This is a genomic window from Sphingomonas sp. AOB5 (genome assembly GCF_029433115.1).
Classification (GTDB): domain Bacteria; phylum Pseudomonadota; class Alphaproteobacteria; order Sphingomonadales; family Sphingomonadaceae; genus Sphingomonas.
Map to the genome: position 1 here is coordinate 1 of NZ_JARNTV010000023.1, position 54,696 is coordinate 54,696.

Here is a 54,696-nt window from a genome sequence, read left to right on the forward strand (position 1 = left end):
CGCTGGCGACTTCGGGACGGCGATCGCGGCGCGAACGGCGGTCACGCGCAGTAGCAGGTGCGGGCGTGGTCACGACGGGCTGCGGCGCAGGCGTCGCCGCGGCGACCTGAACCGGCTTCGGTTCGGGAACATAGGGCTGGAATTGCGGCGCGAGTTGCGCATCGGCGAGACGGCCCGGCGTGCGCGCCATCTGGCCGAAATGCACCGCGAAGGCGCGGTCGCCGGGCGTCATGTTGGGCAGGCGGCGGAAGAAGGGTGTGAGCGCCGCGCCCATATTGTTGGGCATCATGCTCGATGCGATCCGCTCGGCACCCGGCACATCGCCGTTCATCGCGAGGATGAAGGCCCGCGCGCGCCATGCCGCGCGGTCGCTGCGGCGGAGCAATGGATCGAGTACGCGCATCGCCTCGTCCGACTTGCCGACAATGCCCAGCGACAGCGCGAGCCGCCGAACCAGTTCGTCGTCATTGCTGCGCTGCATCGCCTGACGATAGTCGCGCTGGGCCAGATGCGGCGCGCCGAGCAGATCATAGGCGAGGCCGCGATCGGCTGCATATTCACCCATCGGCAGGCCGCGCTTCTCAGCATCCTGGAACAACAGCAACGCTTCGCCCGGCCGCTCCATCTTGACCAGCACCGAAGCGCGGCCGGCGAAGATGCGCGGATTGTCCGGCTCCAGCTTCTCGGCACGCGCATAGAAAGCGAGCGCCGCCGCGGTGTCGTCCAGCCGGTTGCTGATCGTCGCAGCCGACAGCAGCGCACGCATATCGCGCGGATCGAGCGCAAGCGCGCGCATCTCCTCCGCCAGCCGATCCGCATCGGGATTCGGAGCGGCGACCACTTCGCTCGTCTGGGCGAAGGCGGGCATGGCGGCACCGCTCGCAGCAAGCGCGAGGGCAAGGGCCGATAGATGCGAAAAGCGAATCCGGTTCATGGGCTCCCCCACCCTACACCGAGCGCACGCTGAACCGAAAATGACAGCGCGCCCATGGCTCGATGGACCGAGCCATGGGCGCGCCGAAATCGCCGGTTACTGGTTGTTCTGGCTGCGCAGGAAACGCGGGATATCCAGCGGATCCTTGTCGTCGTCGTCGTCGGACTTGGCGCCGCCGCGCGCGGCCGAAGCCATGCGTTCGAACAGCGTGCCACCCGATTTGCGCTCCGGCTTCGGCGCCGGCTCGGCGGCCGGGGCGTCCTCGCCATCATCCGACGTCAGCCAGCGGCGGCGGCTGCCCAGTTCGGGCGCCGGCGGTTCGCTGGCAGCGGCATCTTCCGCGGTTTCCAGACCATCGTCCATCGCGACTTCGGAGCCGAGCAGAAGCTCGTCCGATTCCTCTTCGGCCGGAGCCGGTTCGGCCGCCGCTTCCGGCTCATAGGCTTCGGGGATCGACGGCGCGGCTGCGACTTCCGCTTCCGGTTCCGCGTCCTCGAAGGTCAGCGGGGCCGGTTCGGAGAAGCCCGGTTCGGCAACGGCTTCGGGTTCCTCGGGCAGCGGCGCGGTGACCGCGGCAGGTGCTTCCGCCGGACGGCGCGGGCTGGCGAAGCTGAACACGCGCGGCTGTTCGGCAGCGACCGGCTTGGCGGCAGCCTGTGCGTCCGCATCGATGCCGGTCGCGACGACCGAAACGCGAATCTTGCCGTCCAGTTCGGTGTTGAACGCAGAACCCCAGATGATGTTCGCATCGGGATCGACCAGCTCGCGGATATGGTTCGCAGCTTCGTCGATTTCGAGCAGGCGCATATCCTCGCCACCGGTGATCGAAACGATCACGCCCTTGGCACCGTTCATCGACACGCCATCGAGCAGCGGGTTGGCGATCGCCTTCTGCGCCGCCACGATCGCGCGGTCGTCGCCATCGGCTTCGCCGGTGCCCATCATAGCCTTGCCCATTTCCTGCATGACGGCGCGGATATCGGCGAAATCGAGGTTGATGAGGCCAGGCATGACCATCAGATCGGTGATACCGCGAACGCCCTGCTGAAGGACCTCGTCGGCCATCTCGAACGCTTCCTTGAAGGTCGTGTTCGCGTTGGCGATCAGGAACAGGTTCTGGTTCGGAATGACGATCAGCGTATCGACATACTTCTGAAGCTCGTCGATGCCCGCTTCGGCCGACTGGGCGCGGCGCTTGCCTTCGAACGCGAACGGCTTGGTCACCACGCCGACGGTCAGGATGCCCATGTCACGCGCCATCTTGGCGATGACGGGTGCCGCACCGGTGCCGGTGCCGCCGCCCATGCCGGCCGCGATGAACACCATGTGTGCGCCCTCGAGCGCCTTCTGCACCTGATCGATCGTTTCCTCGGCCGCCGCACGGCCGATCTCGGGCCGCGAGCCTGCACCGAGGCCCTGCGTGATTTTCGCGCCGAGCTGGATGCGGTGACCCGCGCTCGACTGCTTCAGCGCCTGCGCATCGGTGTTGGCGACCAGGAACTCGACGCCCTGGACGTCCGCCCGGATCATGTTCGCGATCGCGTTTCCACCCGCGCCGCCGACGCCGATCACGGTGATCTTGGGCGTCAGATCGTCGACTTCAGGCGGCAGAAAATCGATACTCATTGCCTTGTCTCCCCTCGCGTCTCCGGACTCGACCGGCCTGCGCGCATATACGGTTCGTTTGATGCACCAACGCCCGCACTGACTCTAGTGCAAACAAGCAGGCGCTGTCTTATTTCTTCAATAATTCGCCCGAAACGCGGCCAATAGTCGGGAAAATACGGCACGAGGACTGGCGCGCGTCACCATCTGGTGAGTCGGCTCCAGCGCGCGCAGGTCGATCGGGTCCGATGCCGCGAAACAAGCGAGTCCGGCCAGTGTCGCGAATCCCGGGCCGCTATGCGCCTCGGGCAGCGCCACCAGCCCCTTGGGACGGCCAACGCGCACCGTGCTGCCCAGCACCTGCTGCATGTAATCGGCAATGCCCTTCAGCTCCGCGCCGCCGCCGGTCAGCACGATCTGGCGGCCGACCGGGTCCTGCATGCCGAGCTTGACCAGTTCCTTCTGGATTTCCGGCACCAGCCGTTCGAGGCGCTGGCGTATCACCGCGATCAGCTGTGCCTTGGTGATGCGGGTACCCTCGGCGCCCTCCTCCGGGCTGGCATGGACGACGTCGATCATGTCGTGATTGTCGCGCGGGCTGATGTTGGCAGAGCCGTAGAAGCACTTCGTTCGCTCGGCCCATGCACGTGCGGTGCCGAAGGCCGAGGCGATATCGTCGGTGATGTCGGCCGAACCGATCGGGATGGACGCGAGGCCCGAGAGGACACCGCCCTGGAACACCGAGACGTTGGTGATGCCCGCGCCGATCTCGACCAAGGCCACGCCCAAGTCGCGTTCCTCCTCGGTCAGGCAGGCAAGGCCGGTGGCGAGCGGCGCGGCGATGATCGAGCGCACTTCGAGATGCGCCGAGCGGACGCACAGATCGAGATTGCGCACCGGCGATCCTTCGGTGGCGACGACATGGATATCGACGCCGAGCCGGTCGGCATGGAGGCCGATAGGACGCTTCACCCCGGCAAGGCCATCGACCGCATAGCGCATCGGCTGGGCGTGGAGCACCATCTTGCCCTGCGGATTGATCGCGTCGCGTCCGGCCTTGAGCAACTCGTCGATATCCGACTGTTCGACGCGGTGGCCACCCAGATCGGCCTCGAGCTTGACGATATCCGAGATCAGACCGCCCGCGGAGAAGCTGACCCAAACATTCTCGATATTGGTGCCGGCGATGCGCTCGGCCTGCTCGACCGCTTCGCGGATCGCCAGCTCGGTCGCGTGCATATCGGCGACATAGCCGCGCTTGACGCCGCGGCTCTCGCGCTGACCGGTGCCGAGCACGACCAGCTGGCCGTCATCGGTGCGCTGGGCGATCAGCGCCGAGACCTTCGACGATCCGACGTCGAGCGCAGTGATGAGACCTTCGGGTGCTGCCTTGGCCATGATTACTCGTCCCCCTGAATATCTTGCGCCGGTTGCGCGTCTGCGTCGACTGCGGGCTTTGCCGGAGTTTGTTTCGGCTGGGCCGGGCGGCGCTGGATGTACAATGTCTGCCCCACGCGCATATCGAACCGCACGAAGCCGCGGCCGAGCAGGCGCTGGGTGCCATCGGTCTCGGCGAAGCGCTTGAGCGCGTCGGCGGCTTCCTTCTCGCCCTCGGGCAGCAACAGCCGTTCGCCGGTGTCGAAGGTCAGGTCCCAGCGGCGATTGCCGACCCAGGTCGATGCTTTGACCAAAGGCTTGAGCGCGGGTGCCGCGTCCATCAGGCGGCGGCGGGCCACCTCCTGCTTGTTCGCCCCCTCACCCACCAGCAGCGGCAGATCGGGCATCGCATCGCGCGACACCGATTCCAGCGACACGCCATTGGGATCGATCAGCATCAGCACGCCGCGATTCTGCCAGATCGCCGCGGCCTCGCGCTCGACGACATTGACCACCAGCGTGTTGGGCAGGCGGCGCGACACGCGCGCATCCTCGATCCACGGATATTGCAGCAGCCGTTCGCGGACCAGCTCGAGATCGACCAGCGGCATCGCGCGCGACTTCTGGTCGAGCGCGGCCTGATAGACGGTCATCTTGTCCATATGCTTCAGGCCATAGGGATCGACCTGCTCGACGCGGAAGCCCATCTCGCCGACCACTTCGGACGCGGCCACGCCGACCATGCCGGGCACGCCGAAGAAGCTCGCCACCCCCAGCGCCACCGCGCCGGTGATGCCGACAATGCCCCAGGTCGCGATCTTCTGCAGCGTCTCATGGCTGACCGGCAGCGCGGTCATCGCCTGATCGAGCAGGCCCGGCCCCTTCTTCTTGCGCACCTGCTGCCGCTTCTTGGCGGGCGCGCGGGCCGGGGAACGGCGGACCGTTCGCTTGGTCACCCCGAAGCCTTTCCGGCCAACGCTTCCTCGACGATCCACTGCACCAGTTCGGGGTACGACATGCCGCAATATTTCGCCTGTTCGGGGACGAGGCTGAGCGGGGTCATGCCCGGCTGGGTGTTGGTTTCGAGCAGGAACAGGCCGTCCACGCCCTGATTGTCGTCCCAGCGGAAATCGGAGCGCGACGCGCCCTTGCAGCCGAGCAGCCGGTGCGCCTCGACCGCGAGGCGCATACAGGCGTCGGTGATCTCGTCGGGGATCTGCGCGGGGAAGACATGCTCGGTCAGCCCGTCGGTGTACTTGGAATCATAGTCGTAGAAGCCGCTCTTGGGCTTCAGTTCGGTGACGCCGAGCGCGCGGTCGCCGAGCACAGCGGTGGTCAGCTCGCGGCCGCGGATAAAGGGTTCGGCGAGCAGTTCGTCGAACTCCTGCCACGGCCCCTTGGCCTGCGGGCTGATCGGGTTCGAATAATTGCTCTCGTTGGTGACGATGGCGACGCCGACCGACGAGCCTTCGTTGACGGGCTTGAGCACATAGGGGCGCGGCAGCGGATCGTGCTGGTACAGCTCTTCGATGCGGACCATGCGGCCGCCCGGCATCGGAATGCCGTGCGGGACCAGCGCCTGCTTGGTGAGCTGCTTGTCGATCGCGATGACCGAAGTGACGAGGCCCGAATGGGTGTATTTCAGGCCCATCAGGTCGAGCATGCCCTGCACGGTACCGTCCTCGCCGGGCGAACCATGGAGCGCGTTGAACACGATATCGGGCTTGAGGTTGGCGAGCGTGACCGCGACGTTGCGGTCCATATCGACGCGGCTGACCTTGTGGCCGAGCGATTCCAGCGCGTCGGCGACGCCGTTGCCGGACATCAGCGAGACTTCGCGCTCGTTGGACCAGCCGCCCATCAGGACTGCGACGTGGAGCTTGTTCACTTCACGATCCCCACGCGCTGAATTTCCCATTCGAGTTCGACCCCTGATTTCGCTTTGACCTTGGCCCGCACTTCCTCGCCCAGCGCCTCGATATCGGTGCTGGTCGCCTCGCCGACGTTGAGCAGGAAGTTGGTGTGCTTCTCGCTGACCTGCGCATCGCCCTTGCGCAGCCCGCGGCAGCCGGCTTCATCGACAAGCTGCCACGCCTTGTGCCCCTGCGGGTTCTTGAAGGTGGAACCGCCGGTCTTGCTGCGCAGCGGCTGCGATTCCTCGCGCGCGGCGGCGATGCGGTCCATCTCGGCCTGGATCGCCACCGGATCGCCGGGATGGCCGCGGAAGATGGCGCTGACCACGATCGCGCCCTCGGGCAGTTCGCTGTGGCGATAAGTGTAGGCGAGATCGGCGAGCGGGAGCGTCTTTCGCTCGCCTGAGCGCAGGATCACGTCGCATTCGACCAGAATGTCGCAGGTCTCGCGGCCATAGGCCCCGCCGTTCATGCGCACGAAGCCGCCGACCGTGCCGGGGATCGAGCGGAGGAACTCGACGCCGCCAATGCCCGCATCGCGGGCCCTGGACGAGACGAGGATGCCCGAGGCACCGCCGCCGCATTTCAGGGTAGTTGCATCGATCTGCTCGACGGTGGCGAAGGTCTTGCCGAGACGGATCACGACGCCGGGGACGCCGCCGTCGCGGACGATCATGTTCGAGCCGAGGCCAAGGCCCATGACCGGGACGGCGGGATCGAGCGCAAACAGGAAGCTGGCCAGATCCTCGGCATCGGCAGGTTCGAACAGCCACTCGGCCGCGCCACCGCTCTTGAACCAGACGAGCGGCGCGAGCGGTGCGCCATGGGTCAGTTTACCACGGACAGGAGGCAGCGCGTAGCAAACGCTCACTTCCACCCCCACAGCTTCGCCCATTGCTTCCACGCGGCCATATTGGCTTCGACGGCCTTCTGGCTCACCTCCTGAAGATCGGTCAGCTGTTTCGCGCCGTCGAGCATCTTCTCGGCGGCGTCGAGCTGGGCCTTTTGCGCGCGCAGGATCTCGCGCTGCATCTCCATGGCGGTGGTGAAGAAGTCGCTCATGCGGAAACCTTCACTTCGTCGATCGCGGTGGCCAGTCCGGCGGCCCATTTGGTGATGTCGCCAGCGCCGAGGCACACGACCATGTCACCCGGCTGGATCACCTCGGCGAGCGTCGTGGCGAGGCCCGCCGCATCTGCGACGGTAGCGGCAGCACGGTGACCGCGACGCTTGATGCCTTCGACCAAAGCCTCGGAATCGACGCCCTCGACCGGCTGCTCGCCCGCGGCATAGACCGGGGTGATATAGACCATGTCGGCGTCGTTGAACGCCTGGGCGAAGTCATCCATCAGATTGCCGAGGCGCGAGAAGCGGTGCGGCTGCATCACTGCGATCACGCGGCCGCGAGCAGATTCCCGCGCGGCAGACAGAACCGCGCGGATCTCGACCGGATGGTGGCCGTAATCGTCGATGATCGTGGTGCCATGGGTCTCACCGACCTTGGTGAAGCGGCGCTTGACCCCGCCGAAGCGGGCAAAGCCCTTCTGGATGGTCGCGTCGGCAATGCCGAGTTCCAGCGCCACGCCGATCGCGGCCAGCGCGTTCTGGACATTGTGGCGGCCGGGCATGGGCAGATCGATGCCCTCGATCGAACGGACCGTGCCGTCGCGGTGGCGGATGATCGCTTCGAACTTGTTGCCGCCGGCATAGGGCGTGACGTTGACGCCGCGCACATCGGCCGAGGCCGCGAAACCATAGGTGACGATGCGGCGATCCCGCACGCGCGGGATGATCGCCTGAACCTCGGGGTGATCGAGGCACAGCAGGGCCGCGCCGTAAAAAGGCACATTCTCGACGAACTCGACGAAACAGTCCTTCACCCGATCGAACGAGCCGTAATGGTCGAGATGCTCGGGATCGATATTGGTCACCACCGCAATGGTGCCGTCGAGGCGGAGGAAGCTGCCGTCGCTCTCGTCAGCCTCGACCACCATCCAGTCGCTGTCGCCAAGACGCGCGTTCGAGCCGTACTGGTTGATGATGCCGCCGTTGATGACCGTCGGATCGACGCCGCCGGCATCGAGCAGGGCCGCGATCATCGAGGTCGTCGTGGTCTTGCCGTGCGTGCCGGCCACCGCGACGGTGGACTTCAGCCGCATCAGCTCGGCCAGCATCTCGGCGCGGCGGACCACAGGGATGCGGCGCTCATAGGCGGCTTCGACTTCAGGATTGCCGCGCTTGATCGCGGTGGAAGTGACCACCACCGCCGCATCGCCCAGATTTTCCGCCGCATGGCCGATCGCGACGGTGATGCCGCGCTTGCGCAGCCCCTCGATCACATAGCCTTCGGCGACGTCCGAACCCTGAACATGATAGCCGAGATTGTGCATCACCTCGGCAATGCCCGACATGCCGATGCCGCCGATGCCGACGAAGTGGATTGTTCCGATATCGGTTGCGACGCCCTTCATTAGTAAGCGCTCTTTCCCTGCATGGCTGCGCGGCGGATAGCGATGGGAGCCTCCGGCGCATGGATGGATTCGACCAGATCGGCGAGGTCGCGGGCGGCGTTGGGCTTGCCGCACGACTTGGCGCGCTCGGCCGCATTCTGCAACGCGACCGTGTCGAGGCCGAGCTTCTGGATCTGCTTGGCGAGTTCGGTGGCGGTGAAGGCGCGCTGGTTGATCGTGCGTGCACCGCCGGCCGCGGTGATTTCCTTCGCATTGACCGTCTGGTGATCGTCGGTCGCGCTGGGCAGCGGAACGAGGATCGCGGGACGGCCCGCCGCGGTCAGTTCGGAAATGGTCGAGGCCCCTGCTCGCGCGATCACGATATGCGCCCAGGCGAGCCGCTCGGGCATGTCGGGCAGATAGGTCGCGATCTCGGCCGGGATCTCGTGCGCGAGATACTTGGCGCGGACCTGCTCGATATCCTCGACGCGGGCCTGGTGCGTCACCTGCATGCGGCGGCGGAAATGGGTGGGCAGCAACGCGAGGCCATCGGGTACGACCTGCGAAAGGATCGACGCACCCTGGCTACCGCCGGTGACGAGAACGCGGAAGATGCCGTCCTCCTCCAGCATCGGATAGGGCCGGTTGCGCAGCTCGAGGATCGCCTCGCGCACCGGGTTGCCGATATGATGGGTCTTGGCCTTCCAGCCATCCTTCAGCCGCTCGGTTTCGCCATAGCTGGTGGCGATGGCATCGACCTTGCCCGCGACATAGCGGTTGACCCGGCCGAGCACGGCGTTCTGTTCGTGGATCACGGTCGGCACGCCGCGCGCGAATGCGGCCAGCAGTGCCGGGAGCGCAGGATAGCCGCCAAAGCCGATCACGCAGCTCGGCTGCATTTCCTTCATCAGCTTGATCGCCATCGAGCGACCCGCGAGCATCTTGCCTGCCGCCTTGACGAAGCCGAGCGGCCCGCCGCCCAGCCGCCCTGCGGGAAGGACGTGCGTCTCGATATCCTCGAACAGGCCGGGAAAGCGCACGCCGCGATCGTCGCTGATCAGCGCGACATGATGACCGCGCCCGATCAGCTCCGCCGCCAGCGCCGCCGCGGGCACCATGTGCCCCCCGGTGCCGCCTGCCGCCAGAACATAGGTACGCGAATTCGTCATGTGCCGCTCCACCGCACGGTATAGGGAGAGCGCTTCAGATACGGGTTTCGCCGCGTGAAGGCGAGCAAAAGCCCCATCCCGATCGAAAGCGCGATCATCGATGAACCGCCATAGCTGATGAAGGGCAAGGTCATGCCCTTGGACGGCGCCAGGCCGGTGTTCACCGCCATGTTGATGAAGGCCTGAACGCCGAACTGCGCGACGAGGCCGGTGGCCGCGAGCAGCTTGAATGCGTCCTCTTCGTCGATCAGCTTGAGCAGCACGCGCAGAATGATCGCGACGTACAGCACCGCGATGGCCGCGCAGGCGATCAGCCCGAACTCCTCGCCGATCACCGAGAAGATATAGTCGGTATGCGCCTCGGGCAGCTTGAACTTGACCTGTCCGCTGCCGGGGCCGGTGCCGAACAGGCCGCCGGAGGTCAGCGTCTGCTCGGCCATGTTGGTCTGGTAATGCTCGGCCAGCGCCTTTTCCTTGGTCGGCCACAGGAAGCTGTCGATGCGGATGCGGGCGGTGTCGTAGAACAGATAGGCCGAGACGATCCCGGCGACCCCGATCCCGGTGAGGCCGCCGATCACTGCGGGCGAGATACCCGCCACGGTCATCAGGATGATCCAGACGATGCAAAAGACCATGGTCTGGCCGAAGTCCGGCTGCATCATCAGTAACAGCGCGACCAGCGCGGTGAGACCGCCGGTCACGCCCAGCATCAGCGTCATCGGCAATTGCGCATCGGTGGCGCGCAGCGACAGAATCCAGGCGATCGAGACGATGAACAGGGGTTTGAGAAACTCGGACGGCTGGAGATCGGAAATGCCCAGATCGATCCAGCGCTTCGCGCCGTTCACTTCGCTGCCGATAAAAGGCAGCAGGATCAGCAGCCCGATGCAGATGCCCGCCCCGATCAGCGCGCCGCGCCGGGCGAGGGTCAGCGGCACCATCGATACGAACACCATGATCGGCACCGACAGCGCGACCCAGATCAGCTGGCGCCAGAAATAGAACATCGGCGGGACGATATGCGCGCCGTCCGAATAGCGCCGCGCGGTAGCGGGCGATGCGGCAGCGACGGCGACGAGGCCGATCGCGATCAGCAGCAGCACCATCAGCAGCAGGACGCGGTCGACTTCCCAGAACCACATGCCCGCGCGCGTCTGGTTGGCGCGGCCGATCTGGCTGCTCACGCGGCGGCGGACGCGGGGCGCCTCGGGGGCGTCGATCGCTTCTTCGGTCACGCCAGCGCCTCTACGGCATCACGGAAAGCCTGACCCCGCGCCTCATAATCGCGGAACTGATCGAAGGAAGCGCAGGCCGGTGACAGCAGCACCGTGTCGCCCGGCTGCGCATTGGCCGCGGCCGCCTTCACGGCCGCTTCCAGCGTGCCGCTCTTCTCGACGGGCATGTCGGCGCTCAGGAGTTCCGCGAACATGTCGCCCGCCTCGCCGATGGTGTAGGCGCGGACAACATGGGGAAAACCCGGACGGCAGGCGTCGAGGTCACTGGTCTTGGCTTTGCCGCCGACGATCCAGTGGATGCGCGGATATGCGGAGAGCGCGGGCGCAGCGGAGTCCGAATTGGTCGCCTTGCTGTCGTTGACGAACAGCACGCCGTTGCGTTCGGCGACCCGCTCCATCCGGTGCGGCAGGCCGGGGAAGGTCTGGAGGCCCTTGTCGATCGACGCATTGTCGATGCCGAGCGCTTCACAGGCGGCGATGGCGGCGAGTGCGTTCTGGGCGTTGTGCGGCCCCTGAAGTGCTGGCCAGCGCGACTGATCCATGCAGACGCCGGGCGCGATCTTGGTCAGGTCCTCGCTGCGGCCCGAGACGGCAACCTGACGGGCGATGGCAGCGGAAGGGTTGTCGCCGATGCCGATAATCGCGGCATGCCCCTTTGACTGCATCGCGAACAGGCGCGCCTTGGAGGCGGCATAGCCTTCGAAGCCGTCGTAACGGTCGAGATGGTCGGGGGTGATGTTGAGCAACACCGCCACGTCGCAATCGAGGCTGTGGGTCAGGTCGATCTGGTAGCTGGACAGTTCCAGCACATAGACGCCGCCTTCGGCCAGCGGTTCCTCCGCGAGGATCGGGATGCCGATATTGCCCCCGGCCAGCGACGGGATGCCGGCGGTGCGGACGATATGGTCGATCAGCGCGGTGGTAGTCGACTTGCCGTTGGTGCCTGTGATGCCGACGACGCGATGCGGCGGCAGCTCGGCGCGGGCCTGTGCGAAGAGTTCGATGTCGCCGATCAGGGGCACGCCCGCATCACGCGCCTTGGCGGTGATCGGATGCTTGTTGATCGGTACGCCCGGCGAGACGACCACGCCGGCGAACCCGGTCAGGTCGATCTCCAGCGGATCGGCCAGTTCGGCATTGGTCACCTTCGCGCGGACATCGGCGTTCGTGTCCCACGCCACCACTTCCGCGCCGCTTGCGACAAGCGCGTCCACGGTCGCGATGCCGGATCGCGCAAGCCCCAGCACCGCATAGCGTTTGCCGCGCCAGGCGGTGCTCGTGATCATCGCAGCTTGAGCGTCGCCAGTCCTGCCAGCGCCAGCACGAACGAGATGATCCAGAAGCGGATCACGACCGTAGGTTCGGACCAGCCAAGCTGTTCGAAATGGTGGTGGATCGGCGCCATCCTGAAGATGCGCTTGCCGGTGCGCTTGAAGAAGAACACCTGGATGATGACGCTGAGCGCCTCCATCACGAACAGGCCGCCGATGATGCCCAGCACCAGCTCGTGATGCGTGACGACGGCGATGGTGCCGAGCGCGCCGCCGAGCGCCAGCGAGCCGGTATCGCCCATGAACACCGCTGCAGGCGGCGCGTTGAACCACAGGAACGCGAGGCCCGCGCCGACGATGGCGCCGCAGAAGATGGCAAGGTCACCCGCGCCGGGGACATGGGGAATGCCGAGATAGGTGGCGAACACCTTGTTACCCGCCAGATAGGCGATCAGCATGAAGGCCATGCTGGCGATCACCACCGGCATGGTCGCAAGGCCGTCCAGACCGTCGGTCAGGTTCACCGCATTGCCGAACGCCACGATCGTGAAGGCCGCGAAGGCAATGTAGAGATAACCGAGATCCGGGTGGAGCCAGCTGAAGAAGGGCACGTACAGATGCGTGCCGTTCAGAGAGATGATGATCCAGCTCGCCACGCCCGCAATCGCGAACTCGCCGAGCAGGCGAACCCTGCCGGAGACCCCCGCGGTCTTCTGTTTCCGGACCTTGTCGTAATCGTCGAGGAACCCGATCATGCCGAACCCGAAGGTCACGAACATGCACGCCCAGACATAGGGATTGCTCAGGTCCATCCACAGCAGGATCGACAGCATCAGGCTGGTGAGAATCATCAGGCCGCCCATGGTGGGCGTGCCGCGCTTGGCCAGATGGCTCTGCGGGCCATCGTCGCGGATCGGCTGACCCTTGCCCTGACGGATGCGCAACCAGCCGATGAAGCGCGGGCCGATGATCAGCCCGAGCAGCAGCGCCGTCGCGACAGCGCCGCCGGTGCGGAAGGACAAGTAACGGAAAAGGTTGAAGATGCCCGGAAAGTCCAGCCAATCAGCAATCAAATAGAGCATGGTTGCCTTTCCGCCAGCGCTGCGACCACGCTCGATAGCCGCACGCCGTTCGACCCCTTGACGAGAACCGCATCACCCGGAGCAAGCATGTCGAGAAGGTGATCGCGGGCCGCCGTCGCGTCGGGCACATGGACGAAATCGACATGCCCCTCAAGCGCATTTGCGAGGGGTTTCATGCTCTCGCCGACAAGGATCGCGAAATCGACACCGGCTGCCGCGATCGGGCTCCAAAGTTCGGCGTGGAACGCGTCGGAATGCTCGCCCAGTTCGCGCATTTCGCCGAGCACCGCCAGCTTGCGCCCGGCCTCGTGCGACAGCACGTCGAGCGTGGCGCGCATCGATGCGGGATTGGCGTTGTAGCTCTCGTCGATCACCAATGCCTCGCCGCCATCGACCGGCGCAAGGAAGCGCTGGCCGCGACCGGCAAGCCCGCCCATTTCGGCAAGCGCGAGGCCAGCGAGTTCGAGATCGCCGCCCACGGCATCGACTGCCGCGAGGATCGCCATCGAATTGGACACCCAGTGCGCGCCGGGCTGGGAAATGGTGAAGCTCAGTTCCCGCCCCCCCTTTTCATTGGCACCCAACCGCGCGGTGACGAAGGTGCCACCGGTGCGGGTGCGCATCGTCTCGATGGCGCGGACGTCCGCCCCCTCGCCCATGCCGAAGGTCACGATTTTCGCGGCATAGGGTTTGGCGGCAGCGATCAGCCGGTCACGATGCGGGCTGTCGAACGGGACGATCGCGGTGCCCCCCGGCTCGAGACCCTGGAAGATCTCGCCCTTGGCATCGGCGATGGCGGCTTCGTCCTTGAAGAAGCCCATATGCGCCGGGGCGATGGTAGTGACCATCGCGACATGCGGGCGAACGAACTGCGTCAGCGCGGCGAGTTCGCCGGCATGGTTCATGCCCATCTCGAACACGCCGAAACGGGTGCTGGCGGGCATACGGGCGAGGCTGAGCGGTACGCCGGTATGATTGTTGTACGACTTGACCGAGCGGTGGGCATAGCCCGGGTCCTGCCGGTCGAGCGCAGCGAACAGCGCCTCCTTGGTGCCGGTCTTGCCTACCGAACCGGTGACGCCGATCACCTTGCCCTGCATTCGCGCACGCGCAGCGACGCCCATCGCCTCCAGCGCGCGCATCGTATCGGCAACGATGATGTGCGGGTGCGGCGTCTGGGAGTGAACGACCGCACCCGCAGCCCCTTGGCCAAATGCCTGGTCGAGGAAGCGATGACCATCGGTCGTCTCTCCGCTCAGGGCCAGGAACAGGTCGCCAGGGCCAACCTCGCGGGAGTCGAACGTGACTCCCGAAACTTCGAATTCCGCACTTGCCGTGCCGCCGGTGGCGGTGGCGATCTCATCCGCGGTCCACAGCCTCACGCCGCGCACTCCCGCGCAACATTGACGTCGTCGAACGGCAGGACACGATCGCCGACGATCTGGCCCTGCTCGTGACCCTTGCCGGCCAGCAGCACGATGTCTTCCGGCCCGGCCAGATGGATCGCGGCCGCAATGGCGCCACGACGGTCGCCGATTTCGATGGCGTCGGGCGCACCCTTCAGCACCTCGCGGCGGATCGCGGCGGGATCTTCGGAGCGCGGATTGTCGTCGGTGACGATCACCACGTCCGCGCCCAGTGCAGCCTCGCGGCCCATCAGTTCGCGCTTGCCAGGATCGCGGTCGCCGCCCGCACCGAAGACGAGGATCAAGCGCCCCTTGGTATGCGGCTTGAGCGCGGATACCGCCGCTTCGAGCGCATCGGGGGTATGGGCATAGTCGACATAGACCGGCGCCCCGCTCTTCGCGATCACCGCACGCTCAAGGCGGCCGCGGACCGGCTGAAGGCGCGCGAGATTGGCGAGCGTTGTGGCGACGTCACCGCCGGTCGCGATCACCAGCCCCGCGGCGGTCAGCGCATTGGCAGCCTGATAGGCGCCGATCAGCGGCAGATTGACCTTGTAGCTCTTGCCGTCGGCTTCGATGGTCAGCCCCTGCCCCAGCAAGGTCGGTTCGCGCGACACGAGGCGCAGCGTATCGCCATGTTCGCCCACGGTGATCAGCCGGTTGCCGCGCACCCGGGCGAGATCGATCACCCGCTCCGAATTGGCGTCGTCGACCCATACCACCGCGGTGCCGTCATCCTGAAGCACTTCGGCGAACAGGCGCAGCTTGGCGTGGAAATAGGCGGCCATGTCGCCATGATAATCGAGATGATCGCGGCTGAGATTGGTGAAGGCGGCGGCCTTCACCGGCAGGCCTTCGGTCCGGTACTGCGACAGGCCGTGCGACGAGGCTTCGAACGCGACATGGGTGACGCCTTCGCGGGCCAGCCCTGCCACGTTCGACAGGAATGTGACGATATCGGGCGTGGTCAGCCCGGTGGTGACGGTATCGTCCGCAGTGGTGACGCCGAGCGTGCCGATCGACGCGGCGTGATTGCCGGTCATCCGCCAGAGCTGGCGGGTCATCTCGACCGTGGAGGTCTTGCCGTTGGTACCGGTGACTGCGACCGCGGTCTGCGGAAACGGCGCAAAGAACGCCGCGGCCAGATGGGCGAAGCGTTCGCGCGGGTTCACGTCAGCAATGTGCAGCGCGCCTTCGACCACAGCTTCGGGCCGGGCGACGATGGCGATGGCACCGGCCTGGATCGCGGCAGGAATGAAATCCTCGCCATTGACGGCCGCGCCCTGGAACGCGCCGAAGATGGTGCCAGGCGCCACCTTGCGGTGATCGATCGCAAAGCCGGTGACGGCGCTGTCGCCGCCGCCTTCGATCAGCTGGCCCAGCCTCATTGGCCGTGCTCGTTCGGATTCTTCCAGATCAGCGGCGTCAGTTCGGACAGGTTCACGTCCTTGTTCGCATCGGGGATCACGCCCAGCAGCGGGCCGGTACGCATCACCACCCGCTTCACGACGGGCGCGGCGGTCCAGCCAGCGGTGCGCTGGCCGGCCGATTCGGCATTTCCTATGGGAGAATCGAGCATGGCGATCACCACATAGCGCGGCTTGTCCATTGGGAAAGCCGCCGCGAAGGTGGAGACGTTCTCACTGGCCGAGTAACCTTTCGCACCGGGCTTTTCCGCGGTGCCGGTCTTGCCACCGACGCGGAAGCCCGGGGCGTCGGCCTTGCTGCCGGTGCCATGGGTGACGATCAGGCGCAGAAGCTGGCGCATCCGCATGCTGGTCGATTCGGAAATGATGCGGCGGCCGGGGGGAATCTTGGCCGGATCGACCTTCATCAGCGTGGGCGCATGCCACACACCGCCATTGACCAAAGCGGCATAGGCGCAGGCGAGATGCATCGGGGTGACCGCGATGCCATGGCCGAATGCGGTGGTCATGGTGGTCGAACGGCCCCAGTCGCGCGGCCACAGCGTGCCCCAGCGCTCGATCTCGATCGGCAAGGGCTTGTCGAACATCATGTCGCGGAAGATCTTCTCCAGCGGCTCGCGGCCCATCAGGTCGGCGATCCGCGCAGTGGCGATGTTCGACGAATAGATCAGCGTTTCCGGGATGTTGAGGAAACGCTTTTGCGGGTGATCGTCCTTGATGCTGAAGCGGCCGATCTTGAGCGGCTCGACCGCATCGAAGCGGCGCGACATCGACGTGACGGTGCCGCTTTCGATCGCCGCGGCCATCGCGATCGGCTTGAACGCCGAACCCAGTTCGTAGCGGCTCTGGGTCATGTTGTTCGCGGGCGGGGCGACTTCGATCATGTTGGGATTGAAGCTGGGCAACGAGACCATCGCGACGATCTCGCCGGTATCGACGTCGAGGATCACGCCGGCAGCCCCCTTGGCCTGGAAACCGGCCATCGCGGTACCCAGCTCATTCTCGAACGCTGCCTGCACCCGCAGATCGATCGCCAGCGCGGTGGGATTGGCGCGGCCCGCATCGCTGAGCAGGCGCGCGTCGAGCGTCTTTTCCATGCCGGTGCCGCCATGGCCGGTCGAATTGACGAAGCCGAGCACGTGTGCGGCCATCGACGACTGCGGATAGAGCCGGTCCGGTTCGCGCATCATCTCGATGCCCGGCTCACCCAGCGCATTGACCTGCTTGACCAGTTCGGGGAGCGCACGGCGCTTCAGCCAGGCGAACGAGCCGCCTGAATTGAGCAGCGCATAATATTGCGCCTCACTGCGATCCGGGATCAGCGCGGCAAGGCGCTTCGCCAGATCGGCCTTGTTGCTGATCAGCTGATTGGGATGCACCGCGATCGACCAGCCATCGATGGTGCGCGCCAGCGGTTGGCCGTTACGATCGACGATGTCGCCGCGCGGCGGCAGCAGCCGGTCGGCCGGATTGGCGGCGATGGCCGGCGACGCGGCAAGCGCGAGCCAAGCCAGCCGGCCGACCACCAGCACGACGAGCACGCCGAAGATCAATGCCAGGATCGTCAGGCGAACCTGTGCGACGGCGACGAGCGACTGCCGGGCCCCGCCCGAACCGCGCGCTCGCGCGGACGGTGCGAGGATGACGGTCAACGCAGCGCCAGCTTTTCGGAGGCCGCCCCGCGATCGAGATCGCTGATGGTGGAGGCGCTGAGCATCGCGACGCGCGTGTTGCTGGCAACGCGGGTCACGCCGCTGCCATTGGAAGCGACAGCCTTGCCCGGAGCACGGGCCGACTTGTCGACCTTGGCGACGGCAGTCGCGACTGCCGGTGCGGCCTGAACCTTCGGCGTGGCAGCCGGGACGACCAGCGCGGCGACCTGCGGCATGGCCTCGTCCTGATCGGCGTCGAGGCTGGCCAGCGCATGCTCGTCGGGCAGGAACTGATCGGCGACCGGCGCGGCATAAGCGACGACTTCGCCATTCCACTGCTGGAGCTGCGCCAGGTTCGCGCGGGCACTGAATTCGGTTTCCAGCCCGCGGATATCCTTCTTCGCGTCGATGATCTGGCCCTCCACGGTGTGCAGGCGCGCACGCTCGGCCGCGCCATAGGTCGTGGTCATGTAACCGCCAACCGCCACCGAAACGCTGGCGGCAAGCCACGCAATCGCTCCAAAGCCCTGGACCATCACCTTACTCCTTCACAAGTCCCACGGGGCCGCATCGGTGCGCCGCGCCACACGCAGCGTTGCCGAACGGGCCCGCGGATTACGGGCGATCTCCGCCTCGCCCGGCCGGACGGCCTTGGCGGGGGGATCGAAACTGGGAGCAGCCTTTGCCGCCGCTGCCGGACGATGGCGCGAGCCGGCCGGCTCGCTGCCCGAACGTTCGCGCAGGAAACGCTTCACGAGGCGATCCTCGAGGCTGTGGAAGGTCACCACGGCCAGCCGGCCGCCGGGCTTCAGCACGCGCTCTGCCGCAGCCAGCCCTTCGGCCAGTTCGTCGAGTTCGCGGTTCACATGGATGCGCACCGCCTGGAAGGTACGGGTCGCCGGATCCTTCTTGTCGTGCGGCTTGTAGCCCAGCGCCTTGCGGACGACGTTGGCGAGCTGACCAGTAGTGGTCAGCGGACGCGCACGGACGATCGCGCTCGCGACACGGCGCGAACGCGGTTCCTCGCCATATTGATAGAGGACGTCGGCGATCTCCCCTTCCTCGGCTTCGTTGAGGAAGTCCGCCGCGCTCATGCCCGAACCGGACATGCGCATATCGAGCGGGCCATCGGCCTGGAACGAGAAGCCGCGTTCGGCCTGATCGATCTGCATCGACGAGACGCCGATATCCATGGTCACGCCGTCGACGGGCACGAGGCCGCGGCGTTCCAGTTCGCCCTCCATTGCGGAGAAAGGCGCTTCGATCAGGATCAGCCGGTCGTTGCCGGCAAAGCGGTGAAGGCCGCCTCCGATCGCGAGTGGATCGCGATCGAAGGCGGCCACCTCGGCACCCCGCTCGAGGATGGCGTTGGTGTAGCCGCCCGCACCGAAAGTCGCGTCGACATGGCGCTCGCCGGGCACGATGGCGAGGCCGTCGACGACTTCGTCGAGCAGCACAGGAACATGGGAATCAGAGGTGTAGCTCACAGCTTCACCCCCTTCTGCTGGCACAGATATTCGCAGATTTCGCGGACATCCTCGTCCACCAGATCGGTCTTCATCAGGACTTCGGGCGCCCAGATATCGAAGGTCTCGCCGCTGCCGTTGAAGAAAGCCCAGCTGCCGATCTGCGCCTTCTGCTTGAAGAAGGGCGGGATCACGAAGCGGCCGGAATCGTCGAACGCGACCTTCTCAACGATGCCGAAGGCGCGGCGCTTGGCGCGCGGATCGATATCGCGGCCGGCATCGACAGCGAGGCGCTCGACCCGGTCGATCCGGTCATACTTTTCCTTGGACCAGGCGACGTCGTGCGCGGAGAGGCAGGGATCGAAGGGGTGACGGCCAAGAACGACCTGACGGATGTCCGGAGCGTTGCGTTCGATGGCTGCGCGCAGGTCGGCGGGAATCGCGACCCGGCCTTTCAGGTCAACTGCCTGAAGCGCAAAACCTTCGAAGAGCTCCCGTGCCGCCAAAACCAAACCCCAAGCTCGGACACGACTTCCCCGTCTCCGGACGCACGGCTTCCGCCGCCAATCCGGTCTCACAAGCTTCAACGGTGAAGTTGGTCGTGCCCCGACCCTTAACCACTCTTGGTTACCAAGAAGTAGCCGGGGACGCAACGGGTGAGACGGGGATAAAGCGGGATTTTAGCCCACTCAGCCCCATTTTGCTTGGATGTTTGAAGTTATTTCACGGTACGTTCTTGGTGCGTTTCCATCCTTGTCTGGTCGGGCACAGTAGTTTTCCGGGTCTCGTCCTGCCGGTGGGGCAAAATTCCCACCCTGCCCCGGATTCCACGTCCAAAGCGACGGATTCCAGAGGCTTAGCGGGGATATATCTAATGCATCACGATTCCTGCAGCCATAGCCCGAAACTCGGAAAACCGCAGAAATGCTGCGAGTCGCCGCGTAAATGGACTTGGTTAACGCGATTCGGGCCTTCCCGTCGCGTCCCGTGCCATCCCCGCCGGATCCCCGGCTTCGCCCGGATTTTCCCCGAAACGGGGCCGGGACGCTATTTGGACTGGGTCTGGATCCTGGCGCGCTCAGCCTCGAGGCGGCGGGCGATCTCGGCGGCGTTGACCGCTTCGGTGGAAGCGGTGCTGGGCGCCACGCCCAGTTCGGCGAGCGGTTCGTCCTTGCCGGTTCCGACGGTCACATTGCCTTCGGCCATATTGGCGACGACGGTGGCATTGGAGGCGCCAACTGCGGTGACCGCGCCGTCACGGCTGGCGGACGTGAAAATCGCGCTGGCAAGCCCGATCAACACGAGCACCATGGCAAGACCCGTCAGCCCAACGCGAACGCGTTGCATCGCCTGGGCGGAGTCCTGATGCGATCCCGACTTCATAGCTGTGATATAAATGTAACGCCTTAACGACCTCTTGTCGAGAGAATCGCTCAGTTCGTCGCGAGCCATTCCGGGACGGGCAATCCCTTGGCGGTTAGCCACTCGCGATTATACAGCGTTGAAAGGTAACGGAATCCGCTATCGCACAAGATCGTGGCGATACGTTTTCCCGGGCCAAGCTCGCGCGCAAGTCGTATCGCTCCCGCAACGTTGATGCCCGAAGACAGGCCGAGGCACAGCCCTTCCTCGGCCAGCAGACGGCGGACCCATTCCATCCCTTCCTCGTCGGAAATGCGGAACTGGGTATCGATCGGCGCGCCTTCCAGATTGGCGGTGATTCGCCCCTGCCCGATCCCCTCGGCAACCGAAGTGCCTTCGGCCTTCAGCTCGCCATGTGCATAGTAATTGTAGAGCGCGGCGCCGTGCGGATCGCTGAGCGCGATGCAGATTTTCTCGTCGAACGCCTTCAGGCCCAGCCCGACGCCCGCGATGGTGCCACCCGTGCCCGCCGCGCAGGTGAAGCCGTCGACCTTGCCGCCCATCTGCTCCCAGATCTCGCCCGCGGTGCCGATGATATGCGCCTTGCGGTTGGCGATATTGTCGAACTGGTTGGCCCAGATCGCGTTCGGCGTTTCCTCGGCGATGCGGCGGCTGGTGTGCACGAAATGGCCGGGGTTCGAATAAGGCGCGGCGGGAACGAGGACCAGCTCGGCACCCAGCGCGCGCAGCGTGTCCATCTTCTCGCGGCTCTGCGTCTCGGGCATGACGATGATCGTCTTGTAGCCCTTGGCATTGGCGACCAGCGCCAGGCCGATGCCGGTATTACCGGCCGTCCCCTCGACGATAGTGCCGCCGGGCTGGATCAGCCCGCGCTCCTCGGCATCCTGCACGATGTAGAGCGCCGCGCGATCCTTCACCGAGGCGCCGGGATTGGCGAACTCGCACTTGCCGAAAATCTCGCATCCGGTCGCGTCGCTCGGTCCGGCCAGGCGGACGAGGGGCGTGTTTCCGATGAGCGAGAGCGTATCCTGAATGACGTGCATGGCGGCTAGATAGGAGCGGACCCGCCGCAAGAGCAAGCAAGCGCTGATAGCGCGCCGCCAAGTCTTTATGCGGCGCTTATACAGATGGACGGATTTCCCTCTCGAACCTTAACGGCGGCCGCACCTATCTCACCGGGACCCGGTGCTCCGGCGCCATCATACGAGACCCCGACGATGATCCATCGATCCGCCAGCATCACCCACTTCTGGAAGTCCGCGCGCCGCGCGGGCACCGCCGAGGCGCCCCGCCATGGCCCGAGCGATGCCCGTATCGCTTCCGCGCTGCGCCAGTTGCGCGACGAAGGCCATCGCGCGGTGCGCATCCTCGATCTCGATTGCGGCAATGGCGAGCGGCTGATGCGCGCGGCAGCGCTGGCGCGGGAACTTGGCTTCGTCGCGATCGAGGGCCGCGGCGCGAGCCTGTCGGTGCGCTGCATCCGCCACGCCCGGCGTGAAGCCGCCAGCCAGGCGCACCCCAGCACAGGGCTGCAATTCGAAATCGCCGATCCGATGGCGCTGCTCGCGTCCGAGCATGACGGCGCCGCCGATCTGGTATTGCTTTCCGATGCTATGCCCTATCCCGCCAGTCCGCTGGGCGTGGCGCTGGCGCGGGTCTGTATCGGCCCGCTGCTGGGTGCCGAATGATGCGACGGAAATTGCGGCGAACCGAGCAACCGGATCGCGTGCCGATCATTTCAGCGGCGCCAGCAACGGCACAACGTCCAGCACGAGCACGAACCATGTACCGCGAAAGCGATCCGGACCCCTGCCCGTTCACCCGCGCGATCCCGTTGCCCGGCGGCAGGCCCGAGCCGGGATCGATGGAGCATTTCTGGGCGCTGGTAGACGAAGTGCCGGCCGACGACGTGCTGAACGCAATCAGCGCGCGACGCCGGCGCGATCGAGATGCGGGCAGCACTTAAAACTACCGTTTCCCGAACGACGGAACGCCGCGCGTTTAGCCGGATTGTTTCGTGGACAAATGCCGAGATCTAAATTCGGCCACATCACCTACCAAATCTGTTTTGTGAATCATTCTGTGGCAGTTAGCGCACAGCACGGTAAAATCCCGCTCAGGGCTAAGTGACAACTCTTGCCCCCTCAAATTGGACAGCGGCACTAGATGATGTGCTTCAATGAATTGATGCCCAAGAGCACCATATACTTTCTCGAAATCAAATCCACACGCCTTGCACGCGTAGCCGTGATGCCGCTTTGCCCGATGCGCCAGACCTCTATTGCGCTCAATTCGCTTATGCTCTCGTAACCTACGAGCATCTTCGACGCCAAGTTTGACCTCGTCTTCCTCCGGGTCAGCATGGGTGTATAATCGCTCGTCTCGCGCAACAAGCTCACCATAGACGCCCATCATATGACGAAGGTCAGCACTCAGCTGGTCATCCGAGGGAATATTCGTGGCGGGATAAAATATCGAACAGATCGCACCCGCATCATAATATGATCCAAGTGTAAACTTGTCATACGATGCAAGATTAATTTCACCCAGAATCAGACCGGCGGTGGAGGGCTCTATCCGACTTTGAAAATCTCTCGCTCTGGTAGCGAGCGCACGATGGGCTCCAGAACCATATTGCTGCCGGACAGAAGTCACGCCCTGATTAAGAGAAAGATAAATTCCCGAAAGATCAGATTTAAATAAATAAACAAGATAATATCCTGATTGCGCGGTACTGGTGATTAAGGAATCGAATATTGCGGCCCACGCCACCTCAGCCCAGCGCCCATTCCCAGGGCTTCCTTTGATTTGAAATCGCTCATCATCTGGAACGACGCCCCTAATTTTCTCGGGAATATCATCTCGAATGAGAGAAGCCAGAGGATGACCGCCAAACTCTTGAAGTCGAGCCTGATCGTATCCGCGAAGAACCGCACGAAAAAGCGACGCCAGCCCGTTACCACGCTCTTCTAGCGCCATTGCGTTATCGCACTCCCGCCCGATCGAGATGCGGGCCGAGACGGCCGCTGAGCCACAGGAAGAACATGCGGTAATCGCTGGCGAGCGACCAGAGCGGATAGGTGAAGGTCGCCGGGCGGTTCTTCTCCACCCCGAAATGCGCCGCCCAGGCGAAGCCATATCCGGCGATCGGCAGCATCGCCCACCACCAGCCGCCCCAGGCGATCGCCACCGCGGCGAAGACGAAGGTCAGTGCGGTGCCGGCATAATGGATGGTGCGCGTCGCAGGCTTGCCATGCTCGCGCAGGTAATGCGGCCAGAAGTCGGCATATCGCGTGATGGTGCGCGCCATGACGTCAGGCTATCGCAATGCGATGAGTGCGCGCAAGCATGCCTTTCCGCCGGTGGTGGACGAACACACCCGCGTGCTGGTGCTGGGCAGCCTGCCCGGCGAGCGGTCGCTGGCCGAACAGCGTTACTATGCCCATCCGCAGAACCAGTTCTGGCGGCTGATCTCCGCCGCAGCCGGGCGGGATATCGCCGCGCTGGATTATGACGCGCGCCTCGCCGCGCTGATCGAGGCGCGGATCGGGTTGTGGGATGTGGTGGCCAGCGCCGAGCGCAAGGGCAGCACCGACGCTGCGATCCGCGAGCCGGAGGTGCGCGATATCGCGGCGCTGGCCGCCTCGCTTCCCGAGCTTCGCGCCATCGCCTTCAATGGCGGCACCGCACTGAAACATGGCCTGCGCCAATTGGGGCAGAATGCGAGTCGGTTTGCCACAATTGCCCTGTCCTCGAGCAGCGCACTGCATACTGTTCCGATGGCGGAAAAGCTGCCTCAATGGCAGAGGATATCGGATTATCTTACTTGAATTAAACGATAATATAATACCCCATCGCGCCAGTAGAATATCCCTTGCACCCTCCGCCGCAATCGTGCCACAAATAAGGCATAATTAAGGCAGGAGGGATGAATGCGTGTTCGTTTCCTTGGTACCGCGGCGGTTGCCGCGCTCGTGCTTTCCGCGTGCAATGGGGGTTCGGGCAGCTATCCGGCAGGCTCCGGCTACCCCGCCGACCAGTCGGCCAGCACCGGCTTCACCCAAACCGAAATCGCCGCGATGCCGCCGCAGATGCGCGAGCGGTACAAGGCCAACGAGATCTCGCCCGTCCGCCGCACCGCCGATGCGCCGGTCTCGACCTTCGCGGTCGATGTCGACACCGCATCCTATTCCAATGTCCGCCGCTTCATCACGCAGGGCCAGACCCCGCCGCGCGACGCGGTGCGCAGCGAGGAACTGATCAACTATTTCCGCTACGATTATCCGCTGCCGACCGATCGCACCGCGCCGTTCAGCGTCACCACCGATGTCGCGCGGACGCCGTGGAACCCGGACACGCGCCTGCTGCGCATCGGCCTGCGCGGATATGATCTGAACTATGCCCAGCGCCCGGCGGCGAACCTCGTTTTCCTGGTCGATGTATCGGGATCGATGAACGAGGCGGACAAGCTGCCGCTGGTGAAGCAGGCGCTGACCACGCTGGCCGACAATCTGCGGCCACAAGATTGCGTGTCGATCGTGGTCTATGCAGGGGCAGCGGGCGTGGTGCTGGACGCGAGCAGTGACTCCGACGAGATCCGCGACGCGCTGGACAAGCTTGAGGCGGGCGGATCGACCGCGGGCGGGGAAGGCATCGAGCTGGCCTATGCCACCGCGCGCGCCAATATGCGGGCGGGCGGGATCAACCGCGTGATCCTGGCCACCGATGGCGACTTCAATGTCGGCATCACCGACCGGAAGCAGCTCGAGGAACTGATCGAGAAGAACCGCGACAGCGGCATCACCCTCACCACGCTCGGTTTTGGCCAAGGCAATCTCAACGACGCGATGATGGAGGGGATCGCCGACAAGGGGAACGGCAACTACGCCTATATCGACAGCGCGGCGGAGGCGCGGAAGGTACTGGACGAAGAACTGTCCTCCACCCTGTTCACCATCGCCAAGGACGTGAAGGTGCAGGTGGAGTTCAATCCCGCATTGGTCAGCGAATACCGGCTGATCGGGTACGAGAACCGCGCGCTGAAGGAAGAGGATTTCGCCAACGACCGGGTGGACGCGGGCGATATCGGCGCCGGGCATCAGGTGACCGCGATCTATGAGATCGTACCCGCGGGCAGCAAGGGCTGGCTGGGCGAGCGGCGCTATGCGGCGAACCAGCGGACCGCGGCGCCGGTGGGCAGCGGGAACGAGTTCGCTTTCGTGAAGCTGCGCTACAAGCTGCCCGAGGGCGACACGTCGCGACTGATCCAGCGGCCCGTTTCCGCCGCACTGCTCGCGCAGGCAGGCTATCCGAGCGGCGACATGGCCTTTGCGGTGTCGGTCGCGGGCTTTGCCCAGATGCTGCGCGGCGATCCGCTGCTCGGCCGCTGGAACTGGCAGGACCTGCGCGATCTCGCGGGCCGTCCACAGGGCCAATACCGGCAGGAGTTCCTGACGCTGATCGACCGGGCCGAAGCCAATGCGCTGCGCACTGCGCCGGAGGGAGCCGGGCGCGAGTGACGCGCGTACCGCCGGCGGCGATCTAGGGCGCCGCCGGTACGCCGCGGTCCGGCCTGCCCCCTTTGGGCCGGGCCGCGGCGATCCTGTTATCAGCGTGCGCATCTGCCACCCTTCCGTCTTCCCCAGCGAAGGCTGGGGCCCAGGCTGGCCAACGCAGATGGAGAGGATGGCGCCTACCAACCGGTGCCTTGCAACTGGGCCCCAGCCTTCGCTGGGGAAGGTTCAAAATCAAACGGGAAGGCAGCGATCGATGCGAATTCAAGCGATGATCTGGGGCGTGGCCTTTGCCGTCGCCGGCGCTGTGGTGGCGCTGTTCCTCTACGTGCCCGAAATGATGATGTCTCTGCTTCTGGGAGGGTCGGCAATCACCGCCGCGGTGCTCCGGCTGCTGCTCGCACGCTTCGCCCCGCACTGGGAAAGCGCAAGCATGGTGGGGACCGCCGCGATCGCGTTCCCCACCGCGCTGTGGCTGCTCGCCTTCGCCGCCGACGTTACCGCCATCATCCAGAACCAGCTTTACCCGTCGCCGGGCTTCATGATCGGCTTCTCGATCATGCTGTTCATACCCTGCGCGATGAGCTTCTTCGCCGGATTCTTCGTGGCGTGGCTGACGGGATGGCTGGCGCGCCTGCCCGGCTGACTATTTCGGCCGGCCGGAGAAGCCCGCCTGCTCGCGAAGCTCGTCGGCATTCATCAGCGCACCGTCGGACATGACCCAGTCGGTCCGCCGCATCGCGCCGATCTCCTTCGATGGATCGCCATCGACCAACACCAGATCGGCTTCCTTGCCGACGACGATCGAGCCGGTAGTCTTGTCCGCACCGACCAGCCGTGCGGGGACGATGGTCGCGGTGCGCAGTGCCTCGGCCGGGGTCATGCCAGCCTGGACGTACAGCTCCAGCTCGCGGATCAGCTCGAGGCCCCCGCCATCGGTGCCCGCGACGATCGGCACGCCGGCATCGTTGAGCAACTTCACCAACTGGACCATGCGCGCGAAGCTCGCCTGATAATCGGCACGCGTCACGCCCTCGGGCGGGGCATCGCCGCCGACGAGGAAGCCGCGCTCGGTCGAGGGCGGCATGGTGCCGAGGAACGGCGCGTAGCTGGACGAGAGCTTCCCATTCTCCGCGACATAGGTCTGTTCGAACACCGCCAGCGTGGGATCGACCACGATGCCCTTCTTCGCCATCAGCGGGATCAGCGAGCGCATCGGCTCCGCGCTCAGGTCGACATTCTTGCCGTAACGGCCGGGCCCCTGGAAACGGGCAAGGCCGTTCGAGACGTTGACCACCTCGTCCGGCATGGCCTGCATCATCACGAAATTGATGTGGGTGATCTCGTCATAGCCCAGCGCGATCACGTCGGTCGGCCGCATCGTCGCGGGAATATGGCCGTGGACGTGCAGCCCCAGCTTGTGCGCCTCCGCGACACCCGCTTTCAGCCATTCGGGCTGCATCGAGGTGTAGAACTTCACGCCGGTGAAGCCCTTCTCATGCGCCATGCGCACCGCGGCAACGGCTTCCTCGGCCGAGGACACAGTCACCCCGCCCTGCGCCTGCAGCGGCCCCTTCCCGTCGATCAGGACCGAGGAATAGACGGTTGGGAACAGCAGCTCACCGCGCTTGATCCGCTCGCGCCGCTCGATGGTCGGCGCGACGTCGGCACCGGGATCGCGGGCGCTGGTCTCGCCCATCGACAGCAGCATCACGCCCTGCGCGTCCGATCCGATATGCATGTGCGCATCCCACAGGCCGGGGGTGAGCGTCTTGCCGCGGCCATCGATCACGCGGGCATTGGCGGGCACCTTCACGCTGGAGGCCGGGCCGACCGCGACGATCTTGCCCTTGTCGGCGATCACCGTCTGATCCTCGACGAAGCGGCCATTATCGGCATCGAACAGGCGGACATTGGTGAAGGCGACCGGCACCGGCGAGACCTGGCCGAAGCGCTTCGCCACCGCCGGGCCACGCGCCGCCAGCGCATCATTCTGCGCCTTTTGCAGCTTCAGGAAATCGCCCTGATAGGCTTCGGGCAGGATCGCCATGACGAAGACGATTCCGAAGAAGCTGCCATCGGCGTTCATCAGCACCGGGAAAGGCTCCAGCCCCACACCCTCGATCGCCCAGGCGGTGACGGTCTTCGCGGTCGCGCCGCTGCCGACCGGGATATCGACCAGCTTCGTCATCCGCGCCTGACCGCCGGGGAGCAGGGTCATGCGCTTGTCCGGCGACTTCCACAGCAGTTCGGCGAAGGTCGCGCTGGAGGTCCAGGTGCCGCCCGCGGTCGAATACTGGCTCTTGCCGTCATAGCGGACGCTGCCGCTGTCGATCTGCGACTTCCACACCGCATTGCCGTTCGCGATCTCGAACGTCTCGGCGCCATCGCCCTGCGGGGTCGATCCGCGGATCACGATCCGGTCGGGCTGGCCGTTGGCGGCGATATGGATCGCCTGATCCTGCTCCCACACCATGCCGCGCAGCAGGATGCTCTCGCGGAAATACTCGGTGCCGTCCTTGCGCCAGCGAAAGGCTGTGCCATGCTGCCCGGCGGCGGAGATCACCACCAGTTTGTCCGCATCGGCGGGCGGCACCATCAGCTGTTCCTTGGGCACCTGCGCCAGCGCGGGCAGCCCGGCGACGATCGATGCGGTGGCAAGCGCGGCGGCAAGGATGCGATGCTTCATGATGGTGATGCCCCTGTCAGTGTGTGATGAAACTATCACACTCCGGATGGGATCAGGCAAGGCCTGTTCTCGGTGACAATGTTCCTGTATTGTTCCAATCCATGCAGGCCGCGAGTCGCCTTGTCCATTCACCCGAACCGGTACTGGCTTTCCCGCCACGGCCGTTGCGCTGGCTGTTCCTCGATCTCAATTCCTATTTCGCCAGCGTCGAGCAGCAGTTGAACCCGGCGCTGCGCGGGCGCCCGGTGATCGTCGCGCCGGTCGATACCGACACCACCGTCGCCATCGCCGCATCGGTGGAGGCCAAGCGCTTCGGCATCTCGACCCTCACCCCGGTGTGGCAGGCGAAGCGGATGTGCCGCGACCTGATCGTCGCGCCTGCGCAACACGAGAAATATGTCGAGTTTCACGACCGGATCATCGACGAGATCTGCGGATGATCGGCGTCACTTTGTGCGAAATCGAGACGGTCGAAGGCGATCAGGGATCGCTGTTCGCCGCGCTGGACCCGAACGATCCGCTGGCACGCGAAACCGGGACGCTGGCGCTCAGCCGCGCCATGGACCGGATCAACGAGCGATTCGGCCGCAACGCGGTCTCCGTGGGACCGCTGAACGGCGGGCGGCTGGACGCGGTCGGCACCAAGATCGCCTTCGGGCGTATCCCCGAAGCGAGCGAATTCCACGAATAACCGCAATCTTGCATGCTAAATTGATAATTTGCATGCATAGTAACTTTATATCAGGATAAGGGCTTGACGCAGCGCACAACGGTTTGCAAAGCCCTTTCTCGCTATGAAAACCCTCCCCCTTCTCGCAATCGCCGCGGTCGTGACCCTGTCCGCGTGCAAGCCCGAACCCGAAGTCGTCGACAGCCGCGCTCCGGATCCCCAGGCCTCGGCCTTGGCCAATGCCGCTCCGGTCGAGCTGCCGCCAGCGATCGCCGCTTCGGTCTCGTTCCGCTGCCAGCCGGGCAACACCCTGCTCTATGTCGACTTCTTCAAGGGCGACAAGATGGCGATCCTGAAGACCGAGAAGGACGGCGCGCCGATCATGCTGAAGGCCGCCAATGCCGGCGATCCCTATGTCGGCGAGGAAGGTTCGATCGTCACCGGCAACCACAAGTCGGCGAGCATCGTCGTCAAGGGCACCGCGGCGAAGAGCTGCAAGGCCTGATCCTTCGTCTCAATTCCAGTAGTAACAGGGCCGGCGGGCATTCCCGCCGGCCCTTTTTCATGCGAGCCTCCCGCCGGGGATTCGAAAGGTGACCGATGGCCACGATCGCGATCTACAGCCTGAAGGGTGGCGTCGGTAAGACGACGCTGGCGGTCAATCTTGCCTGGGCATCGGCGACGCTTTCGGCCCGGCGCACCCTGTTGTGGGATCTCGATCCGCAAGCCGCCTCGACCTTCCTGATCGGCACGCCGGGCAAGGCCAAGGATCGCGCCCAGGCGATCTTCACCCAGGATGTCGAACCGAAGAAATTGGTGCAGCACAGCGCGACCGACCGGCTCGACCTGATCCCCGCCGACACGTCGCTGCGCGAGCTGGATCATATCTTCCACGAACTCGACAAGAAGAAGCGGCTGGCCAAGCTGCTGGGTCAGCTCGACAAGGCCTATGACCGGATGCTGCTCGATTGCCCGCCGGGACTGACCGACACCAGCGAGCAGGTGATGCGCGCCGCCGATCTGATCGTGGTGCCCGTCATCCCCTCCCCGCTTTCGGCCCGCGCGTTCGACGAAGTGGTGGCCCATCTCGACCGCAAGGGCGGGAAGGTGCCGCTGATGCCGGTCCATTCGATGGTCGACCGCCGCCGCAAGCTGCATGCCGAGGCCATCGCGGCGCATCCCGACTGGCCGGTGATCCCGATGGCGAGCATCGTCGAGAGCATGGCCGCGCGGCGCATGGCACTGGGCGGGTTCGCCGCAAGGTCTCCCGCCGCGCAGGCGTTCGGCGAGTTGTGGACCGCGATCGAGCGGAGGCTCGCGAGCAAGCGCAGATGAGCCACCATCAGCCGCCCCCGCACGAGCTGGAACCGGAACTGGTGCTCCGGGCCTATGCGATGGGCGTGTTCCCGATGGCGGATCACCGCACCGCCGATACGGTCTATTGGGTCGAGCCCAAGCTGCGCGGTGTCATGCCGCTCGACGAGTTCCATTTGTCGCGGTCACTGAAGAAGACGATCCTGTCGGACCGGTTCCGCGTCACCGCCGACCAAGCCTTTGGCGAGATCGTCCAGCTCTGCGCCGAAAGCGCCGCGGACCGGCCCGACACCTGGATCAACGGACCGATCGAGCGGGTGTTCGCCGAACTGCACCGCCGCGGCTTCGCGCACTCGATCGAGGTTTGGGACGGCGACCGCCTTGCCGGGGGGCTATATGGCCTCGCGCTTGGCCGGGCGTTCTTCGGGGAATCGATGGTCACGCGGGTGCGCGATGCATCGAAGGTCGCATTCGCCTGGCTGGTCGCGCGGCTGAAGGCCGGCGGCTTCACCCTGCTCGATTGCCAGTTTCAGACGGGGCATCTCGCATCGCTTGGCGCCGTCGAGATCCCGCGCGACGATTACATCGCGTTGCTGGGTGCTGCCTTGGGCGAGTCCGCAGGCGGGCTGGCCTTCGGCTCACCCGTGGTCGATGGAGACTTCTTCGCGCTGGAAGGCGCGTCGCCCGAACCGCCGCTGCCTTTCGGCCCGGCACCGACCGAAACCGTATCCGGCCCGCTGTCGCGGAAGGTCATTTCGCAGCTCTTGGTCCACACATCGTAGATCGGGTGCTGGACGACGTTGAGCGCGGGCCGCGCCTGATAAAGCCAGCCGGAGAAGACCCGGCCCCATGTCTTGTCCGGGCGCTGCACATCGACCTGGACGAAGGCGCCGGTGTCCTGGAAATTCTCCCACGGCGCGGTTTTCTCGCAGGCGCGCAGGCGGATGATCACGTCGCCGACACGAGTCGCCTGACCCGGCTTCAGCTTGATCTCACGCGCGACGCCGTTGCGCTTGTTGAGCAGGCCGAGGGTCGCGACGCGATCCTTCATCGGCGTGGCTGCCGCGGCCGCAACGGCGTCATCGGCCGCAACCGTCTGCACCTGCGGCGCGGCGCTGTCGGCCGCTTCGGTGGTGACGATATCGTCGATGCTCTGATTATTGCCCGCGCCGCCCCCGCTGCCGCACGCGCCCAGGCTCAGCAGCAAAGCTGCCGCAACCGCAGGACGTGCGAAGCCGGTCATGCGCCGGGCGTCCACGCCTCGTAATCGCCGCTCGCCGCCGCACGGCGTCCGCCAGCCTCGAGCGAGCCCGAGGGGCGATAGGCAAGCTGGGTACCGGTCAGGTTCGGCTCGGCTTCCTTCTCCCACTTGCGCGGGGCAGGCAGCGACTGATCGGGCGCACCGTCGATCTGGTGATGGAGCCAGCTGAACCATTCGGGCGGAACCCGGCTGGCATCGTTCAGACCGTTATAGATGCACCAGCGGCGCGGCAGGCCGTTCGCATCGGCGCCGCCTTCCCAATAGACGTTGCCCAGCGAATCCTCGCCGACGCGAGTCTTGCCGCGCAGGCCCATCCAGGTGCCGAAGGTGGCACCTTCCCACCAGGTGAAAGCGTTTTTGAGGATACCCATGGCTGGCCCCTTAGCGTGGCGGCGTGTGGCGAGGCAATCGGAATGAGGGGCGGGCGCCCCTCCCCGGCCTTACTTCTTCTGGCCGGGCCAGCTCACCTTGTCGCCGGCCGCGATGCCGAGTTCCGCCGCGCGGCCGCCATTGATCTCGAACACCGCGCTCACCGGCTCGCCGGACATGATCCGGTCTTCGCTCAGCGGAATGGTGTTCTCCGCGATTCGGGCGATCGTGCCGTCAGGACGGATGAAGATGATGTCCAGCGGGCTAGGCGTGTTCTGCATCCAGAAGCTCGCCTCGCGCGGCGGGCCGCCATCGGCCGGATAGGGCGCGAACAGCATCCCGAAATCGGGCGCCATGTTGGTCCGGTACATCAGGCCGCGTTCCTGCTCCTGCTCGGTCTTCGCGACTTCGGAATTGAACTGGTGCGCGGCGCCAGCGGTGGTGGTGACGGTCACCACGATCTTCGCAGGCGTGGCCGCAGCCGCCTCGTTCGCTTCGGCGCCCGGATTGCAGGCGGACGACATGAGCAGGGCCGATGCGGCAAAGGCCGCACGAAGATAACGCTTCAGGGTCATGATGTTCAGCCGGTCCTTTCAACCGCGACCGCGAGCGGACCCTTGTCCCCGTCGACGATACGCGCACTCAGCGGCTGGCCGGGTTCGACTTCATCGATCTCGGCACGCCGCAACGTCTCCATATGGACAAATATATCCGCGGAGTCGCCGTCGCGCACCAGAAATCCATAGCCCTTGAGACGATTGAACCATTTCACCGTCACGGCTTCCCACGGACCCGCCGAAGCGATCAGTTGAAGCCGGTCCGCCCGGTCCGGTCCGCGGCTGCGCGGCGCCTCTATCGCTTCGCTCAGGTCGATCGCGGTGATCGTCTTCGCCTGAAAGCCGCGCTGCCGCTTCACGGCGACGCATTCGATGCGCGCGCCCTCGGGCAGGCTCCGCCGGCCGTGATCCTGCAAGACAGTGAAGTGAATCAGGATATCGCCAAGCTGGCTGTCGTCGGCGACCACGAAACCGAAGCCCCGCGTAACGTCGAACCATTTGACCACGCCAGAACAGGCAAGGCCCTCAGCGTCCTCGCCTGCAACATCCCCCTCGTTTACACGCTGACCGACTGCGAAGTCGGTCTGCAAAAGCTGCGGGTCCGCACGCATTATCATTTTCCCCCAACTCAGAACCTTATCATCTTTTTTCCAAGGGGAAACTGCTTTGTATCAAGCCTGCGCAAGTAGTGATTCGGCATCTTCGCCGGGGTCCATCCGCGCGATCTTCCAGGCAAGCGACGGAGAATGGCCGGCACGGACCATCGCCGCGACCTGCTTCTCCAGCCCCTTCCGGTCCGGCACTTCTCGCGCCCACGGCCCGATCCGCTTGCGGCGGGCAAAGGCCAAGGCGCTCGCGATCGTGTCGCTTTCGACCAGCGGCGAGACCGCCTCGGTATCGTCCGCATCGACCCCGGCATGGCGCAGATCGTCATAGACCCGCCGCGCGCCCAGCCCGCGCCGGCCCATGGCGCCTGCCCGCGCCTCGGCAAAAGCACGGTCGTCGACATAACCGAGTTCGGCCATCTTCGCGGCCAGCGCCTGCGTATCCGGCGCATCGCCTTCCCACCCACGCTCACGAATCTTGCGGTTCAGATAGGCGATCAGCTTCGCCCTTGTGGTGGCGTACCGCTCGACGTAACGGAGCGCCAATCGATCCAAAGCGGAACGATTCAAGGGGGGTATCGGGCGGTCTCGACGGCTCATGCGCCATGATTGTGCCACACTGGCAACCGATTTTGAACGATAGTGGGTAGCAGAGCCAAACGCAGATTCATTTGCGTGTGGGGGCACTAGGTTCGCTGCCACACAGGGGCTGAGAAAAGAATGGTTTTGGACGTTACGGGATCGCCCGACAGCAATGTGGCCGTGCCGGTTACGCCGGCTCCGACGCCGACCGACGACACCCTGCCGCGCCGCTATGCCGACTTCGCCACCATGGGCGAGGCGCTGGACTATGCTGCGCAGGGCGTTCGCGGGCTGAATTTCCACGATCCGCGCGGCACGCTGTCGCGCCCCTATCCGTTTTCGGAGCTGCGCGAGGATTCGCTGGCCCAGGCTCGCCGCCTGATCGCTTCGGGCGTAAAGCCTGAAGACCGCATCGCGCTGATCGCCGAGACCGGTGCCGAGTTCGCCTCGCTGTTCTTCGGCGTCATCTATGCCGGCGCATGGCCGGTGCCGCTGCCGCTGCCGACCAGCTTCGGCGGCGCGCAGTCGTACATCGACCAGCTCTCGGTCCAGCTGAAGAGCTGCGATCCGTCGATGCTGATCTATCCGCCCGAAATCGCCACGATGTGCGCGGAGGCCGCGCGCCTGTGCGAAGTCGAGGGTATCGACTGGCACAGCTTCGGCGAGCGCGAGGCGCCCGCGACGGAACTGCCCAGCGCCAGCACCGACGACATCGCCTATCTGCAATATTCGAGCGGATCGACCCGCTTCCCGCACGGCGTGGCAATCACGCACAAGGCGCTGCTGTCGAACCTCGCCGCCCATTCGATCGGCATGCATGTCGGCGATGGCGACCGCTGCGTCTCGTGGTTGCCCTGGTACCACGACATGGGCCTGGTCGGCTGCCTGCTCTCGATCGTCGCGAACCAGGTTTCGACCGATTATCTCAAGACCGAGGATTTCGCGCGCCGTCCGCTGGCGTGGCTCGATCTGATCAGCCGCAATCAGGGCACCACCCTCTCCTATTCGCCGACCTTCGGCTACGACATCTGCTCGCGCCGCATGTCGAGCCAGACCAAGGCTTCGGACCGGTTCGACCTGAGCCGCTGGCGCGTTGCAGGCAATGGCGCGGACATGATCCGTCCCGACGTGATGCAGCATTTCGTCGACGCCTTTGCCGATGCCGGATTCAAGGCCAGTGCCTTCCTGCCCAGCTATGGTCTGGCCGAAGCGACGCTGGCCGTGTCGATCATGCCCCCGGGCGAAGGCATCCGCGTCGAGCTGGTCGAGGAAACCCAGCTTTCGGGCGGCGACAAGCGTGCCGACCGGCCGCAGCGTTTCCGCGCCATCGTCAATTGCGGCAAAGCCGCGCTGGGCATGGAAATCCAGATTCGCGAGGAGGACGGCACACCGCTTCCCGATCGCGCGATCGGCAAGGTCTGGTGCCGCGGCCCCAGCGTGATGGTCGGCTATTTCCGCGATCAGGCCTCGACCGATGCCTGCCTCGTCGATGGCTGGCTCGACACCGGCGACATGGGTTATCTCAGCGACGGCTATATCTACGTCGTCGGCCGCGCCAAGGACATGATCATCATCAACGGCAAGAACCACTGGCCCCAGGATATCGAATGGGCCGTGGAGCAGCTGCCGGGATTCAAGCAGGGCGACATCGCCGCCTTCGCGATCACCACCCCGGGCGGCGAAGAGACCCCCGCAGTGCTGGTCCAGTGCCGCACCTCGGACGAGAAGGAGCGTCTGCGCCTGCGCGACGAGATCCGCGAGCGCGTCCGTTCGGTCACCGGCATGAACTGCGTCATCGAACTGGTCCCGCCGCGCACCCTGCCGCGCACCAGCTCGGGCAAGCTCAGCCGCGCCAAGGCGCGCAACCTGTATCTGAACGGCGAGATCAAGCCTTACGCGCTGGCCGCATAAACCGGCCCGCCATTCCGGCTTTCGAAGCGCCCCGGCCTCACCGCCGGGGCGTTTTTCGTTCAAAATGGGTATTTATCCACATCAAATCGCCGCATCACGCCGCGGCCTCAACCACTCGCTAACCTGACCTCCGGTAAAACCCGGAGCGTGACCAGCCAGACGACATCCCAATTCGCCCGGGCGCGCATCGATGCGCGCGCACTCCTTGGGCTCTACGATCCCGCGGATACGACCGATTGGGGTCCGATCCGTGCGGCGCAGATGAATGCCGGCAGCCAGCTGGCACTGTTCATGCTCGCCGCCAATCTGGTCGGCGCGGCGATGATCGTCACCATCCTGGGTCCGCTGGTCCCGCTGTGGCAGCTTGCGAGCTGGGGGGCGCTGGTTGGCGCCGTAGGCCTCGCCGTTGCCTTCCGCCGCCTTTCGGCGCGCAACCGGACCACCGTCAGCGCTACCCTGGGCGACGTGCGCGACAGCCTGCTCGACGGAATCGCGCTCGGCTCGGTCTGGTCGATCCCGCCGCTCGCCTTCGGTCATCTCGCCGATGCCAATGCCGCGCTCGGCCTGTGGATCGTCCTCTCGATCCTGATGACCGCCAGCGCGGTAGCGATGGCCGCGCTGCCGCTGGCCACCATCGCCTTCGTCACGCTGCTGGGCGGATCGATCGCGGTGACCCTGTTCCTGATCGCCTCCCCTGCCCTTGCCGCGGCTTCGGTGCTGTTCACCGTGCTGCTGGCAATGACCACCTTCTCGCGCGGCAAGTCGCTGGTCGTGATCCGCGCCAACGAGATCGCCATCGCCGAGCGCGACGAGACCGTCAGCCTGTTGCTGCGCGAATCCGAGGATTCGGGCGCGGACTGGCTGTGGGAGATCGATGCGCAGCGCCGCGTGAACCGCGCCAACCCGCGCTTCGCCCTGTCGCTCGGCGCCGATCCCAAGACGATCAACGGCACGCCGTTCCTCCAGCTCGTCGCCGGCCCGACCTGGGAATCGGGCAATTTCGCCCCGAGCCTGCGCGAACTGGCCGAGAAGCTGAAGGCGCGCGAGGCGTTTCGCGACATATTGCTGCCGGTGCAGGTCGGCCTTGAAGAGCGCTGGTGGGAAATGTCGGCCACGCCGCGTTACGACGAGCGCGGAACCTTCATCGGCTTTCGCGGCGTCGGCTCCGACGTGACCGAGGCGCGCCAGTCGGCCGACAAGATCAACCGCATGGCGCGGTACGACACGCTGACCGGCCTGCCCAATCGCCTGCTGATCCACGAAACGCTGGCCAACGCGATGGCCGCGGCGGAGAAATGGAGCAGCCGCTGCGCGTTCATGATGATCGATCTCGATCGCTTCAAGGCAGTCAACGACACGCTGGGCCATCCGGTCGGCGACCGGCTGCTTGGCCGCGTGTCCGAGCGGCTGAAGCATCTGATGAGCGAGAACGAGATGATCGGCCGCCTCGGCGGCGACGAGTTTGCGGTCGTCGTGCGCGATGCGACCGATACCGCGATGGTCGAGCGGCTGGCGCACACCATCATCGACAGCCTGTCGCTGCCCTATGAGGTGGATCACCACACCCTCTATATCGGCGCGTCGATCGGCCTCGCCACCGGCCCGCGCGACGGTCGCACCGCCGAGACGCTGATCCGCTCGGCCGATCTGGCGCTGTACCGTTCGAAGGATGCCGGCGGCGGCGTGTTCCATGCCTATGAGCCGCAGCTGCACATGGCCGCCGAGGAGCGCCGCGTCCTCGAGATCGCGCTGCGCAGCGCGGTCGAGAATGGCGAGATGCACCTCAACTATCAGCCGGTGGTGGATGCCGCGACCGGCACGTTGACCGGCTTCGAAGCGCTGCTGCGCTGGGTGCATCCCGAGTTCGGCAATGTCTCGCCTGCCAAGTTCGTGCCGCTGGCCGAGGATGCCCGCCTGATCGCCCCGATCGGCGAATGGGTGTTGCGCACCGCCGTGGCCGAAGCCGCGCGCTGGGACCTGCCGGTGCGTGTCGCGGTGAACGTCAGCCCCGAACAGCTGCACAGCCCGTCCTTCGTCGGCGTGGTCGCCCAGGCGCTCGCCCAGTCCGGCCTGCCGCCCGAGCGGCTCGAGCTGGAAGTGACCGAAGGCGTGTTCATGCGCGAAGGCACGGTGGCGATCCAGGTGCTGGAGAAGATCCTCGACCTCGGCATCCGCCTCAGCCTCGACGATTTCGGCACCGGCTATTCCTCGCTCGGCTATCTCAGCCGCACGCGCTTCTCGTCGATCAAGGTCGATCGCAGCTTCGTGCAGGGCGCGTCCAAGGGCGCGAAGGAAGCCATCGCGATCATCCGCGCCGTAGTCGCCCTTGCCAACAGCCTGGGCATGGCCACCACCGCCGAAGGCGTGGAGACCGAGGAAGAGCATCTGATGGTGCAGGAACTGGGCTGCACCAAGGTTCAGGGCTATTATTTCGGCCGCCCCCTGCCCGTCGACGAAGCCCGCGCGCTGACGATGCGGCGCGATGGCGCGAGCGCGGCTGCTTGAGCGAGACAGGCCCTTGCCCCGCCGGTTCCTCCCGGCTAAAGGCGGCGACCGCACAGGGGCGTAGCTCAGCTGGTTAGAGCGTCGGTCTCCAAAACCGAAGGCCCTCGGTTCGAATCCGAGCGCCCCTGCCATTTTCCTTCCCGCCATTTCCTTCGGGCGTCATCATCTCGACTTCGCATCATGCGAACGGCATAGACAGCCGCGTGATTTCTCACAGCCAGGGACCAGCATGACCGCCACTGTATCGCGTCCGTCGTTCATCCAGCGCATGTACAACTGGACGATGGAGAAATCGGCGCATCCGCATGCGGAGTTCTGGCTGGCCCTGGTCTCGTTCGTCGAGGCGAGCTTCTTCCCCATTCCGCCGCACCCGCTGCTGGGCCTGATGTGCCTGGCGAACCCGAAACGGGCGGTGCGCTATGCTATCATCTGCACCCTCGCCTCGGTCGCGGGCGGCGCGTTCGGCTACAGCATCGGTTACTTCCTGTACGAGAGCCTGGGCATGTGGCTGCTCGGGGTGCTGGGGCTGACCAAGGCCTTCCCGCCCGCCGCCTGCTATCTGCGCGAGTTCGGGGTGGAGATCATCCTGATCAAGGGCGCGACGCCGATCCCGTTCAAGCTGCTGACGATCACCGCCGGCTTCATCCACATGAACTTCGCGATGTTCATGCTGGCGAGCCTGGCCAGCCGCGCCTTCTCGTTCATGCTGGTCGGCATCCTGTTCCGGCTGTTCGGCGCGCCGATCAAGGCGTTCATCGACAAATATCTGGTGTGGGTCGCAGGCGCGTTTGCCGTTGCGGTGATCGCCGGATTCCTCGCGATCGGCGCGCTTTCGGGCGACGGCGTGAAGAAGGAAGCCGACAAGTGCAGCGGCGCCACGCTGGAAAGCATCGGGCTGGACCGGAAGTAAGCCGGGCGGCACGCCGCCCGGAGTTTTCCGCGGGCAAACGCGCGCTTGCGCCCGGCCCCTTCAATCGCTAGATGCGAAGCCCTTCCGACATCGGCAGGGTCTGCACCGGTTCCTTCTCAGGACCGGGCAGCGGACCCATGTCCGGCTGGCGGGCGAATTTTAACATGTGAGCAAAGCAGATGGCGAAGACCAGTCCCGTCGAATTCTTCCGTCAGGTGCAGGCCGAGACCAAGAAGGTCGCTTGGCCGACCCGCCGCGAGACGATCATGACCGGCGTCATGGTGATGATCATGACGACCCTGCTCGGCATCTTCTTCGTCGGCGTCGATACCTTCTTCGACGTCATCGTCCGCTTCCTGCTCAGCCTCGCCAAGTAAGGACCGCACACGCATGTCGCGCTGGTACATCATCCACGCCTATTCGGGTTTCGAGGGCAAGGTCCGCGATCAGATCCTCGCCGACGCCACGCGCATGGGCCTCGATCGTCTGGTCGAAGCCGTCGAGGTTCCGGTCGAGACGGTGACCGAAGTCCGCCGCGGCAAGAAGGTCCAGTCCGAGCGCAAATTCTTCCCGGGCTATGTGCTCGCGAAGCTCGAGATGAACGACGACGTCTATCACCTCGTGAAGAACACGCCGAAGGTCACCGGCTTCCTCGGCAGCATGGGCAAGCCCCAGGCGATCAGCGAAGCCGAAGCTGCGCGCATCCTGAACACCAAGGAAGAAGCCGCCGCAGCGCCGAAGCAGCGCGTCAGCGTCGACTACGACATCGGCGACACGGTCAAGGTCACCTCGGGCAACTTCGCGACCTTCTCGGGCGTGGTCGAGGAACTCGACTTCGACAAGAGCCGCGTGAAGGTCTCGATCTCGATCTTCGGCCGCGCAACGCCGCTGGAGCTGGGCTTCGAGGACGTCGAGCGGGTCAAGTAAGCCCGTCGCCGATCGCGAACATGAAAAAGGCCGGGGCGGAAACGCTCCGGCCTTTTTCGTTTTGCCGCACGCATGTTGCGGCGCGGAACTTCACACTAGCTTCACACTGGTCCGCATGTTTCGGCGGGAAATGGTCCCCGGAAAAGTTCCGCGGTTCAGGCAGGGATCGACACTGTCAAAGAGCGACTGCCCATCGATCCCAGCAGGGAAAATCCAACATCTCAAGCCGGCTGCCCGGCTTTCTCAGCCCAGGCAGGCGCACGGCACATAGCCGCGCAGGACCCGGTTCGAGACGCCGCCGGTCGAGGTCGCGTAGTTGCCGCCGCCCATATGCTTCTCGGTGAATTCGTGGATGTGCGAGGTGCAGAATTCGGGGCCGCGGGCGAGCACCAGCACCTTGGTGGTGCGCTCGATCGGGATGCCGGTGATCTCGTTTCGCGTCACTTCCCAGTCGTTGCCGATAGCAATCGCCTTGACCGGGACGGTGCCGTTTTCGTGCCAGACCTGACGCGAGACCGACATGGTCCGTGCCTCGATCGCGGCATTTCCGGCAGCCCCTCTGCCGGGCAGGCACAGCAGCGGATTTGAGGGGCGGATCACGCCCGCAGGCACTGTCAGGTTGAAGCTGCCGCGCGCGACTGGATCGCCAGCAAGCGCACGCCCGTCATTGGCCGGACCAAGCGGGAATACTTCCATCGTCACCGGCCATATCCCCGGCCCGAGCAGCCCGGCGCCGGTGGCACGCGCGACGAACTCGAGCATGACCTCCGATCCCGGCACCGGCGCGCGGAAATCGGGGTTGAGCAGCTGGCCGCGCCATGTCGTCCAGGTGCGATGATCGCTGCCCCCGCCCCATGGCGCGAAGCTGGTCTCGATCACCTTGCCCTGCACGCTGAACCGCGCCTTGTAGAGCACGCCATCGGCATAGACGCCGCCGGCCGCGAGGCCGTTGCGGTTCGCCAGATGATTGACCGCCGAACGCTCCATGAAGACGCGGAAGAACATCGGCTGGCCGAGCACGAAATCGCGGCTGAGCGCGCCCTCGGTGATAGCGCCCAGCGACAGATCGGTGCGGGTGAAGACGATCTGGCCCTGATGCGCGGCGTGGAGTGGCCCGGTGATACCCTGATCGCTGGTCGATGCCTGCGGCGCGGCGCGAGGTGCCGGCGAGGGCCGCGTGTTGCGTATCCCGCCAGCGCGTCCCTCCGGGGTGGGCTGTGCCTGCGCTTCGGTGGCACCGGCTGCCAGCAATGCGATCAGCGAGAGTGAGGCGAGGGAGAGGTTGCGCATGATGATCCTCCGGGGACGTAAGGCATGCGCGACAAGATCATTGGACGGCTCTGCCGGGCCATCCCCCCATCTGGCGGGGATGGCATGGGGCGATGTTTGTGGTGATCGGCAGGCTTGGCAGGAGCCTGGCCGCCCGTGATCAACTTCTATTCCTTTCATGGCGACCCCCAGCGCAAGACAGCGGCACTCATCGCTGTACGCGTCTGGTTACAGGAAAGCGGGGGCACTATCTCGATCATCCGCGCGCTTGCCGCTGGATCGGACGATCTGGCCGCGGCGCATCGTGCGAGCGGATTTCCGGCACCGCTGCTGCTGCTTTGCGAAACGCTGTGCCAGCGATTGCCGGAAGCCGAAGCGGTAGCGTTCGTAACCGGCGTGCTGGAAGATGCCGCCTGCGAAGCCGACTTGTCCGGCGTGGCCGACCAGTTCGTCGCCGATCTCGATCCGGCGCAGCCCGGTCAGCACCATGCGGACAGGTTGCGGGCGATCGTGCGAGCGGCCTGAACCGGGTCAGCCCACCGGGTAGACGCCCCTCCAGCAGATCGAAAAGAACAGCGACAGGAAAGGCTGGCGGTTCTCGTGCGGATCGCTGCCACCCGGGCACAGCCCGACCGTCGCCGGGGCCAGGGTCGAGGTGAACTCGATCGGCGGTCGCAGATAGGCCTTGGTCAGCGTGCCGTTGGGCAAGGCATAGGTGGTCAGCATGTCCGCTTCCTGCGGCGTGCTGTGGGCGATGCCGCCATTGGTGCGCGCGCGGGCGAACACGGTATGATCGTGCGCCGCGACCTGATCCGCGGTGAGCGTCACGGTGTTTGCGCCGAACGACTGGCCCAGCGGATAGGGGATCGCGCTTTCCTCGTTCACCCCCTGCCCGATCGGAATCGTGCCGTTGAAATTGGGCACGTTGAACACCCGCTTGCCGTCGCCGCCGAAGCGGAAGCCCAGCACGTTCGCGAGCGAGGGATACTGGCTGACCGGATAGCGCGAGCCATCGCAGGGCAACCAGCCGACCGGTGCGAAATTGGGGGCAAAGACCTGGATTTCACCGATAAATGGCATGCGAGCCTCCCTTATTTCGGCATCGAGCCAGACAGCGAGATGATGTAGCTGACGGCCAGGCTGGGCATCATGTTCTCGTGCGGCGTACCCGCCCCGGAGGCCGGGCCGACGGTACCCGCCGCCATCTGCATTGCCGCGCCCGGACCGCCGCCCGGCGTCCACATGGTCGAGCCGTCGTCGGGACCCGCCAGCATCGCCTGATCGGGAGAGACTTCGATGCCCGCGGCGGGCACGGCGAGGACGGCATGGACATGTTCCGGCATCTGATCGGGCGTCAGCGTGACGACGGCGTCACCCCCCACCTGCCCCACCGTGCGGTTGCTCAGGCCCTTGCCTTGCCCGCGATGCACGATGGTGTTCCCGCGCAGATCGGGCAGCGCGAAGGTCGAGGTGCCGTCGCCGCCATAGGTGGTGCCGATGAGCGAGAAGAGCGCCTGTGCCTGACTGATCGGCAGCACCGTGCCGTCGCACAGATTCCATCCCTCCGGCGCGGTCAGGCCGCCGAACATGCGGATTTCACCGACAAAGCTGCTGGACATTCTACGCCTCCTCGCTCTCGGTTTCGGTGCCGGTCGGCCGCGAGGGAAAGGGACCCTTCACGGCGATGTAATAGGTCATGACGGTGAACGGCTGCATGTTGGGATGCGCCTGTCCGATCCCGGTATCGTCCAGCGTTGCCAGCGCCAGCGTGACGGTGGTCTCGCTGGACGTCGCGTAGATCGCCGCGGTCTGCTGCGTGTCCGCCAGCATGCCGTTCCGTGGCGTCGGCGTGTCGGCCGGCGCCATGCTGACGTTCCAGTCATGGCTGTGCGGCGGCACCTGATTGGTGCTCAGGATGACCGTTTCCTGCCCCATCGGCACGCCCGGCATGAAGGTGCCCGAACCCAGCGGCACCCGCCCCCGGAGATCGGGCAAGCCGAAGGTGGTGAAACCGTCACCGCCATAGGTATTGCCGATCAGCGAATAGAGGCCCTGATTCTGTGTGATCTGCAGGAGCTGGCCGTCACATGGCATCCATGAAGACAGGGTGGCCGCAGCCGAATAGGGAAAGGCGCGAATCTCACCCAGATACCAGTCTGACATCAGCCCCTCCTCCCCCTGCAGATCACGCGCAAAGGGGAGGAGATCGAGCGCCGCAGGTCAATCGAGGCTCGCCCCGTTTTGGATAACGGCCCGGCAGTTGCCATTTGCGCGCAGTTTCGCTAATGGCCCGCCCTTCCAACGCATCAGCAATGGAATCGCGGGAGGGCGCCCTTCGGGTCGCCCGTCTGGACCGCTAAACTTGAACGGGGTTCTGCGTTCGCGCCGGATCCCATGACAGAGTGAGACACATGGCTAAAAAGATTACCGGCTATATCAAGCTGCAGGTGCCGGCCGGCGCCGCCAATCCGTCGCCCCCGATCGGCCCGGCTCTGGGTCAGCGCGGCGTGAACATCATGGAGTTCTGCAAGGCGTTCAACGCCGCGACGAACGACCTTGAGAAGAGCACCCCGATCCCCACGATCATCACCGTGTTCGCGGACAAGAGCTTCTCGTTCGAGACCAAGACGCCCCCGGCGACCTATCTCATCAAGAAGGCTGCCAACCTGAAGTCGGGCTCGAAGGAGCCGGGCAAGGTCTCGGCGGGCAAGATCGCCCGTTCGAAGCTGTCCGAAATCGCCGAGATCAAGATGAAGGATCTCAACGCGAACGACATCGAAGCCGCAACGCGCATTATCGAAGGCTCCGCTCGCGCGATGGGCCTCACCGTGGTGGAGGGTTAAGACCATGGCGAAGCTCACCAAGAAGCAGAAGACCTGGACCGTCGACGGCGAGAAGCTGCACGGCGTCGACGAAGCCATCGCGATCGTGAAGGCGAACGCCACCGCGAAGTTCGACGAGAGCGTCGAAGTCGCGCTGAACCTGGGCGTCGATCCGCGTCACGCAGACCAGATGGTCCGCGGCGTCGTGACCCTGCCCAAGGGCACCGGCAAGACCGTGCGTGTCGGCGTGTTCGCCAAGGGCGCGAAGGCTGACGAAGCGCGTGAAGCTGGCGCCGACGTCGTCGGTGCGGAAGACCTGCTCGAGATCGTCCAGGGCGGCAAGATCGAGTTCGATCGCTGCATCGCGACCCCGGACATGATGGGTCTGGTCGGCCGCCTCGGCAAGGTGCTGGGTCCCAAGGGCCTGATGCCGAACCCGAAGCTGGGCACCGTGACCATGAACGTCGCCGAAGCCGTCAAGGCCGCCAAGGGCGGTCAGGTCGAGTATCGCGTCGAGAAGGCCGGCATCATCCATTCGGGCATCGGCAAGGCGTCGTTCCCGGCGGAAGACCTGCGCGCGAACTTCGACGCGCTGGTCGATGCGGTGGTCAAGGCCAAGCCGGCAGGCGCCAAGGGCAAATATGTCCGCAAGGTCGCCCTGTCGTCGTCGATGGGCCCGGGCGTGAAGGTCGACGTGGCGGAAGTCGCGACGGCGTAAAGCTACCCCGCTCGAAAGAGACAGAAAGGGCCGCGGGAAACCGCGGCCCTTTTTGCTTGGCCACAGCATATGATCGATATACGGATCATATATGATTCGTATATCGAGGGACTATCCATGGGCATCGTGAAGATCGACGATCAGCTGCACGAGGAAGCGCGCCGGGCCAGCACGGTGATGTGCCGCTCAATCAATGCGCAGGCGGAGTTCTGGATGAAGATCGGCATGCTGGCCGAGGCCAATCCGGCGCTGTCGTTCAATGATATCGTCGCGGCACAGATCGCCGCGGCGCAGGTTCGTCTGCCGGACGGCGCGGACGCCTGACATGGTGAAGACCCCGGACGAACTGGCGCTGATGCGGATATCGGGCAAGCTGCTCGCATCCGTGTTCGAAATGCTCGACGGGCAGGATCTGGCCGGCATGTCGACCATGGCAGTCAACGATCGGGTCGATCGCTTCATCACCGTCGACCTCGCCTCGCGTCCGGCCAGCAAGGGACAATATGGCTTCAAGTACGTCCTGAACTGCTCGATCAACCATGTCGTCTGCCATGGCGTGCCCGATTCCGAAGAAGTGATCCGCGACGGCGACATCATCAATCTCGACATCACGCTGGAGAAGAACGGCTTCATCGCGGATTCGAGCAAGACCTATATGGTCGGCAACGTCGCGCCCGCGGCGAAGCGGCTGGTTCGGGTGGCGCAGGAAGCGATGTGGAAGGGCATCGGCCAGGTCCGGCCCGGCGCCTATCTGGGCGATATCGGCGCCGCGATCGAACGCCATGCCAAGAAGAACGGATACTCGGTCGTGCGCGAATATTGCGGGCACGGCATCGGCCGCGAAATGCATGAGGAACCGCAGATCCTGAATTTCGGGCGGCCGCGCACCGGCATGCGGTTGCACGAAGGCATGGTGTTCACCGTCGAGCCGATGATCAATCAGGGCACCCGCAAGGTCTCGACCGAGGACGATGGCTGGACGGTGGTGACCAACGACCGCAAGCTTTCCGCGCAGTTCGAGCATACCGTCGCGGTCACCGCGACCGGCGTGGACATCCTCACCCTGCGCCGCGACGAAACGCCGATGCTCGCGCGGATGAACTAGATCACGATCTCGTCGCCGGGCATGGAGCCTTCATTCTCGCGGACCGTGCACTTGCCGTCCGGGGCACGCTCGCGTTCGCGCAGGCGGCGGGTGCCGGCATCGATTTCTGCATCGATCGCATCGAGCTGCGCCGCGGTCACCGTCTTGCGGACGATATCGCCGCGATCGACATGATAGGCGACGATCAGCAGGTCGCCCGGCGTCCCGCGCAGCCGCAGCCAGTCGTGGCGCTCGAGGAAGATGGCCGACCAGAGCGGCAGCCATTGGCGGAACACCGTGTCGCCGATCCGTACCACCCCGGCCACCTTGGGATTGGTCAGCACATAGTGTTTTCCGTCGAACACGAAGTTCGCATAGCCCGGGCTTTCCTTCACATCCCTGCTCCCACTGGTCGGGATGAATGAAGCGAAGGCGCGCTGATTGGTGACGCCGCGATGATTGGGCGCTTCGTTCAGCGCGACATCGTAGCGCGAATAGAAATCGGTGCGGCCGTCATGGACGGTGAATTCGACATTGTCGCCAAGATCGATCGACCAGCGCACCATTGCCGATAGCCGCGTGTAGGTGACCGAGTTCGACTGCCAGGTCTCGCTGCATTCGAAATCGAAGCTCAGACTCCGCGCGTCCGCAGCGCGGCAGCTGCCGTTCGCGGCAAGCCGATCCAGCATCGGCTTGAACGATGCGTTCGCCGCGATCGCATCGCGGATTCCCTGCAGGTCGAATGCGCCGCTGCCGACCACGACTTCGTTGGCGGGACCCGCGCCGATCCGGGTAACTTCGAAGCGAAGCCGCTGCTCGCCGGCGAAGCGGCTGTCCAGCGCAGCCCAGTCGATCGTGCGGAGCGGCGGGAGCCCATGCGTATCGGCCGTCCATTCGCCCGACGATCCGATGAAGCGCCAGCGATAGCCGAGGCCACGCTGCTTCCCGAACTTGCGGTCGCTCAGGCCGAACTCGATCCGCGGCGGCCCCCGCCCGTCATCGACCCAGCGCAACGTGGCAACGCCGTCGCCCCAGCTGCCGCGCGATCCGATCTGGAAAGAGGCGAAGTCCCGCGCGCCGCCCGAACCGATATGCCGCTCGACGTCCAGCCGCGCGCCGTTGAGATAGGTGCTGATCCGGCAGATATTGTCCGGCGGCGGCTGCGCGCCGGCCAACAGCATCGCGGCATAGCCCAGAGTCCCGACCGGCATCGTGCCTCTCCCCTTGTGCCTCCCAGCCTATGCCTCGCCCGCGTGGACGGCAATCACCAGTTGGGGAAGCTGAACATCACCTGCGCCTCGAACCCCTCGATCGAATAGGCGGCCCCGCCACAGATCGGTGCGATCCGCGCCGCGGGGAACACGCCGGTGGCGGTGAGGCGCATGCCCCTGCCCTCCGGCGTCGCGGTGATGGTGACGCCGCCCAGCGTGACGCTGCCGCCTTCCTTGCCGCGGATCTCGGCCCGGTTGGACGGATCGCGGGAAACGCCGACGCCGCGATATTCGAATGACAGGGTGCCCGAATAGGCCGAGCGGATCACGATCTCTCGGATCGCCACGTTCGTACCGATCGCCGCGGTCTGCGACCGGGTTTTGGCGGCGGGCGTGGCCGGCGCGGTTTCGGTCCAGCGCACGGCGGGCGAGATCGGCATGTCGATCCGCGAATAGCTCAGCCCCATATTCTTCGAGCGCGGGCGCCAGGCATTGTCATAGGCGCCGTCGCCGTCGCGGTCCTCGAGACAGACCCAGCGATAATGGCCATCGCCGGTCGCCCCGCCGAACAGCCCGTTGCGCCAGCCGATCGCGCATTCCCGTTCGCCATCGGCGCCGCGCCAGAAGGTGATCCGCGATCCCGCAGTCAGCGGCACGGCATTGGCCAGCGATCCGCCGCGTTCGTCGGTGAGCGGGATATCGGCGGTGAGGTAACGGAGCTTCGGCGCGATGCTGAATTCCTGCCGCGCGACCGCCAGCCCGCGCGTCGCCAGCGTGCCGGGCTGCACCAGCACCGTCTCCCCGGCCACCGGCGGCATGCTGACCAGCAGATAGGTGGGTATGCGGGAGCCATAGGCCCCCAGGCGTGCGGAGTCGCAATCCTGAGCCATCGCCTGCGGCGCCATCAGCAGCATCGGCGCCAGTATCGCCGGAATTTCCCTGAGTCCCCTCATCGTCCCCTCCCTCGATTGATATACTGTATCATGCACCGCAGGCCGTGACCATCCCACCACTGAGCCTTACCGATTGCGCGACCGTCCCGCCTGTGTTCTGATACCGCTAACACAGAACGGGGAGAGGATCGGCATGCGTTTGGCGATATTGGCGGCGGCTGCATTGCTGCTTCCCCTCCCCGCACTCGCCCAGACCGCACAGGATGACGGGATCGTCGTTCAGGGCAGTCTGGAGAAGATGAGCGACTGGCGGGTTGCCGAGACCGATCACGTCATCGTCTATTCCAACGGCAGCGAAGCCGAGTTGAAGCGGATCTCGCACAATCTGGAGCGGCTGCATCTGCTGCTGTCGATCCTGCTGGGCACGCATGGCCGGCCCGATCCGACGCTGAAGCTGCGCGTCACGCTGATCGGCGACACCGCCGAGTTCGACGCTATGGACCTGCGCAACCTGCGTTCGCGTCAGGGTCCGTTCGCCCGCGCCTTCCCGATCCAGCGCTATTACGATCCGCGCGAGGATGGCGCGGTGATGGCGGGCAGCCGGATCGACCAGCGGATCACGCTGGATCGCGGCGTGAGCCTCGCGAACCTGGGCAGCCGCGAAGTCAATCTGGAGACGGGGCTGGTCGAATCCACCCTGTTCGGCAGTTCCAATCCCAACGGGATGGACGCGGCGATCAATCAGGTCACCGTGCCGCTATCGGCCGAGGGGCGCATCTATGGCGGCTTTGCCCAGCATTTCCTGCTGACCTATTTCCCGATGGCCTATCCGCGCTGGTACCTCGACGGGTTCGGCGAGATCTTTGCGACGATCAAGGTGCGCGAGGACGGCAAGATCGAATATGGCCGCGCGCCGGAAGGGCTGCGCAAGGTCACCGACTGGTTCCGCACCTATCCGGTGCGCGACGTGCTGAACGGCAATTATCTGAAGGCCGGATCGCGGACGCGCTGGACGCCCTATCATGCCTGGGTGCTGGCGCACTACCTGTTCTTCTCGGAAGAGCGGAAGGGCCAGTTGCAGGCCTATCTGGCCGCCTATTCGCGCGGCGAGGGGCTGGAAAAGGCGGCGCAGGCGTTCGGCGATCCGGGCAAGCTGGCAAGCGACGTCGCGCGATACGACAACAGCAAGGTGCCGTGGGAACGGCTGACCTATCCGCCCGAACTGGCCGCCGAGCCGATCATCCGCCAGCTGACCCGCGGGCAGGCGGCGTTCGTGAAGGGCCGGCTGGAGCTGGGGTCGCGGACCACCATTCCCGAAGGCCCCGCCGCTACGCCGGCCATCGCAGCGCGCGATCGCTGGCTGGTCAAGCTGAGGGGCGATGCCGGCCGCTATCCAACCAATCTCGACGCGCAACTGCTGCTCGCCGAGGCCGAGTGCCGCAGCGCCAATGCGGCGGAATGCCTTGCCGCGGCGGATCGCGCGCTGGCGGTCGACGGTAACAGCGCGGGGGCGCTCAATTGGAAGGGCGTCGCGCTGACGCAGCAGGCTTTGGCCGGGCCTTCGCCCGAGCGTGCGCAGCGGCTGCGCACCGCACGCGGGTTCATCGTCCGCGCCAACCGGATCGACAGCGAGGCCGCAGGACCGCTGCTCTCCTATTATCGCAGCTTCGCGGATGCGGGCGAAGCGCCGCCCGAAGTGGCGCTGGAAGGGCTGCTCAAGGTGGTCGATACCATCCCCGCCGCGCCGGGTCCGCGTATAATGCTGGGCGAGGCGTTCGCGCGGCAGGGCAATGGCGAAGCGGCGCGGCGCACGCTGCGATCGGTGGCCGAGAGCGGTTACGACTCGCCCGAAAAGGCGAAGGCCCAAACGCTGCTGGGATCGATGCCGGAGTGACGCCGTCAGCCTTGTGAACGGCGCCGGCATCGCGCGGAGCCGGTCGCGTAGACGAGGCCCGCGAGCAGCGCGCCCAGAAGGTAGATGGGCGTAACCGCGGAGTCGAAACGTGCTCCGGTCAGGGCTGCAGCGAAGCCCCGCGAATAGTCCGGCGGGACGAACGCGATCGTGGCGATCATCGCCAACACGCCAATCGCTGCACAGGCGGCCAGCCGCCCGGCCGGGGAGAGGCGTTCCACGGCCAGAAAACCCGCGAGCAGCAGACCGCCGATCATCAGCTTCACCACCGGGCCGACATCGTCCGCGACCTTCCAGCTTCCGGCCAGCAGCCGCTCAAGTGACCCGCCGGTCGCGGGGACGGCCGGTGACAGGCCGAGCCACGCGATCACCACGCTGGGCAGGAAGATCGCCACGACCCAGGCGGCGATCCACGCAGGCAGGAAACATCTGAACGTCGGCATCGGCCCCTCGCACTCGATCCGGTGATCCTGATCACGACTATGGACCGAAGCAAGCGCCGCTGTTCCGGGCTTTTGCAGGCCATGATCGTTGCAGGCTTGACGCGGCGCACCATTCGCCTCTAACGGCCCAGATAATGAGAATCAGTCGCATTATCGAAAAGGGCGGGAAATGAAGACCATCGTACGTTCGCAGCTTCTGGCAGGAATCGGCCTTGCCGCCATGAGCACTCTGGCGTTCGCCGCGCCTGCCATGGCACAGGATGCCGAAGCGGACGCAGCGAAGCAGAACCCGGTGATCACCGTCACCGCGACCCGCATCCCGACCACGACCCTCGACGCCCCGTCGACGGTTACCGTCATCACCGCCGAACAGATCGCCGACGACCTGTCGACCGACATCAAGGACCTGGTCCGCTTCGAGCCGGGCGTCAGCGTCCCCCGTCAGCCGGCGCGCTTCGGCGCTGCGCTGGGCACCACCGGCCGTGCGGGTAACGAAGGCTTCGTGATCCGCGGCATGGGCGGCAACCGCGTGCTGATCCAGGTCGATGGCGTGCGCGTTCCGGACGGCTTCACCTTCGGCGCCCAGTCGGCCGGCCGTGGCGACTATATCGATGTCGGCCTGGTCAAGTCGGTCGAGATTCTGCGCGGTCCCGCCTCGGCGCTGTACGGCAGCGACGGTCTGGCCGGTGCGGTCAGCTTCACCACGTCCGACCCTTCGGACTTCCTGCGCAACGGCGCCAGCGTCGGCGGCCTCGTCCGCGCGGCATACAGCTCGTCGGACAATGAGTTCGCCGAGACCGCGATCCTCGCCGCGCGCTCGGGCGATTTCTCGATCATGGGTGCCTATACCCGCCGCGATTACAACGAGCTGGAGAACCAGGGCACTGTCGGCGGCACCGGTTCGGCGCGCACCCTGCCCAACCCCGCCGACGGCCGTTCCAACGCCGGTTTCGGCCGGATCGTGTGGGAACCGGCCAGCGGTCACAAGATCCGCCTGACCGGCGAATATCTCGACACCTATCTCTTCACCGAAGTACTCAGCGGCCGCAGCGCGACCGTTGAGCTGCTCGAAGGCCGCGACACCGGCAAGCGCGCGCGCGTCGCCGCCGACTGGACCTGGCAGGGTGAAGGCGTGATCGATTACGCGCGCCTGAGCGCCTATTGGCAGGATGCCGAGGACGTCCAGTTCACCGACGAGGATCGCACGCCGGCAGTCGACCGCGAGCGCCTGAACACGTTCGAAAACCGCGTCTATGGCGCGGCCGGCGAAGTCCGCGGCGGCAACGACTTCGTCAAGTTCGCGGTGGGCGGCGACATCAGCTTCACCCGCCAGAGCGGCCTGCGCGACGGCGTGGTACCCCCGGCCGGCGAGACCTATCCGACCCGCGCCTTCCCCGAGACCGATTTCATGCTGGCGGGCCTGTTCGCCTCGGCCGAAGTCACGTTCGGCCCGGTGACGCTGTACCCGGCGGTGCGCTTCGACGCATACGACCTGAAGCCCGAGAACGACCCGCTGCTCCCGACCTTTGTCGGCGCGGCGCAGGACGGTTCGCGCGTCTCGCCGAAGATCGGCGCGGTAATCCGGCTGGGCGAGAATGTCCGCCTGTTCGGCAACTATGCCCAGGGCTTCAAGGCCCCGGCGCCGAGCCAGGTGAACAACTTCTTCGAGAATTTGCCGGTCGGCTACAAGAGCATCCCCAACCCGAACCTGCGCCCGGAAACGAGCAAGAGCTTCGAGGGCGGCCTGCGTTTCGCCAACCAGTATGCGTCGTTCACGGTCACCGGCTTCCACTCCGAGTATGACAATTTCATCGAGCAGGTGGAAACGACCGGCCTGCCCTTCCCCAGCCCGGCGACGCCGTGGATCTACCAGTGGGTCAATCTGAGCGGCGCCGAGGTTTCGGGCGTCGAGGCCGCGGCCGAAGTGCGCCCCACGACCGGCGTCACCGCACGCGTCAGCCTGTCCTACACCGATGGCAGCGGGATCACCGCAGCCGGCGTGAAGACCCCGCTCCAGTCGATCGATCCGCTGCGCGCGGTGATCGGCGTCGGCTATGACGATCCGGGCAAGCGCTTCGGCGGCCGCCTGATCGCCACTTATGGCGGACAGAAGGAAGTCAGCGAGACGCTGGGTTCGTCCTGCTATGCCACCGTCGCCGCCACCCCGACCTGCTTCACCGGCGGCGAATATGTGACGCTCGACATCACCGCCTATGTGCGCATTGTCCCCGATCTGACGCTGCGCGCCGGCCTGTTCAACCTGACCGACCAGAAATACTGGCAGTGGCAGGACATTCGCGGCCTTTCGACCACCTCGACGGTCAAGGACGCCTATTCGCAGCCGGGCCGCAATGGCAGCGTCTCGCTGAGCTATCGTTTCTGAGGACCCTGAAGATGAGCAAGCATTTCCTCTGGGCCGCGGCCCTCGCGATCGCGGCGATCCCGGTCACTGCGGTGCCCGCGATGGCGCAGGCTGCGCAGTCGTCCAGCTATCAGGCGGACCGTGCCGACATCCTCGGCATGGCGGGCAATTACAAGGTGCGCTTCGACATGCGGGAATCGACCCCGTGGCGGGCCGACTACACCCCGATCGAACCCAAGATTTCGGGCGGCCATGAAAGCGTCCGCGTGATCGAGGACAGCGGCCGCAAGATCTCGCTCCAGCACCTGCTCGTCGTCGACATGGGCGACGGCAAGCCGATGGTGATCAAGCATTGGCGGCAGGACTGGGAATATGAACCGGCGCGCATCCTGGTCTATTCGGGCCCGGACAGCTGGACCTGGCGCACGACCACCGAGGCCGAGCGCAAGGGCAAATGGTCGCAGACCGTGTATCAGGTGGACGACAGCCCGCGTTATGGCGGCCTGGGTGCGTGGACCACGGTGGCGGGTCTGCGCCGCTGGGAATCGGACGGCACCTGGCGTCCGCTGGCCCGCCGCGACGCGGTACGCGGACCGGTTTACGACCGCTATTATTCGGTCAACCGCCATCAGCTCTCGCCGGGTGGCTGGGTCCATTGGCAGGACAATATCAAGATGGGCGAATTCGACGACAGGCTGCAGCCGGTCGTCCAGGAATATGTCCTCAACACCTATGACAAGTTCGACGGCTATAATGTGAAGGCCGCCGACGATTATTGGGCCGCGACCAGGGGCTATTGGGCCGCGATCCGCGCCGAATGGGATCGCATCGCCAGCGCCAAGGGCGGCATCCGCATCACCGAGGCAGCCGAAGCCGGCACGGTGATCGCCAGCCGCCTGCTCGAGATCGCCGACGATATCCAGAAGGGCAAGACCAGCGAAGCCGAGGGCATCAAGACCGCCCGCGCGCTGATGGATCAGGCCACCCGCGCGGCGGGCCAGTAAGCACGAGAACCCTCCTACTTCCGCCACGCCGGACTCGTGCCGGCACTGCCCCGCTCTGTCATGGGAAGCGCGGCGGTCCCTGGTCCCTACCGGGGTGGCGGAGGACTTTTTCGGGAGATGCGAATTCGCGTCTCAACCGTCCGACATACGCGCGACATAGGCGACGGACCGTTCCTTCGAACAGGCACTATTAACGAGCGCATCGTTAAACGCCCTCGGTCTCGCGAACCGGTTCTTGACCATCACAATATATCGGGCCGCGCAGGCCACTTCAGCCGCTTCGGAACCTCTAGTCTGCTTGGTCGCATAGTTGTCGAGCGCGAGGATCGACGCCAGAACTGCGAGATCGCGCGAGTCCCTCACCTTGAACGACAAATATGGTGTCTTGGTCCCGAACGGATAGCGATTATTTAGGTAGATTCTATATCCGCCCGCGGCATCTTTCTCAACGGTGACAGCAAAGGTCATAAAGCCCTTACCCCAAAGCACCATTATAGAGTCATCATTTTCACTATCTACTTCGGTGTGTATCGCACGAATATTTACCAAATTCGACACTTGTGCCCGAATAGCCTTAATATCCTGCGATATTCCATCGACTTCTATCGTGTAGCCGATTCTGATCTCCGGCTTCTTCTCGACCGGGGGCGCCCAGCCCCCGCTCAACATCGTTGCGCCAATCAGATATGCGAAGGGTATGGAAGACAACATCGTCATTTATCCTCGCCCGATTTCGTCTCTTGCGATCGTTCTGCATCAGAACTGAAGCGCGTCATCGCACAATCGCAAGTTGGA

The 54,696-nt window shown here is 65.3% G+C and carries 58 protein-coding genes, 1 tRNA gene and 2 pseudogenes (1 of these 61 only partly in view); 24 read left to right on the plus strand and 37 right to left on the minus strand.

Going from position 1 to position 54,696, the window contains the following annotated elements:
• The 20 genes and pseudogenes from P1X14_RS11585 to P1X14_RS11680 form a co-directional block, all read right to left on the minus strand.
• A pseudogene (locus P1X14_RS11585) lies at positions 1-868 on the minus strand (SPOR domain-containing protein); the annotation flags it as partial.
• A 162-nt stretch (positions 869-1,030) separates the two neighbouring features.
• Positions 1,031-2,560 (minus strand): cell division protein FtsZ, encoded by a 1,530-nt coding sequence (ftsZ, locus tag P1X14_RS11590; protein ID WP_277315526.1) that lies wholly within the window; start codon positions 2,558-2,560, stop codon positions 1,031-1,033.
• A gap of 117 nt (positions 2,561-2,677) precedes the next feature.
• Positions 2,678-3,937 (minus strand): cell division protein FtsA, encoded by a 1,260-nt coding sequence (gene ftsA, locus P1X14_RS11595; RefSeq protein WP_277315527.1) that lies wholly within the window; start codon positions 3,935-3,937, stop codon positions 2,678-2,680.
• Positions 3,938-3,939: 2 nt separating this feature from the next.
• The gene (locus P1X14_RS11600) at positions 3,940-4,872 is read right to left on the minus strand and encodes a cell division protein FtsQ/DivIB (RefSeq protein WP_277315528.1); all 933 of its coding nucleotides are present in this window, start codon (positions 4,870-4,872) and stop codon (positions 3,940-3,942) included.
• A complete protein-coding gene (locus tag P1X14_RS11605; RefSeq protein WP_277315530.1) occupies positions 4,869-5,804 on the minus strand; it encodes a D-alanine--D-alanine ligase in 936 nt (311 codons plus the stop codon). Before P1X14_RS11605 ends, P1X14_RS11600 begins: the two co-directional genes overlap by 4 nt.
• Positions 5,801-6,700, minus strand: a complete 900-nt coding sequence (gene murB / locus P1X14_RS11610; protein WP_277315531.1) for a UDP-N-acetylmuramate dehydrogenase — start codon at positions 6,698-6,700, stop codon at positions 5,801-5,803. Before murB ends, P1X14_RS11605 begins: the two co-directional genes overlap by 4 nt.
• Positions 6,697-6,891: a hypothetical protein gene (locus P1X14_RS11615; RefSeq protein WP_277315532.1), complete on the minus strand. Its 195-nt coding sequence runs from the start codon at positions 6,889-6,891 to the stop codon at positions 6,697-6,699. Before P1X14_RS11615 ends, murB begins: the two co-directional genes overlap by 4 nt.
• Entirely contained in the window at positions 6,888-8,300 is a 1,413-nt protein-coding gene (murC, locus tag P1X14_RS11620) for a UDP-N-acetylmuramate--L-alanine ligase (RefSeq protein WP_277315533.1), read from the minus strand. Before murC ends, P1X14_RS11615 begins: the two co-directional genes overlap by 4 nt.
• Complete coding sequence (gene murG / locus P1X14_RS11625) at positions 8,300-9,448, minus strand: undecaprenyldiphospho-muramoylpentapeptide beta-N-acetylglucosaminyltransferase (RefSeq protein WP_277315534.1); 1,149 nt, start codon at positions 9,446-9,448, stop codon at positions 8,300-8,302. The genes murC and murG overlap by 1 nt, the downstream gene beginning before the upstream one ends.
• Positions 9,445-10,590 (minus strand): putative lipid II flippase FtsW, encoded by a 1,146-nt coding sequence (ftsW, locus tag P1X14_RS11630; protein WP_277315589.1) that lies wholly within the window; start codon positions 10,588-10,590, stop codon positions 9,445-9,447. Before ftsW ends, murG begins: the two co-directional genes overlap by 4 nt.
• A gap of 89 nt (positions 10,591-10,679) precedes the next feature.
• Positions 10,680-11,969, minus strand: coding sequence for a UDP-N-acetylmuramoyl-L-alanine--D-glutamate ligase (gene murD / locus P1X14_RS11635; RefSeq protein WP_277315535.1), 1,290 nt, complete (start codon positions 11,967-11,969; stop codon positions 10,680-10,682).
• On the minus strand, positions 11,966-13,036 hold the full coding sequence (mraY, locus tag P1X14_RS11640) for a phospho-N-acetylmuramoyl-pentapeptide-transferase (RefSeq protein ID WP_277315536.1): 1,071 nt from the start codon (positions 13,034-13,036) through the stop codon (positions 11,966-11,968). Before mraY ends, murD begins: the two co-directional genes overlap by 4 nt.
• A complete protein-coding gene (gene murF / locus P1X14_RS11645) occupies positions 13,024-14,418 on the minus strand; it encodes a UDP-N-acetylmuramoyl-tripeptide--D-alanyl-D-alanine ligase (RefSeq protein ID WP_277315537.1) in 1,395 nt (464 codons plus the stop codon). Before murF ends, mraY begins: the two co-directional genes overlap by 13 nt.
• Positions 14,415-15,830, minus strand: coding sequence for a UDP-N-acetylmuramoyl-L-alanyl-D-glutamate--2,6-diaminopimelate ligase (locus P1X14_RS11650; RefSeq protein ID WP_277315538.1), 1,416 nt, complete (start codon positions 15,828-15,830; stop codon positions 14,415-14,417). Before P1X14_RS11650 ends, murF begins: the two co-directional genes overlap by 4 nt.
• Complete coding sequence (locus tag P1X14_RS11655; RefSeq protein ID WP_277315539.1) at positions 15,827-17,521, minus strand: penicillin-binding protein 2; 1,695 nt, start codon at positions 17,519-17,521, stop codon at positions 15,827-15,829. The genes P1X14_RS11650 and P1X14_RS11655 overlap by 4 nt, the downstream gene beginning before the upstream one ends.
• The gene (locus P1X14_RS11660) at positions 17,518-18,057 is read right to left on the minus strand and encodes a hypothetical protein (RefSeq protein ID WP_277315540.1); all 540 of its coding nucleotides are present in this window, start codon (positions 18,055-18,057) and stop codon (positions 17,518-17,520) included. The genes P1X14_RS11655 and P1X14_RS11660 overlap by 4 nt, the downstream gene beginning before the upstream one ends.
• Before the next feature lie 12 nt (positions 18,058-18,069).
• Positions 18,070-19,008 carry a 16S rRNA (cytosine(1402)-N(4))-methyltransferase RsmH gene (rsmH, locus tag P1X14_RS11665; protein ID WP_277315541.1) on the minus strand — a complete coding sequence of 313 codons (939 nt, stop codon included), beginning with the start codon at positions 19,006-19,008 and terminating at the stop codon, positions 18,070-18,072.
• On the minus strand, positions 19,005-19,493 hold the full coding sequence (locus P1X14_RS11670) for a division/cell wall cluster transcriptional repressor MraZ (RefSeq protein ID WP_277315542.1): 489 nt from the start codon (positions 19,491-19,493) through the stop codon (positions 19,005-19,007). Before P1X14_RS11670 ends, rsmH begins: the two co-directional genes overlap by 4 nt.
• 541 nt (positions 19,494-20,034) lie before the next feature.
• Positions 20,035-20,439: a hypothetical protein gene (locus P1X14_RS11675; protein ID WP_277315543.1), complete on the minus strand. Its 405-nt coding sequence runs from the start codon at positions 20,437-20,439 to the stop codon at positions 20,035-20,037.
• Entirely contained in the window at positions 20,421-21,413 is a 993-nt protein-coding gene (locus P1X14_RS11680; RefSeq protein ID WP_277315544.1) for a cysteine synthase A, read from the minus strand. The genes P1X14_RS11675 and P1X14_RS11680 overlap by 19 nt, the downstream gene beginning before the upstream one ends.
• A gap of 174 nt (positions 21,414-21,587) precedes the next feature.
• On the opposite strand from P1X14_RS11680, the gene P1X14_RS11685 reads away from it, so the two are divergent.
• Together P1X14_RS11685 and P1X14_RS11690 are read left to right on the plus strand one after the other, a co-directional pair.
• Positions 21,588-22,058, plus strand: coding sequence for an SAM-dependent methyltransferase (locus P1X14_RS11685; protein ID WP_277315545.1), 471 nt, complete (start codon positions 21,588-21,590; stop codon positions 22,056-22,058).
• 95 nt (positions 22,059-22,153) lie between these two features.
• On the plus strand, positions 22,154-22,336 hold the full coding sequence (locus tag P1X14_RS11690; protein ID WP_277315546.1) for a hypothetical protein: 183 nt from the start codon (positions 22,154-22,156) through the stop codon (positions 22,334-22,336).
• A 35-nt stretch (positions 22,337-22,371) separates the two neighbouring features.
• On the opposite strand, the gene P1X14_RS11695 is transcribed toward P1X14_RS11690, so the two are convergent.
• Together P1X14_RS11695 and P1X14_RS11700 are read right to left on the minus strand one after the other, a co-directional pair.
• Positions 22,372-23,349, minus strand: a complete 978-nt coding sequence (locus P1X14_RS11695) for a DUF3578 domain-containing protein (protein WP_277315547.1) — start codon at positions 23,347-23,349, stop codon at positions 22,372-22,374.
• Between the two features lie 4 nt (positions 23,350-23,353).
• Positions 23,354-23,680, minus strand: coding sequence for a DUF962 domain-containing protein (locus tag P1X14_RS11700; protein WP_277315548.1), 327 nt, complete (start codon positions 23,678-23,680; stop codon positions 23,354-23,356).
• On the opposite strand from P1X14_RS11700, the gene P1X14_RS11705 reads away from it, so the two are divergent.
• The 3 genes from P1X14_RS11705 (at position 23,679) to P1X14_RS11715 (ending at position 26,529) form a co-directional block, all read left to right on the plus strand.
• The gene (locus P1X14_RS11705; RefSeq protein WP_277315549.1) at positions 23,679-24,200 is read left to right on the plus strand and encodes a DNA-deoxyinosine glycosylase; all 522 of its coding nucleotides are present in this window, start codon (positions 23,679-23,681) and stop codon (positions 24,198-24,200) included. The genes P1X14_RS11700 and P1X14_RS11705 overlap by 2 nt on opposite strands.
• A 102-nt stretch (positions 24,201-24,302) precedes the next feature.
• Positions 24,303-25,889, plus strand: a complete 1,587-nt coding sequence (locus P1X14_RS11710; RefSeq protein ID WP_277315550.1) for a VWA domain-containing protein — start codon at positions 24,303-24,305, stop codon at positions 25,887-25,889.
• A 250-nt stretch (positions 25,890-26,139) separates the two neighbouring features.
• On the plus strand, positions 26,140-26,529 hold the full coding sequence (locus tag P1X14_RS11715) for a hypothetical protein (protein ID WP_277315551.1): 390 nt from the start codon (positions 26,140-26,142) through the stop codon (positions 26,527-26,529).
• Here P1X14_RS11715 and P1X14_RS11720 read toward each other — a convergent pair whose 3' ends face one another.
• On the minus strand, positions 26,530-28,572 hold the full coding sequence (locus P1X14_RS11720) for an amidohydrolase family protein (protein WP_277315552.1): 2,043 nt from the start codon (positions 28,570-28,572) through the stop codon (positions 26,530-26,532).
• Between the two features lie 101 nt (positions 28,573-28,673).
• Here P1X14_RS11720 and P1X14_RS11725 point away from each other — a divergent pair, with 101 nt between their 5' ends.
• From P1X14_RS11725 to aat, 5 genes are all read left to right on the plus strand, one after another.
• On the plus strand, positions 28,674-29,012 hold the full coding sequence (locus P1X14_RS11725) for a hypothetical protein (RefSeq protein WP_277315553.1): 339 nt from the start codon (positions 28,674-28,676) through the stop codon (positions 29,010-29,012).
• Entirely contained in the window at positions 29,009-29,263 is a 255-nt protein-coding gene (locus P1X14_RS11730) for a hypothetical protein (RefSeq protein WP_277315554.1), read from the plus strand. The genes P1X14_RS11725 and P1X14_RS11730 overlap by 4 nt, the downstream gene beginning before the upstream one ends.
• A gap of 103 nt (positions 29,264-29,366) precedes the next feature.
• Complete coding sequence (locus P1X14_RS11735) at positions 29,367-29,747, plus strand: hypothetical protein (protein WP_277315555.1); 381 nt, start codon at positions 29,367-29,369, stop codon at positions 29,745-29,747.
• 95 nt (positions 29,748-29,842) lie between these two features.
• On the plus strand, positions 29,843-30,577 hold the full coding sequence (locus tag P1X14_RS11740; RefSeq protein WP_277315556.1) for a ParA family protein: 735 nt from the start codon (positions 29,843-29,845) through the stop codon (positions 30,575-30,577).
• On the plus strand, positions 30,574-31,338 hold the full coding sequence (aat, locus tag P1X14_RS11745; RefSeq protein ID WP_277315557.1) for a leucyl/phenylalanyl-tRNA--protein transferase: 765 nt from the start codon (positions 30,574-30,576) through the stop codon (positions 31,336-31,338). Before P1X14_RS11740 ends, aat begins: the two co-directional genes overlap by 4 nt.
• Positions 31,339-31,373: 35 nt before the next feature.
• On the opposite strand, the pseudogene P1X14_RS22105 reads toward aat, so the two are convergent.
• The 5 genes and pseudogenes from P1X14_RS22105 to P1X14_RS11770 form a co-directional block, all read right to left on the minus strand.
• Positions 31,374-31,799, minus strand: a pseudogene (locus tag P1X14_RS22105) (DUF2155 domain-containing protein); the annotation flags it as partial.
• Positions 31,796-32,188 carry an NADH:ubiquinone oxidoreductase subunit NDUFA12 gene (locus P1X14_RS11755; protein ID WP_277315558.1) on the minus strand — a complete coding sequence of 131 codons (393 nt, stop codon included), beginning with the start codon at positions 32,186-32,188 and terminating at the stop codon, positions 31,796-31,798. The gene P1X14_RS11755 and the pseudogene P1X14_RS22105, both read right to left, overlap by 4 nt.
• 69 nt (positions 32,189-32,257) lie before the next feature.
• Positions 32,258-32,761 (minus strand): DUF192 domain-containing protein, encoded by a 504-nt coding sequence (locus P1X14_RS11760; RefSeq protein WP_277315559.1) that lies wholly within the window; start codon positions 32,759-32,761, stop codon positions 32,258-32,260.
• A gap of 5 nt (positions 32,762-32,766) precedes the next feature.
• Positions 32,767-33,354 (minus strand): cold shock protein, encoded by a 588-nt coding sequence (locus tag P1X14_RS11765; protein ID WP_277315560.1) that lies wholly within the window; start codon positions 33,352-33,354, stop codon positions 32,767-32,769.
• Positions 33,355-33,414: 60 nt separating this feature from the next.
• Positions 33,415-33,948 carry a RecX family transcriptional regulator gene (locus P1X14_RS11770; RefSeq protein WP_277315561.1) on the minus strand — a complete coding sequence of 178 codons (534 nt, stop codon included), beginning with the start codon at positions 33,946-33,948 and terminating at the stop codon, positions 33,415-33,417.
• 120 nt (positions 33,949-34,068) lie between these two features.
• Here P1X14_RS11770 and P1X14_RS11775 point away from each other — a divergent pair, with 120 nt between their 5' ends.
• The 6 genes from P1X14_RS11775 (at position 34,069) to nusG (ending at position 40,183) form a co-directional block, all read left to right on the plus strand.
• On the plus strand, positions 34,069-35,841 hold the full coding sequence (locus P1X14_RS11775; RefSeq protein ID WP_277315562.1) for a fatty acyl-AMP ligase: 1,773 nt from the start codon (positions 34,069-34,071) through the stop codon (positions 35,839-35,841).
• 147 nt (positions 35,842-35,988) lie between these two features.
• Positions 35,989-38,346 carry a GGDEF and EAL domain-containing protein gene (locus tag P1X14_RS11780; protein ID WP_277315563.1) on the plus strand — a complete coding sequence of 786 codons (2,358 nt, stop codon included), beginning with the start codon at positions 35,989-35,991 and terminating at the stop codon, positions 38,344-38,346.
• A 54-nt stretch (positions 38,347-38,400) separates the two neighbouring features.
• Positions 38,401-38,477 (plus strand) — tRNA-Trp (locus P1X14_RS11785).
• Between the two features lie 98 nt (positions 38,478-38,575).
• Positions 38,576-39,256, plus strand: coding sequence for a YqaA family protein (locus P1X14_RS11790; RefSeq protein ID WP_277315564.1), 681 nt, complete (start codon positions 38,576-38,578; stop codon positions 39,254-39,256).
• A gap of 179 nt (positions 39,257-39,435) precedes the next feature.
• A complete protein-coding gene (secE, locus tag P1X14_RS11795) occupies positions 39,436-39,633 on the plus strand; it encodes a preprotein translocase subunit SecE (protein WP_277315565.1) in 198 nt (65 codons plus the stop codon).
• A 13-nt stretch (positions 39,634-39,646) separates the two neighbouring features.
• Entirely contained in the window at positions 39,647-40,183 is a 537-nt protein-coding gene (gene nusG / locus P1X14_RS11800) for a transcription termination/antitermination protein NusG (RefSeq protein ID WP_277315566.1), read from the plus strand.
• 243 nt (positions 40,184-40,426) lie between these two features.
• On the opposite strand, the gene P1X14_RS11805 is transcribed toward nusG, so the two are convergent.
• Positions 40,427-41,473, minus strand: a complete 1,047-nt coding sequence (locus P1X14_RS11805; protein ID WP_277315567.1) for a hypothetical protein — start codon at positions 41,471-41,473, stop codon at positions 40,427-40,429.
• A 135-nt stretch (positions 41,474-41,608) separates the two neighbouring features.
• Here P1X14_RS11805 and P1X14_RS11810 point away from each other — a divergent pair, with 135 nt between their 5' ends.
• Positions 41,609-41,977 carry a hypothetical protein gene (locus P1X14_RS11810; RefSeq protein WP_277315568.1) on the plus strand — a complete coding sequence of 123 codons (369 nt, stop codon included), beginning with the start codon at positions 41,609-41,611 and terminating at the stop codon, positions 41,975-41,977.
• A gap of 6 nt (positions 41,978-41,983) precedes the next feature.
• Here P1X14_RS11810 and P1X14_RS11815 read toward each other — a convergent pair whose 3' ends face one another.
• The 3 genes from P1X14_RS11815 to P1X14_RS11825 are packed head-to-tail and all read right to left on the minus strand — an operon-like array spanning position 41,984 to position 43,615.
• On the minus strand, positions 41,984-42,532 hold the full coding sequence (locus P1X14_RS11815) for a tail fiber protein (protein ID WP_277315569.1): 549 nt from the start codon (positions 42,530-42,532) through the stop codon (positions 41,984-41,986).
• A gap of 11 nt (positions 42,533-42,543) precedes the next feature.
• Positions 42,544-43,071 carry a tail fiber protein gene (locus P1X14_RS11820; protein ID WP_277315570.1) on the minus strand — a complete coding sequence of 176 codons (528 nt, stop codon included), beginning with the start codon at positions 43,069-43,071 and terminating at the stop codon, positions 42,544-42,546.
• Between the two features lies 1 nt (position 43,072).
• Entirely contained in the window at positions 43,073-43,615 is a 543-nt protein-coding gene (locus P1X14_RS11825) for a tail fiber protein (protein WP_277315571.1), read from the minus strand.
• 248 nt (positions 43,616-43,863) lie between these two features.
• Between P1X14_RS11825 and rplK the strand changes: the two genes are divergently transcribed.
• From rplK to map, 4 genes are all read left to right on the plus strand, one after another.
• On the plus strand, positions 43,864-44,295 hold the full coding sequence (gene rplK, locus P1X14_RS11830; protein ID WP_277315572.1) for a 50S ribosomal protein L11: 432 nt from the start codon (positions 43,864-43,866) through the stop codon (positions 44,293-44,295).
• Between the two features lie 4 nt (positions 44,296-44,299).
• Positions 44,300-44,992 (plus strand): 50S ribosomal protein L1, encoded by a 693-nt coding sequence (gene rplA / locus P1X14_RS11835; RefSeq protein WP_277315573.1) that lies wholly within the window; start codon positions 44,300-44,302, stop codon positions 44,990-44,992.
• 117 nt (positions 44,993-45,109) lie between these two features.
• Positions 45,110-45,316 (plus strand): ParD-like family protein, encoded by a 207-nt coding sequence (locus tag P1X14_RS11840; RefSeq protein ID WP_277315574.1) that lies wholly within the window; start codon positions 45,110-45,112, stop codon positions 45,314-45,316.
• A gap of 1 nt (position 45,317) precedes the next feature.
• Positions 45,318-46,097: a type I methionyl aminopeptidase gene (gene map / locus P1X14_RS11845; protein ID WP_277315575.1), complete on the plus strand. Its 780-nt coding sequence runs from the start codon at positions 45,318-45,320 to the stop codon at positions 46,095-46,097.
• Here the strand turns inward: map and P1X14_RS11850 are convergent.
• Positions 46,094-47,287 (minus strand): hypothetical protein, encoded by a 1,194-nt coding sequence (locus tag P1X14_RS11850; protein ID WP_277315576.1) that lies wholly within the window; start codon positions 47,285-47,287, stop codon positions 46,094-46,096. The genes map and P1X14_RS11850 overlap by 4 nt on opposite strands.
• A 53-nt stretch (positions 47,288-47,340) precedes the next feature.
• Positions 47,341-48,240 (minus strand): hypothetical protein, encoded by a 900-nt coding sequence (locus P1X14_RS11855; RefSeq protein WP_277315577.1) that lies wholly within the window; start codon positions 48,238-48,240, stop codon positions 47,341-47,343.
• A 133-nt stretch (positions 48,241-48,373) separates the two neighbouring features.
• On the opposite strand from P1X14_RS11855, the gene P1X14_RS11860 reads away from it, so the two are divergent.
• On the plus strand, positions 48,374-50,074 hold the full coding sequence (locus tag P1X14_RS11860; RefSeq protein WP_277315578.1) for a hypothetical protein: 1,701 nt from the start codon (positions 48,374-48,376) through the stop codon (positions 50,072-50,074).
• A 5-nt stretch (positions 50,075-50,079) separates the two neighbouring features.
• On the opposite strand, the gene P1X14_RS11865 is transcribed toward P1X14_RS11860, so the two are convergent.
• Positions 50,080-50,535, minus strand: a complete 456-nt coding sequence (locus P1X14_RS11865; RefSeq protein ID WP_277315579.1) for a hypothetical protein — start codon at positions 50,533-50,535, stop codon at positions 50,080-50,082.
• 169 nt (positions 50,536-50,704) lie between these two features.
• Between P1X14_RS11865 and P1X14_RS11870 the strand changes: the two genes are divergently transcribed.
• Both P1X14_RS11870 and P1X14_RS11875 read left to right on the plus strand, forming a co-directional pair.
• Positions 50,705-52,918 carry a TonB-dependent hemoglobin/transferrin/lactoferrin family receptor gene (locus P1X14_RS11870; protein WP_277315580.1) on the plus strand — a complete coding sequence of 738 codons (2,214 nt, stop codon included), beginning with the start codon at positions 50,705-50,707 and terminating at the stop codon, positions 52,916-52,918.
• A gap of 11 nt (positions 52,919-52,929) precedes the next feature.
• Entirely contained in the window at positions 52,930-53,901 is a 972-nt protein-coding gene (locus P1X14_RS11875; protein WP_277315581.1) for a DUF6607 family protein, read from the plus strand.
• Positions 53,902-54,033: 132 nt separating this feature from the next.
• On the opposite strand, the gene P1X14_RS11880 is transcribed toward P1X14_RS11875, so the two are convergent.
• Together P1X14_RS11880 and P1X14_RS11885 are read right to left on the minus strand one after the other, a co-directional pair.
• Complete coding sequence (locus P1X14_RS11880) at positions 54,034-54,618, minus strand: hypothetical protein (RefSeq protein ID WP_277315582.1); 585 nt, start codon at positions 54,616-54,618, stop codon at positions 54,034-54,036.
• Positions 54,615-54,696: the 3' end of a hypothetical protein gene (locus P1X14_RS11885; RefSeq protein WP_277315583.1), read on the minus strand. Its footprint extends 614 nt past the window's final position; only the last 82 of its 696 coding nucleotides appear in the window; the start codon falls outside the window, past its right edge — the gene reads right to left on this strand; its stop codon occupies positions 54,615-54,617. The genes P1X14_RS11880 and P1X14_RS11885 overlap by 4 nt, the downstream gene beginning before the upstream one ends.

Excerpts from the sequence above, each read along its gene's own strand:
- P1X14_RS11720 (WP_277315552.1), bottom strand. The coding sequence starts at position 28,572 with ATGAAGCATCGCATCCTTGCCGCCGCGCTTGCCACCGCATCGATCGTC.
- P1X14_RS11740 (WP_277315556.1), top strand. The coding sequence starts at position 29,843 with ATGGCCACGATCGCGATCTACAGCCTGAAGGGTGGCGTCGGTAAGACG.
- mraY (WP_277315536.1), bottom strand. The coding sequence starts at position 13,036 with ATGCTCTATTTGATTGCTGATTGGCTGGACTTTCCGGGCATCTTCAAC.
- P1X14_RS11880 (WP_277315582.1), bottom strand. The coding sequence starts at position 54,618 with ATGACGATGTTGTCTTCCATACCCTTCGCATATCTGATTGGCGCAACG.
- ftsZ (WP_277315526.1), bottom strand. The coding sequence starts at position 2,560 with ATGAGTATCGATTTTCTGCCGCCTGAAGTCGACGATCTGACGCCCAAG.
- P1X14_RS11755 (WP_277315558.1), bottom strand. The coding sequence starts at position 32,188 with ATGGGTATCCTCAAAAACGCTTTCACCTGGTGGGAAGGTGCCACCTTC.
- P1X14_RS11840 (WP_277315574.1), top strand. The coding sequence starts at position 45,110 with ATGGGCATCGTGAAGATCGACGATCAGCTGCACGAGGAAGCGCGCCGG.
- P1X14_RS11660 (WP_277315540.1), bottom strand. The coding sequence starts at position 18,057 with ATGGTCCAGGGCTTTGGAGCGATTGCGTGGCTTGCCGCCAGCGTTTCG.
- P1X14_RS11715 (WP_277315551.1), top strand. The coding sequence starts at position 26,140 with ATGCGAATTCAAGCGATGATCTGGGGCGTGGCCTTTGCCGTCGCCGGC.
- P1X14_RS11685 (WP_277315545.1), top strand. The coding sequence starts at position 21,588 with ATGATCCATCGATCCGCCAGCATCACCCACTTCTGGAAGTCCGCGCGC.
- ftsA (WP_277315527.1), bottom strand. The coding sequence starts at position 3,937 with ATGGCCAAGGCAGCACCCGAAGGTCTCATCACTGCGCTCGACGTCGGA.
- P1X14_RS11695 (WP_277315547.1), bottom strand. The coding sequence starts at position 23,349 with ATGGCGCTAGAAGAGCGTGGTAACGGGCTGGCGTCGCTTTTTCGTGCG.
- secE (WP_277315565.1), top strand. The coding sequence starts at position 39,436 with ATGGCGAAGACCAGTCCCGTCGAATTCTTCCGTCAGGTGCAGGCCGAG.
- P1X14_RS11675 (WP_277315543.1), bottom strand. The coding sequence starts at position 20,439 with ATGGCTCGCGACGAACTGAGCGATTCTCTCGACAAGAGGTCGTTAAGG.
- P1X14_RS11760 (WP_277315559.1), bottom strand. The coding sequence starts at position 32,761 with ATGACCCTGAAGCGTTATCTTCGTGCGGCCTTTGCCGCATCGGCCCTG.
- P1X14_RS11650 (WP_277315538.1), bottom strand. The coding sequence starts at position 15,830 with ATGAGGCTGGGCCAGCTGATCGAAGGCGGCGGCGACAGCGCCGTCACC.
- P1X14_RS11680 (WP_277315544.1), bottom strand. The coding sequence starts at position 21,413 with ATGCACGTCATTCAGGATACGCTCTCGCTCATCGGAAACACGCCCCTC.
- P1X14_RS11875 (WP_277315581.1), top strand. The coding sequence starts at position 52,930 with ATGAGCAAGCATTTCCTCTGGGCCGCGGCCCTCGCGATCGCGGCGATC.
- P1X14_RS11765 (WP_277315560.1), bottom strand. The coding sequence starts at position 33,354 with ATGCGTGCGGACCCGCAGCTTTTGCAGACCGACTTCGCAGTCGGTCAG.
- nusG (WP_277315566.1), top strand. The coding sequence starts at position 39,647 with ATGTCGCGCTGGTACATCATCCACGCCTATTCGGGTTTCGAGGGCAAG.
- murG (WP_277315534.1), bottom strand. The coding sequence starts at position 9,448 with ATGACGAATTCGCGTACCTATGTTCTGGCGGCAGGCGGCACCGGGGGG.
- map (WP_277315575.1), top strand. The coding sequence starts at position 45,318 with ATGGTGAAGACCCCGGACGAACTGGCGCTGATGCGGATATCGGGCAAG.
- P1X14_RS11615 (WP_277315532.1), bottom strand. The coding sequence starts at position 6,891 with ATGAGCGACTTCTTCACCACCGCCATGGAGATGCAGCGCGAGATCCTG.
- murC (WP_277315533.1), bottom strand. The coding sequence starts at position 8,300 with ATGAAGGGCGTCGCAACCGATATCGGAACAATCCACTTCGTCGGCATC.
- P1X14_RS11790 (WP_277315564.1), top strand. The coding sequence starts at position 38,576 with ATGACCGCCACTGTATCGCGTCCGTCGTTCATCCAGCGCATGTACAAC.
- P1X14_RS11730 (WP_277315554.1), top strand. The coding sequence starts at position 29,009 with ATGATCGGCGTCACTTTGTGCGAAATCGAGACGGTCGAAGGCGATCAG.
- P1X14_RS11710 (WP_277315550.1), top strand. The coding sequence starts at position 24,303 with ATGCGTGTTCGTTTCCTTGGTACCGCGGCGGTTGCCGCGCTCGTGCTT.
- P1X14_RS11850 (WP_277315576.1), bottom strand. The coding sequence starts at position 47,287 with ATGCCGGTCGGGACTCTGGGCTATGCCGCGATGCTGTTGGCCGGCGCG.
- P1X14_RS11700 (WP_277315548.1), bottom strand. The coding sequence starts at position 23,680 with ATGGCGCGCACCATCACGCGATATGCCGACTTCTGGCCGCATTACCTG.
- aat (WP_277315557.1), top strand. The coding sequence starts at position 30,574 with ATGAGCCACCATCAGCCGCCCCCGCACGAGCTGGAACCGGAACTGGTG.
- P1X14_RS11775 (WP_277315562.1), top strand. The coding sequence starts at position 34,069 with ATGGTTTTGGACGTTACGGGATCGCCCGACAGCAATGTGGCCGTGCCG.
- P1X14_RS11855 (WP_277315577.1), bottom strand. The coding sequence starts at position 48,240 with ATGAGGGGACTCAGGGAAATTCCGGCGATACTGGCGCCGATGCTGCTG.
- P1X14_RS11725 (WP_277315553.1), top strand. The coding sequence starts at position 28,674 with ATGCAGGCCGCGAGTCGCCTTGTCCATTCACCCGAACCGGTACTGGCT.
- ftsW (WP_277315589.1), bottom strand. The coding sequence starts at position 10,590 with ATGTGGTTCTGGGAAGTCGACCGCGTCCTGCTGCTGATGGTGCTGCTG.
- P1X14_RS11815 (WP_277315569.1), bottom strand. The coding sequence starts at position 42,532 with ATGCCATTTATCGGTGAAATCCAGGTCTTTGCCCCCAATTTCGCACCG.
- P1X14_RS11860 (WP_277315578.1), top strand. The coding sequence starts at position 48,374 with ATGCGTTTGGCGATATTGGCGGCGGCTGCATTGCTGCTTCCCCTCCCC.
- P1X14_RS11735 (WP_277315555.1), top strand. The coding sequence starts at position 29,367 with ATGAAAACCCTCCCCCTTCTCGCAATCGCCGCGGTCGTGACCCTGTCC.
- P1X14_RS11770 (WP_277315561.1), bottom strand. The coding sequence starts at position 33,948 with ATGAGCCGTCGAGACCGCCCGATACCCCCCTTGAATCGTTCCGCTTTG.
- P1X14_RS11870 (WP_277315580.1), top strand. The coding sequence starts at position 50,705 with ATGAAGACCATCGTACGTTCGCAGCTTCTGGCAGGAATCGGCCTTGCC.
- P1X14_RS11820 (WP_277315570.1), bottom strand. The coding sequence starts at position 43,071 with ATGTCCAGCAGCTTTGTCGGTGAAATCCGCATGTTCGGCGGCCTGACC.
- rplA (WP_277315573.1), top strand. The coding sequence starts at position 44,300 with ATGGCGAAGCTCACCAAGAAGCAGAAGACCTGGACCGTCGACGGCGAG.
- P1X14_RS11805 (WP_277315567.1), bottom strand. The coding sequence starts at position 41,473 with ATGCGCAACCTCTCCCTCGCCTCACTCTCGCTGATCGCATTGCTGGCA.
- P1X14_RS11825 (WP_277315571.1), bottom strand. The coding sequence starts at position 43,615 with ATGTCAGACTGGTATCTGGGTGAGATTCGCGCCTTTCCCTATTCGGCT.
- P1X14_RS11705 (WP_277315549.1), top strand. The coding sequence starts at position 23,679 with ATGACGTCAGGCTATCGCAATGCGATGAGTGCGCGCAAGCATGCCTTT.
- murD (WP_277315535.1), bottom strand. The coding sequence starts at position 11,969 with ATGATCACGAGCACCGCCTGGCGCGGCAAACGCTATGCGGTGCTGGGG.
- P1X14_RS11865 (WP_277315579.1), bottom strand. The coding sequence starts at position 50,535 with ATGCCGACGTTCAGATGTTTCCTGCCTGCGTGGATCGCCGCCTGGGTC.
- P1X14_RS11690 (WP_277315546.1), top strand. The coding sequence starts at position 22,154 with ATGTACCGCGAAAGCGATCCGGACCCCTGCCCGTTCACCCGCGCGATC.
- rplK (WP_277315572.1), top strand. The coding sequence starts at position 43,864 with ATGGCTAAAAAGATTACCGGCTATATCAAGCTGCAGGTGCCGGCCGGC.